Here is a 57135-nt window from a genome sequence, read left to right on the forward strand (position 1 = left end):
GCGATCAATCTAAAATCGATCGACGAGATGATAGCCGTGGATGCGAGGGAAAAATTTGCGGATTCGCAAGGTCGCGCGGCTGATTTTGGCGGCTCCCGTTCGGCGTCAAATTTTGCTGGCGGACGAGGCGAAGCGGCTAAATCTGCGGCTCCTGCGCAGACTGGTCAAATTTCACCATCTATAGACGGATCGAATTTGACGGGCGCAAACGGGGCTAAACCCGTCTCGAAAAACAGCGCGACTGAGGGGCGAAATTTGAGCGCTCAGACTCTAGCCGGCTCGGCAAATTTAAATGCCAAGGCGCCGCAGGAGCCGGGCGGCCAAACCCGCGCCGCAAAAACTCCAAATCCCGCTTACGAAGCGTTTTTGGCCAAAATTTACGACCGTAGCTTTGATCTTGGTGAGTGTTTTAAAAACTGCATAGAGTTTTTGGAGTTTTCAGACGGCTGCATGAGCCTAGCCTCAAGCGCGGCGGGCGACGATCAGAAGCGGCTTCGCGATGGATCGAAAGTGATTTTGCAGATTTTGCGCAGCCTTTTTGGCGAGAGCGCAAAGATAAAGATAACTCCCAGGCAAAGCCCAGAAATAGGGGCGCAAGAGCAAAATGGTGCGGCAAATTTGGATGACGAGCGCGGTGGTGCGGCAAAATCTGAGAGCAATGAGGCGACGCCAAACCAGGCTGGCTCCAAAATTTACTCTGACGACACGCAAGAAAATTTAAATCAAAACGACCAAGTGCAAGAGCTCTCAAATTTGACGGGGAATTTATTTTCGGACGGTAGCGAGGAGAGGACGGCTACGCCCTCGGAGCAAAATTTAGACGCTAAATTTGAAAGCAGCGAGCAGGGTGAGCAAACGCAAAATTTGACGCAGCAAACGCAAACGGATATAAATGACGCGGCTCCGAGCACGCAAGCAAATAGCGACTCACCCAGCGATAAAACCACGCCATTAAATTTAAACGAAAACGAGTCAAATTTGACGCGAAGCTCGCAGACGAATTTAAAACATCCGGCCGAGCCTAAATTTGCGCCCGATTTTGAGAGTATGCGAGATGACACGCACGATTTTAACGAGGCATATTCGCTAAAATTTAAGAGCGATGATGGCACCCTGGCTGGGGCGGATCTAGCGTTTTTAGATGACGAACTAAGACGGCTAGAGAGCCAAAATACTGCAAAAACGGAGCAAAAGCCAATCGGCACAGCTAAATTTAACCAAAACAGCGCGCCGCAAACGGCTGCCTTTGGCGAGCCGCCGTTTGATCCTGATGACGTGAGCGAGATGTTTAGCGAAGCAGCAGAGTATGACGACGGCCTTTTTGAGCGAGATGCTAACGAGCCCGCAAACGCCGACGCAAGGCAAAATTTAGATACGACAAATTTAATCGGTGACGAGTTTCAAAGCGAATCAAATTTTGACGACTCGTCCTCAAGCGAGACAAATTTAAACGCTCAAAATCCTACGTCAAATTTGGCCGCAAAAACTCAAGCCGATCCTAAGGCTGCAAAAAATCAAGCGGTTTTAAAAGAAGCCAAGCGACTATTTGGAGAGCCTGAAATTTTAGAAATTTGAGGCGTTTAATTTAGCTCGTTAAATTTGCATGCCGTTTTGCTATTTTTGGCAGGGCGCGACCGTCAAAGCGTGGAATAACGGCCTAAACGCTGATCAGAAAAAGCGCCTTGAGCGCGAGCTAAAAATAGGCGTGGGCCTAGGTGAAACTACGCCGATGTTAGCTCAAAGAATAGCGCAGGTTTTACAAAAAAACAAACGCGATGCAACGGCGATTGCATTAACCGGAGCGGGCGCGATAGTAAGCGAAATTCGCCAAGCCTTTTTTGAGGCTAACGACGACGTCATAAAATGCTACAAATACCAAGCCACGCTAGATACTCGCACGTCAGAACTATGCAGAGCTTACGATGGCCTAATGTGGGATAAAGACTACAAGCCCATCGGGCATAACTTCCCGTTTCGCAAACCGCGCGTAAATACTCATTTTAATTGCCGCAGCACCATAATACCCGTAACTAAAAGCTGGGACGAGCTAGGCATCGAGGGTATGGATAGCGCAAATGATCGCACGAGGTCGTCTATGAACGGCTACGTGCCGCAGGATATGAGCTTTAACGACTGGCTAAAAACCCAAAGCCCCGAAACGATAGAAAAGACGCTAGGCAAAGGCAGAGCCGAGCTATTTATGCAAGGCAAGATCACTATGCGGGATTTGATAACGCAGCAGGGGCGGAGCGTAAATTTAGAGGATTTAGTAAAGAAAAAGACGCTAAAAACGGTATTTTCAAAAGATAACGTAAGTATAAACGAAATAGAGGCCATCCGTGATTGGACGGGGGCTAGCAGTAGAAAAATCCGCGAGTATATGACCGGTACATTGAAAGAGCAGTTATATCCCGAGGAAAAAGAAAGCTTTGATAACTTTATTAACTTATTCAATAAATACGAAAGCAACATCAAAAAAGGAACGGACATATATAGAGGAATAGGCTTTGATGAGGTTGAAGTTTATGAAAATAGTATATTTGCGAAGTTAAAAGCCGGTGATGAATATTTTGATAAAGCTATTTCTAGTTTTTCGTTAGAGCAAAGCGTAGCAAAACATTTCAGTGGTCGCAACGGAAGTTACAAAGAGATAATACTAAAAACAAAATCGCGAGGCAAAGAGCTTTACGTAAATGATTTCTCAGACTACGAGGAAAAGGAGGTTTTGGTAAAGGGCGGTGAAAAATTTAAAGTAATCGAGATAAAAGACGAAGTAATAGACGGCGATAATGTTATGGTCGTTTATATTGAATAACTTTTGTTAAAGCCAATCGGAAGCATAAGCCTTGTAGGTCTTTTTGCGCCATTCCAAAAGAAAATCTTTATTTATGGATTTTTCTTTAAATTCGTCGTAGGCTTCTTTTATCCTTGCTTCGTTTTTCATTAAATAGTAGTTAAGCGTAATAGTGCCCCCCGAATTCTCGTATGCTTCAAATTCGTCAAAGCTCATTACTCCGCCGTCCGGACTTATTATTGCCACAGAGGGCTTTTTGACCCATTTGTCGTTTTCATCTACGCGCAAGCCGTATGTTGCGTCGTAAGCGACCCGCAACCATTTTAAAAGAAAATCTTTGTCTTTTGATTTCTTATTGAATTCGCGCCATCCTTTGTCCCTTGTCAAGTCGTTTTGTTGAGCGTAATGATAAGAGGCGCGAACTGCATTGGAGCTATTTTGTGCAAACTCGTTAAAACTAATCATAATAAAATCCTTTTCTTTTATTATACCACTTTTTCAAAACCAACCCCATTTAAAATTTAAGTTACTATTCTATCAAAGGCAGTGCCTTAAATTTAACTCTCGTGGAGGACAAAATGACGATCGAGGAGCTAGAAAAGCAAGTCAGTGATTTGCAAGCCGAAAAAGAAGCGATGAACGCTAAAAACAAAGAGCTTTTAGGCGAGGTAAAAAAGCTAAAAGCGAAAAAACGCTGATGATTGCTCATGCTCGCAAAGAGGCGGACAGCAAAAAATAAAAGCAAATTTGAAAAGCCGCGTTAAATTTTGGTGCTCAAATAGCCGTCGTTGGAATAAATTTAAGCGGAGAGGGTTTAGTAAATTTATAAATTTTAGAGAGTTTCAAAACAGGTCGGCGAGCCGAAACGACTCGCGCAAGGGTTAAATTTATCTAAAAACGCAACTTCACTATTCGTTTAGTATCGAAAGAAGCTCTTTGTTGTCTTTGGTTTTTAGCATCTTGGCGTATAAAAATTTGAGTGCTTCTACGTCGTCCATCGTCGCGATCGCCGAGCGGATAGCCCAGATCTTTTGCAGTTCGTCTGGTTTTTGCAGTAGCTCCTCTTTTCTGGTGCCTGATTTTAGTACGTTGATGGCTGGGTAGATTCGGCGGTCGGAGATATTGCGATCTAGTACGATTTCGCTGTTGCCCGTGCCTTTAAACTCCTCAAAAATAACCTCGTCCATACGTGAGCCCGTGTCGATGAGTGCGGTGGCGATGATGGTGAGGCTGCCGCCGTGCTCGATATTTCGCGCCGCGCCGAAAAAGCGTTTCGGCTTGTGCAAGGCGTTTGCGTCCACGCCGCCGGTTAGCACCTTGCCGCTTGGCGGAGTTACGGTGTTATACGCGCGCGCTAGGCGGGTGATGCTATCTAGCAGGATGATGACGTCCTTGCCCATTTCTACGAGGCGTTTGGCCTTTTCGATGACGAGCTCGGCGACGCGCACGTGGTTCATCGCAGGTAGGTCAAACGTCGAGCTAAACACTTCGCCCTTTACGCAGCGCTGCATGTCGGTGACCTCCTCGGGGCGCTCGTCCACGAGTAACACCATGAGATGCGACTCCGGGTGGTTGCGTGCGATACCGTGGGCTAGCTCTTTCATGAGCTCGGTTTTACCGCTTCTTGGAGGGGCGACTATGAGGCCGCGCTGACCCTTGCCAAGAGGGGTAAAGAGATCGAGCACGCGGCCTGTTAGCTTCATCGGATCGTACTCGAGGCGAAGTTTTTCTGTCGGGAAAAGCGGAGTCAGGTTGTCAAATAGCGGTCGCTCCTTAGCCTCGATTAGCGGCATATAGTTTAGCGCTTCGATTTTTAGCAGGGCATAGTATTTTTCCTGATCTTTTGGTTCGCGTACTTGACCCGTCACGATGTCGCCCACGCGCAGGGCAAATTTGCGAATTTGAGAGTTTGAGACGTAGGCGTCGTTTGAGCTGTCGCTGAGGTTTGCGTCTACCGAGCGCAAAAAGCCGTAGCCCTCGCTCGTGATCTCTAAAATGCCCGTGAAAAGTATAAATCCGCCTTGTTTTGTTTGGGTTTTTAGGATCTCAAATATCAAATCTTGTCTGCGAAATTCGCGCGGATTCTCGACGCCTACGCTGTTTGCGATAGCGATGAGTTCCTCTAGGCTAAGAGTTCTTAGCTCTTCGATTTTGTGTCCGTCGACTGGGATGTGAGTGCGTGAGTTTTGGTGTTTTTTTGTGGTTTTTTGACTTTCCTGCGTGGAATTTGCAGGTTGGGTCGCGTTATTTTCCATTGTGTCCTCTTTAAAATTACGGAATAATTTTGTAGATAAATTTAAGTTTCAAAAGAAGTTTTGAAAGTCGCATTTTATAAAATTTTGGCTTTGATGTCAAGAAGTGATATAATCTCGCCAAAAATGAAAAGTAATATCAAAATGATGGATTTTAAAGACGGCAAGCGCGAAAAAACAATCATAAAACCGCGCTTATTGGCATAGTTACAAATTTTTTCTTAGCCGGAGCGAAAATTTTTATCGCTATGGTCTCAAACTCGGTCGCGCTGATATCAGACGCTGTAAATAACCTTAGCGATGCAGGCTCAAGTATCATCACGATATTTGGCTCAAAACTAGCTAGCAAGATGCCCGACGAAGACCACCCCTACGGCTACGGCAGGACCGAGTATATCGGCGGTCTCATTGTTTCGGTTATAGTGCTGATGCTGGGATTTCAGTTTTTAAAAACTTCGGTCGAAAACATCTTCGCGCCCGAGCCCACCAGCTTTACGATACCGTTTTTAGCGTTTTTGTTTTGCGCGATATTCGTCAAATTTGCGCTCGGCTTTTACTATAAAAAGATCGGTAAACAGACCAAATCTATCTCGCTAAAAGCCGTAGGGCAGGAGGCTCTGGGCGATGCGATCATATCGTGCGTGATCCTCGTCTCTGCTGCGCTGTCATACTTCGACGACATCCAGATAGACGGATATGCGGGCGCTTTGGCGTCGCTTTTTATTATCATAAACGGCGTACTTTTGATAAAAGAAACCTTTGATAAAATCATCGGTCAGCGCGTGGAAAAAGAGATCAGCGACGAAATTTACGCCGCCGTAAATCGCTGCGAGATCGTGCGCGGCGCATACGATTTGATCCTTCACAACTACGGCGCACAGCGATACGTAGGCTCGGTAAACGTCGAGATAGACGAGCATTTGCCCTTAGCGAAGTTTCGCAGAGGCTAAACGAGCTTCAGATCGAGATTTATAAAATTTACAGGATTTATCTGGTTTTTGGCGTTTATAGCGTAAATTTGGGGCAGGACGAGAGCCGCGCCTGCGTGGCAAATTTGCTCTCGGAGTTTAGCAGCGTGCGCGGATTTCACGCATTTTTCATTGATAGCAAGAAAAAGAGCGTGAGGTTTGACGTGGTGGTCGATTTTGCCGAGAAAAATCTGGGCGAACTACGCGCCCAAATCGAGCGCAAAGTCGCGCTAGGCTTTCCCGGATATAAAATTTTCATCGTGATAGATAGGGAGTTTGCGTGAGAAGTCGCTAGTTTTTCGCCAAATTTGAGGTTAAAATTTAAGGGCGATTTGCGTAATTTACTAGCATTTTCAAGGTACTGGTCTTGGCCGACTCTACTCAAATTTACGGCTACCTTTTGACGAGAGTAAAATTTGTCAAATTGAACAAAATCTCAGCTACGTCAAAGCTCGTAAAATCAAGCAAGGCTTTAGAAATTTTGCGTATAATCTAAAAATCTTAAAACGAAAGAAAAAAGTAACCGATGGGCAAATTTAAGTGCGCGCATTGCAGGGGCGAATTTGAGCGCGAGGCGCTGATAGAGCGCGGTGGAGAGCTGTTTTGCTGCGAGGGATGCGCGGGAGTTTACGAGATACTTAACGCAAGCGGACTGGGCGAATTTTACGAAAGGCTTGGTAAAACTACGTTAAATCCGGCTCGGGACGCAAAAAATACGGCGCAAAAGTCGCAGGAAGACCTTGCGGCTATTTATCAAAACTACGTCAAAAACGAGAATGGATTTAACAAAATCTCGCTCATCATCGAGGATATACACTGCTCGGCTTGTATCTGGCTAAACGAGAAGGTTTTATTTGCGCAGAAGGGAATTTTGGAGGTAAATATAAACTCGGTTAATAACAAAGCCCTCATCGTCTGGGACGAAAACGAGGTAAATTTGGCTCAAATTTTCGCCCTCGTCCGCTCTATCGGCTTTGAACCCTACCCATACGACGCGCAGACTCAGGAGCATAGACTCGCCCTGCAAAAGCGCGAATTTTACGCGAGGCTGCTGGTGGGCATTTTTTGCACGATGAACATCATGTGGCTGGCCATCGCGCAGTACGGCGGCTACTTCACGGGCATGCGTCAGGACGTGCGCTCTATCATAAATTTCGCCGAATTTATCCTCGCTACGCCGGTGCTTTTTTACACGGGAAGCGGGTTTTTTAGGGGTGCTTGGGGCGCGCTAAAAAACAAAACGCAAAACATGGATAGCCTTATCGTCACGGGCACGTTAGCAGCTTACGTTTTCTCGATTTACTCGATGTTTTCTAGGCAGGGCGAGGTGTATTTTGACTCGGTTGCGATGATAATCACTTTCGTATTTATCGGCAAATATCTGGAAATTTTAAGCAAAAAAAAGGCCGCCGACACGCTAGATAACCTAAACTCGTTAAATTTAAACTCAGTTAGCGTCAAAAACGGCGACGAGATAACGCTAAAAAGCGCGCAGGAGGTGAGGGTGGGCGAGCTCGTGGTCGTGAGAGCTGGCGAACGCGTACTGCTAGACGGCGTCGTCGTTAGCGGCGCGGCGAGCTTTGATCTCTCTAGTCTTAGCGGCGAGAGCGCGCCTGCGTATCTTAGCGCAAAAGATGGCGAAAACGAGATAAAAAGCGGCTCTGTGTGCGTAGACGGCACGCTGGTTTATGAGGTCGGCGCCGTGTTTAGCGAGTCGGTGCTAGCGCGTATCATAAATCTGCTAGAAACCGCCGCAGCCAAAAAGCCGCGTATTCAGGCGCTCGCAGACGCCATCGCGGCGAGATTTTCGGCCGCTATCACGGCGCTGGCGCTAGCGACGTTTGCGTTTTGGTTCTGGCGCACTGGCGAGCTCTCCACCGCGCTCATCGTCGCGATCTCGGTCGTGGTGATCTCGTGTCCCTGCGCGCTTGGGCTTGCTACGCCAGTTAGCACGCTCGTTGCGCTTGGGGCTGGCTTTAGGCGCGGGATAATTTTTAAAGAGGCGCGCATCATCGAAAGCCTAGCGAAGTGCGATACGGCCGTGTTTGACAAGACCGGCACGCTCACGTCGGGGCGGCTTAGCGTGAGTAAATTTACGCACGCGGATAAATTTGACCCGAGCCTACTTTTTTCGCTGGTTAACGGCTCTACGCATCCCGTTAGCCGCGCCGTGGGCGAATATCTGCGCGCAAATTTTAGTGATTTAAAACTTTTAGAGTTAAGCGGCTTTGAAAATATCGCGGCACGCGGCACGCAGGCTAAATTTGGCGGTAAAAAGCTAGCGGGCGGGAGCGAAAAATTTATGCGAGAGCTAGGGCTTTATGACGGCGAAGCGGTGCGTGGGACTAGCTATTTTTTTGCCGCGGAGGGCGAGATTTTGGCGGTGTTTGAGCTAGAGGAGAGCCTAAAAGAGGGCGCCAAAGAGTGCGTAGCCGCGTTAAAAAACGCTGGTATGCGAGTAGCGATGCTAACGGGCGATAACGAATACGCCGCAAAGCGCGTAGCAGAGCAGCTAGGCGTGGGCGAAACGGTCGCGAACGCTCTGCCTACGGATAAGGCCGCATACGTGGAGCGGCTGGCGAATCAGGGGCGAAATGTGCTGATGATAGGTGACGGGATCAACGACGCCGCCGCGCTCGCGCTCTCAAGCGTGGCCGTGTGTATGGGTAGCGGAGCGGCCGTGAGTATCGCAAAAAGTGACGTCGTGCTAATGAGAGACGACCCAGCCTCGCTCGCGGCTGCAGCGAGGCTCGCGCGCAAAACCTACCGAATCGTGCGGCAAAATTTGGCCTTTTCGCTCGTTTATAACGCCGTGACGATACCGCTGGCGATGGCCGGCTACGTCGCGCCCGCCGTGGCTGCGCTATCGATGTCGCTAAGCTCCGTCGCGGTCGTGCTAAACGCGCTGCGGGTTAGGAGCGAGCGATGAGCGGGGCGGTCGTGGCGATGATGATCGGGGTTTCTACGCTACTGGGCGCGTGCGGGCTGGCGGCGCTGCTGTGGGGGCTTAAAACCAGGCAGTTTGATGACGAGCGCAAATTTTTGGACGGGACGAAATTTGACGACGAAGACGCACTAAACGACGCCTACGAGCTGGAGCTTCGCCGTAAAGAAAAGGGCTATAAGCCGCCTGAGTGAGGCAAATTTACGTTTAAATGGGGGCTAAATTTTGGTCGTAAATTTAACGGATAGCGGCTTTAAATTTGAGCGGATAAATTTGCGATAAAATTTAAGCCTGAGCGAATTTTGCGCTAAATTTGCCACCTTAAAATGCACGATGAGGCGGTAAATCTGAGTGAAAATTTTAAAAGCAGCGGACATCACAAGCGGATTTAATGCAGATAAATTTGATCTAGTCGGTGCGACTATGGCAAATTTGACGTTTATGCGGCTAAAATCGGTGAGTGTCGGTTAAATTTGATTCACGGGTTTGGTTGTGTAGCGGCGTCAAATTTGACTCAAATTTTGCAAGCCTTTGCGTCTATTAAAATTATTTCTTCTAAAAGACGCGGCAAAAGCTCAAATTTAAAGCTAAATTTAAGCTCGGCGAGCAAGAGCGGCTTGCCGAAAAAGCAAGCCAAGCGCGGGATTTTTATGATTTGTTCCGTAGAGATCGTTTGAAATCTACTTGCAAAGATTATTTCAAGCTATCGATATACTCACTAACAGTCGCCATATCCTCGTCGCTTAGGTTTTTGGCGTGCAGCTGCATGACCTTGCCCATGCCGAAGTTATTGTTTGAGCCGTCTTTGTAGCCTTGTAGCGCTTTTATGCGGTCTTCTTTGCTGATGCTAGTTAGCGCAGGCACTTTGTTTGCGTATTTTACGTCCGCTTTTTCGCCGTGACAGGCTGCGCATTTTTTGTAAATAGCTGCGCCGTCGGCCGCAAGTAGAGAAAAATTTAGCGCCAAAACGGCGGTTGCAATGTGATAGATTTTCATCTTTCGTCCTTTTTGATAGAAATTTAGACGAGATTATAGCCCTAAAAGCTTAAAAGAAAAGAAATTTTATAAAAAAGTTACTAAAATGAAGCGCGAAATAAAAAGCAGAGAAAAATCGGCGGAAAAACTCCGCCGAAAAGGGTTATTTTAGAGTAGGGATGTACTCTGATAGAGCTGCGATGTCGTCATCGCTAAGAGGTTTTGCGATAGGTTTCATCATTGCAGAAGACTTAAATTTGTCCAAGCTGCCCTCTTTGTAACCTTTTAAAGCCTCGGCGATCTCTTCTTTTGAAAGCGTGTTAAGCGCAGGAACTTTGTTTAGATACACTTTTTCGGCTTTTGGTCCGTGACAGGCCGCGCATTTTTTGTAAAGTGTTGCGCCGTCAGCGGCAAATAGGCTGCCCGCTAGCAATGCGGCTGCACCTGAAACAACGATTAGTTTTTTCATTTTATATCCTTTTGTGGAGTTGTGACGGGCAAATTATAATACAAAAAGCTAAATTTTACATTAGTTTTTCACATTAGTTTCTAGTGCGGCGCGGGCGGCGATTTTCGGTTAAATTTAGCTTTTTTTTGTATAATTTTCGACATGGATAAAAAAGGGTTTAAAACGGCGCCCAAAAAGGCGCTATTTCTTGATCGCGACGGCGTTATAAACGAGGATGCGGGCTATGTTTATAGACGCGAGGATTTCGTTTTTAAAGAGGGCATTTTTGAGGCTTTGAGGGAGTTTGCCAAGGCTGGCTACGCACTAGTCGTGGTGACGAATCAATCAGGCATCGGACGAGGCTACTACACGCTGGAGCAGTTTGATGAGCTTTGCAGGTTTATGCTGGGCGAGTTTGAAAAAGAGGTCGTAAAGATAGAGAAAATTTACTTTTGTCCGCACGCGCCGGAAGCTGATTGCCTTTGCCGTAAACCAAAGCCAGGCATGCTGCTAAATGCCGCAAACGAGCTAAATATCGACCTTGCGCGCTCAATCATGATAGGCGACAAGGATAGCGACGTGCAGGCCGGGCAGAGTGCTGGCGTCGGGATAAATTTAAAGCTGGACGACAGGCTAAAAAGCGTGGCGGACGCGCTGGAGTTTTTAAAAAAAGAAGGAAAAATATGAAAGATATAAAAAGAGTCGCGATAACTGGCGCGGCGGGCTTTATCGGCTCAAATTTGGCGCATTATTTCGATGAAAATTTAAAAGACGTAGAAGTGCTCGCCGTGGATAAATTTAGAAGCGACGAGAAATTTAGCAACGGCAACCTCAAAAGCTTCGGGCATTTTAAAAATTTGCTCGGCTTTTCGGGCGAAATTTACGAGGGCGACATAAACTGCGCTAAAACGCTAGCCATGATCGAGAAATTTGCCCCTGACGCGATATTTCACGAGGCGGCGATCTCGGATACTACGGTAACCGAGCAAGGCGAGCTAATGAGGACAAATCTAAATAGCTTTAAAGACCTGCTAGATATCTGCGAAAAAACGAATGCCAGGATGATATACGCAAGCTCCGGCGCTACGTACGGTAACGCAAAAAGCCCGCAAAGAGTCGGCGAATGCGAAGCGCCGAATAACGTCTACGGCTTTTCAAAGCTAAAAATGGATGATCTAGGACGAAAATACGCTAAAAGAGGCGTAGCGGTCGTGGGGCTGAGATACTTTAACGTTTATGGTGCTAGGGAGTTTTATAAAAACAAAACCGCCTCGATGGTGCTCCAGTTTGGTCTGCAAATTTTGAGCGGTAAAAATCCGCGCCTCTTTGAAGGCAGCGATAAAATCAAGCGCGACTTCGTCTATATAAAAGACATCGTGCAGGCAAATTTGCTCGCTCTAAACGCTGCTAGCGGCGTATATAACGCAGCGACGGGCACGGCAAGAAGCTTCCAGGAGATCGTGGATATCTTACAGCGCAAGCTGGGGTCAAATTTGCCTTGCGAATACATCCCAAACCCGTATGCGCGCTCATATCAGTTTCATACGCAAGCCGACATCGAGCCGACTAAAAAGGCGCTGGGATACGAGCCTAAATTTAGCCTAGAAGAGGGCATAAAAGACTACGCGGCCGAGATAAAAAGGATATACGAGGAAGAGATAAATGCGTGAAGTACGTGCTTTGGTCGCGGGCGATCTGATGCTCGATCACTACATCTGGGGCAGCTGCGAGCGTATCTCGCCCGAAGCTCCCGTGCAAGTAGTAAAGATAAAAAACGAAACCAAACGCCTAGGCGGAGCGGGCAACGTAGTGCTAAATTTGCTCTCATTAGGCGCAAAAGTGGGCGTTATGAGCGTGCTCGGAGACGACGAGACAGGCGATGAGATCGAGCGGATCTTGTGCGAGCAGGGCGCTAGGGCTGAGTTTATAAAAAGAGAAAAAGGGCGCACGAGCTCGATAAAAAGCCGCGTGATGGCGACGCATCAACAAGTCGTGCGCATCGACAAAGAAAGCGTCGAAGCCGTAACGTGCGAGGACGAGCTAGCGGCAAATTTCGCCCGCGCGCTAGAGAGCTACGACGTCGCGCTGCTATCTGACTACGGCAAGGGTGTGCTGACGCCTACGCTGTGCCAAAAGTTTATAAAAGCCTGCGCGGATGCCGGCAAACCCGTGCTAATCGATCCAAAAGGCGCGGACTACTCGAAATATAAGGGCGCTACGCTACTAACGCCCAATAAAAAAGAAGCGGGCGAGGCCGTGGGCTTTAAAATAGAAAACGACGAGCAGCTTTTTGCGGCGCTAAATTTGCTAAAAAATGAGCTAAATTTGACCCATTCGTTGATCACGATCTCAGAGGAGGGCATCGCGCTTTTAGAGGACGCTCAGGCGGTTAAATTTCCGGCTCTGGCAAAAGAGGTCTTTGACGTCACGGGCGCGGGAGATACGGTGCTAGCGACGCTTGGCGTGATGCTGGGTGCGGGCGAAGGTATCAAAAAGGCGATCGAGACGGCAAATTTAGCCGCCGCAGTCGTCGTAGCTAAGGTCGGCTCAGCCACGGCAAGCTTTGAGGAGATAAACGAGCTAGTACGCCGTAAAAACGCGGCTGGCTTTGAGGAGAAAATCAAAAGCGCGGACGAACTGGCCGCGACGCTGGCAAACCGAGGCGAAAAGCGGCTGGTTTTTACAAACGGCTGCTTTGATATCTTGCACGCGGGGCATGTGAGCTATCTGGCTAAAGCGCGGGAATTTGGCGATATACTAGTCGTCGGGCTAAACTCGGACGCATCGGTGCGCGCGCTAAAGGGTGACACTCGCCCCGTAAATTCGCAGGCCGACCGCGCTACCGTGCTGGCGGCGCTTGGGGCAGTTGATTACGTGACGATATTTGACGAGCTAACGCCTCTAAATTTGATCGAAAAGCTGCGTCCCGACGTGCTCGTAAAGGGTGCCGACTACGAAGGCAAAGAGGTCGTCGGCAGTAGCGTCGTAAAAGACGTGCGGCTGGTGGAGTTTGTAGCCGGCAAAAGCACGAGCGCGACGATAAAAAGGATAAAAAGTGAAGACTGAAGATATGATAAAAAGCGAGCTAGAGGGTCATCTAGCTACGATAAAGGCGACCTTTGCGCTGGAAGCGGACATCAAAAAAGCCTGCGAAACGGCGGTAGCGACGCTAAAGGCGGGCGGTAAAATTTTGCTTTGCGGAAACGGCGGAAGCGCTGCAGACGCGCAGCACATAGCAGCCGAACTAACGGGCCGCTATAAAACCGAGCGCGGCGCGCTAGCTGGCATAGCTCTAACGACCGATACCTCCGCGCTCACGGCGATCGGCAACGACTACGGATATGAGTTTGTTTTCTCGCGTCAGCTAGAGGCTCTGGGCCGCGAAGGCGATCTGCTCATAGCGATCTCTACTAGCGGAAACAGCGGCAACGTCGTAAAGGCGCTCGAGCTAGCGCGAAAAATCGGTATCAAAACGATCGGACTAAGTGGCCGTACGGGAGGCGCGATGAACGAGCTTTGCGAGCTAAATTTGGTCGTGCCGTCAAACGATACGCCGCGCATCCAAGAGATGCATATAATGATAGGGCATATCATCTGCCAAGCTATCGACGATGCGTTTTAGGCTAAATTTAAAAGCATTTGCGGCGGCGGAGTCAAATTTGGCCCGCCCAGCCACTCTCTAACTCCGCCTAGCGCGCAAGCAAATTTAATCACCCATGAAAACCCAAACTCCAGCCTACGCCGTCATTGATCTAAAATCATTCTACGCCTCGGTCGAGTGCGTGGAGCGAGGACTTGATCCATTTGAGGCAAATTTAGTCGTCGCCGACGCTGCTAGAGGCGAGGGCAGCGTGTGTCTAGCCGTTAGTCCCGCGCTAAAGGCACTTGGCGTAAAAAACAGATGCAGGCTGTTTGAAATACCTAAAAATATAAAATATATAATCGCGCCGCCCAGGATGCAGTTTTACATCGACTACGCGGCTAAAATTTACGGCATCTACCTAAAATACGTCGCCAAAGAGGACATCTACGTTTACTCCATCGACGAGGCCTTTATCGACCTTACTTCGTATCTAAAATTTTATAAACTAGAAGCTAGAGTCATGGCAAAGATGATAATGGACGACATCCTAAAAACAACGGGCGTAACGCCCACCTGCGGCATGGGGACAAATTTGTATCTAGCCAAAATAGCTCTTGACATCCTAGCCAAACACAGCGAGGATAATATCGCCTTTTTAGACGAAGCGCTCTATAAAGAAAAGCTCTGGACGCATCAGCCGCTAAATGATTTTTGGCGCATAGGCAAGCAAACTAGGGCCAAGCTTGAGCGATACGGGATATTTTGCATGAAGGATATGGCAAACGCTCCTTTTAGCCTGCTAGAAAAGGTGTTTGGTATTGACGCCTATATCGCGCTAGATCACGCAAACGGTATCGAGCCCACCACCATAGCCGATATCAAGGCCTATAGGCCCTCAACCAAATCATACTTTAGCTCGGAAATTTTACCCAGAGACTACGAGAGGCTAGAGGCTCTAATCGTGCTAAAAGAGATGACCGATAGGCTGGCTCTAAGGATGATAAACGAGGAAGTGCGGGCTAGCGGGCTCACGATAAATATCAAATTCGCGGGCAAAAACGAACCCGCGCAAAGGGCAACGGTAAGGTTTAAAACCCCTAGCAATATCGCTAGCGTGCTCATGGACGCAGCGCAGGAGCTATATCTAAAAAAAATAAAAAACGCAGGCCTCATCAGGCAAATCGGCATATCGGCAAACGACGTCGTAAAGGAAAGCAAAACCGAAAGAAGTCTCTTTGAGGAAGAAAACGCAAAAGAAAAAACGGTACTAATAACCCTAAACAAGATAAAAGAAAAATACGGCAAAAACTCCATCCTAAGGGCCATCGACCTATTGCCCGAAGCCACCGGCCCAGATAGAAACAAAAAGATAGGAGGGCACAAAAGCGGTGAATAAAGATAGAGCCAAAATCTTTAGCTCGTTTAATCCCCTCTCGACCCTAGAAAAAGCCCTAAAAGCGCAGGAGCGAGAAAAGAGCGAAAAGCTAGATCTGGACGAGTCCAAGATAGAAGAGAACCTAAACAAAATAAGCAAACTAAAGCCCGCCGACAAGGTAAAAATCACATACTACGACGGGCAGGGCTACGTGAGCATAGAGGGGCTGGTCTCAAACGTAAATTTGATGGATAAAAGCCTAACCGTAGTAAAAACGAGGGTCAAATTTGATGATATTTATGCGGTTGAGGTTGGTTTGTGACGGCGGCGTTTTTGTAATTTTGCGGCGCGCGATATGATAGGTGTGGCACGCAAAACGCTTAAATTTGCTAGCTTTAAAGGCGTTTAAATTTTACTTTGTCCGCACTTTTCTTGATAGTTAAAAATGCGGCGAAATTTTAGTCGCACAAAAAATCAGTATAGTAAAATTTGCCCTGATTAAGCCACCTCGCGCTATCTCAAATGCTAGCTTTGCGTGCGTTAAATTTGGTCGCGTGCCGTTTGTAAAATATTATGCGCGGCGTGGTTTTTGCTGATTTGCGGCCGTTTGAGAAAAAGCCACGCACTAAAATTTCTAGTTTTTTACCGCTTCGGCGAGAAATTCTCGCTCGATCGCCTGGATGACGGCTTGCGGCGAGAGATCCTTCATGCAGGCGTGGGTTTTTAGCGGGCAGACGCGCTTCATGCACGGCATGCACTCTAAATTTAGGTGCAGGATGCGAGCGTTTTCGTTGCGCCACGGACAGGTCTGCGTAAATCTCGTCGGTCCAAAAAGCGCGATTGTGGGCATTTTGTAGGCTGCTGCGATATGCATCGGGCCGCTGTCGTTCGTGACGAATATCCCGCCGCTTTGTCCGATGCCGCCGATCATCTCGCACAGCTCGCGCACATTCGTTTTGCCCGCTAGATTTTCGCACTCCGCGCCGTTTTCGCGTAAAATTTGCTCGATCTGCTCGCACATATCGCGCTCGCCGGCGCCGCCAAAAATCATAATCTTAAATTTATCTTTAAAATGCAGCGCCACCTGTGCGAAGTAGGCCGGATACCAGCGTTTGGCGCTTCCGTAGCTAGCGCCCGGATTTAGCCCGAGCACGGGCGCGTCAAATTTACGCGGCTCAAAGTAAAGCTTTAACTCGTCGTCTGCGCGTTTTAAATTTAACGCCGCTTTGACGAATTTTAGGTATTTTTGCACCTGATGCGCACTATCGTTGCTCTTTTGAAAAATAAATTTTCGCCCCGCCCACGCTCCGAAAAGTAAAATTTTACTCGCAAACGAGCTTCTAAAGCTAAATGCCGCGTCAAATTTGCCAAGCTCTCTAGCCTGCCAAAACAGCCGCCAGAGCCTAAATTTGGCCTTTTTACTGCTGTCAACGATGACGCGCTCGCAGCTTGGATGAGTCTTAAAAAGCTCGCACGCCGCAAACGAGCCGAAAAATACGATTTTGACGGGCCCATCGGCTAAATTTTCTAGATTTTGATTTTCTTGTGCATTTGCCGTCAAATTTACGCCGCCGTCAGCGTCAAATTTATCGTTCAAATTTGGCGTATCGTTTTTAAAAATTTGAATTTCTTGCGTTACGGTGCCAAAATTTTGCGATAAAAAGCTAAAGTCTCGCTCATTTTCAAATTTGCCGGTCAAATTTCCCGCGCCAAACGCCGCCGCGTGCTTTGCGATGGCCTCCACCGCGGCGCTTGCCATTACGGCGTCGCCCAGCCAGGTCGGCAGCTCAATCAAGATTCGCACGCACTATCTCCAGCGTCGCGCTCGCGTTTTTTTCGATGCTAAACTCGCTAGCAAGCGCTAAATTTCGCTCTTGTAGCATTGCCAGTCGCTCGTCGTCGTTTAGGATCTCGTCGATCAGATCGCAGATGTCGTAGTCTTGCGGCGAGCTCATCACAAACTCCTCGGGCAATATCTCCGCCGCGCCGTTTTGAGCGGTCGTAATGGCGACGCAGCCGTAGCTAAGCGCCTCTAAAACGACGTTTGAAAACGGCTCGTACGCCGTCGGGAATAAAAACAGCTCGCTGCCTTCGTAAAATCTCGCCGTGCTTTTTTGCGCGCCCGTAAATACGGCGTTTAGGCCTAGTTCCTTGGCTAGATTTTTGTAGCGGGCGGCGTTTTTGTCGCGGCCGACGATCAGGCAGTTTACGCGCGTTTTTAGATGAGTCGCGATGCGTAAAAACTCCTCCGCGCCCTTGCGTTTAAAGCCGCTTCCGACAAACAGCAGCGTCGGTAGGTGAAAATCAAGCCCGAATTCCTCGCAAAGAGCGAGCTTTGCTGAGCCTTTTTGTACGCGCATAGGCAAATTTACGCCGTTATAGACGACTGCGATCTTTTCCTCGGCGATGTCGTAGGTTTCGCAAATTTGGCGCTTTATAAAATTTGAGTTGGCGATGATTTTTTTGGCGTTTTTAAAAGTGTGCTTTTCAAGGTATGGAATGACGAAATTTAGGGGGTTTACAAACCAAAAAGGCTTGGTTTTCATATAGACTTTATGCACGCCGTCGCCCGCGCGGTAGATGTCGGCGCAGGTGATGCGCTCAAGGCTAAAATAAATCTCGTCTGCGCCCTTTTGCCGCTTGGCTTGCGCGTTAAAACGCAGGGCTTTGATCCATGAGCTTAGCTTTTTGCTACCGTTAAATCCGCGCGTCTCGCACGCAACGCCCGAGTCTTTTAGGGCTTTAACGAGCCTTGAGAGATATCTCTGCGCCCCGCCGATAGCGTCCAGATTGAGCCTTAAAAATACTATTTTTTTCATGTTCGCCTTTTAAAATTTAGCGGTATTTTATAAGTTTTTTGATGAATTTTAGGTTATGCCAGACGTGCGAGGGATGAGGGTGTAAATAAGTATAAGCGTAAAATGGGTATAATCGCGCAAAAAAAGGAAAATCGTGAAAATTTTGCTCGTTAGAAACGATAACATTGGCGATCTCATCTGCACGACGCCAGCGATAGATGCGCTGCGAAAGGCTCATCCGCGTGCGCAAATCGACATCGTGGTAAATAGCCTAAACGTATGCGTCGTTCGCGGCAATCCATTTTTAAACAAAATCTATATCTATACTAAACCAAAGCACGTAAAAGGACTGGCGGCAAAAGTGCGGGCGTTTTGGGGAAAATGTAAAATTTTGCTTCAAATTCGCCGCGAAAGATACGATGCGACCGTGATTTTTAGGAGCGCTTATTCGCCCTCTGCCGCGATATTTGCCAGAGCAGCCGCAGCTAAAACGACGATAGGCGCGGCAAAGCAAAACGAGGGTGGTTTATTAATAACACATAAACTAAACTTTAATCCGCCACCTCACGAGGTGCTGCTTTGCTATGAGCTAGCCGTACCGCTTGGAGCGAAATTCGACGGAGAAAAGACGCTTTACGTACCGAGCTTTAAAAGCGAGAAATTTAAGGATTTCGTTTTTTTTCACGTCTCCTCGAGGGTGGAGCAAAACCGCATGGACGAGGCTAAAATTTTACGGATTTTGGCGTTTTTAAAGCAAAATTTCAGGCACGTTGCCGTTAGCGCGGAGGACGTAAAATTTGGCGAAAAATTAGCACAAGAAGCGGGCGTGGAGTTTGCCTCGACTAAAAATCTGGACGAGTTAGCCGGCTGTATCTGGGCGGCTAAATTTGTTCTCACGCTTGACGGCGGTGTTGCACATTTAGCTCCCGCGCTTGGGGTAAAAACTGTGCTTGTGCTTGGCAAAACAGACGCCGCTCGCTGGGCTCCGATCTACGGCGGCGCGCTGTGTACCGTGCTACAAAGCGCCAGCAAAAGGGCGCAGGACGTGACGGACGAGGAAATCTACGAGGCGGTAAAAATATATGAAAAAAACGGATAAAATCAATATCCTGGAGCTTGAAAGCTCGCTAGGCTTCGGCGGTCAGGAGCACCGCACGCAGCGCGTCATAAACGGGCTAAATAAGGATAAATTTAAGGTATTTTACGCGCTAAATCCAGGCTCAAAAAGCTTTGAAAAGCCGATTGATTGCGAGTTTGTAGAATTTAACCTAAGTAAGGTTTATAATATTTTTGAAATTTTTAAAATTTGCCGTTTCGTGCGCGAAAAAAATATCTCGATCATCGCCACACACTCTGGCAAGGACGGCAATATCGGCGCAATCGTCGCAAAGCTAACGGGCGCTAAAGTAGTGCGCACTAGACACCTACAAACTCCGATCAGATCGGCATTTAGCTATAATGTAAACGACAAAATTGTAGCCGTCTCAAATGCCGTAAAAACTCAGCTCGTCTCGCAGGGCGTGCGGGAAAATTTGATAGACGTTATCTACACCGGCGTGGATACGGCACGGTTTAATCCAAATTTTACCAAAGATATCAAAGCAGAGCTAAATTTGAGCGCAGACTGCGTAGTAGTCGGTATCGTGGCGGTCTTGCGCGCGGCGAAAAATCATCAGCTTTTGTTTGAAGCTTTTAGCGAGCTAAATCTACCAAACACCGCTCTAGTCGTGGTCGGCGACGGTCCGCAGGAGGAAAATCTAAAAAAAATAAAAACGCCAAATATCTACATGCTAGGCTCGCGAACCGACGTGAGCGAGTTTTTGGGCAGTTTTGACGTTTTCGTGTTACCCTCAAAGATGGAGGCGCTGGGTACGGCACTGCTCGAGGCGCAGTCGTGCGGGGTGCCTTGCATCGGTAGCGACGCGGGCGGTATCGGCGAGGCGATAAACAGCGGCGAAACGGGGCTTTTGTTTAAAAACGGCGACAAAGAATCGCTCAAAGCGGCTCTAAAAACGCTGATAGAAGACGCGGCGCTTAGGGCCAAATTTAGCGCGAACGCGAGGGAATTTATCGTGCGAAACTTCTCGATAGAGACGATGGTCGCGCAGACAGAAGCGATGTATGAAGCTCTTTGAGAGCGCGGCGCGGCTCATTTTGCGATTTAAAAGTGTGCGCAAAACGCAGCTGGTTACGCAGCCCATCCAAACGGTCTGTTTTTTTAGCAACACCGCGCTTGGCGATACGATTTTTAACACGCCCGTTTTTCGCGTTTTTCGGCAAAATTTCCCGCACATACGTACTGTCGCGCTGCTAAATCCATCTACCGCGCCGCTTTTTAAAACCGATCCGAATATCGACGAAATTTTACTATACGACGGCAAAAAAGGCGGCTTTTTGCGCGCTTTATCGCAGCTAAAAAAGATAAAGCCGGACATTGTTTTTATCCTGCACTCAAACGAGCCCGAGGCCACGCCGCTAGCCGTTTTAAGCGGCGCAAAATACGTCTTTAAGCTGCCAAATGCGGGCAGTAAATTTAGCCCCTTCCACTCAAACGCGCCAGAGCCATACGGAGATGAGCGATACGTCGTGCTAAACCGCCTCGAGCAGCTTAAATTTGTAGGCATAAAAAGTCGCGACACGAGGCTAAATTTGTATCTGTGCGATGAGGATTTCGCCCGCGTCGATGAGATGCTAAAAGGCTGCGGCTCGCGCAAATTTATCGGCTTTCAGATGGGGGCTAGCACGGTTTCCAGGCAGTGGTTTTGGCAGCGTTGGCGGGAGCTGGCGGGAATTATTTTGGAGCGCACGGACGCCGTCATCGTGCTAACGGGCAGCCCCGCCGAGCGAGCGATGACCGCGCAGTTAGACGAGGAGTTAAGAAGCGCGCACGTGATAGATGCGGCGGGTAAATTTAGTCTGCGAGAGGCTGCCGCGCTGATAGCTAGGCTTGATGTGCTTGTGACGCCAGATACCGGTCCGCTACACGTCGCAGCCGCGCTAAGGACGCCCACGATCGGGCTTTTTGCCGTCGCTTCGCCCGTAAATTCAAACCCTGATTTTGACGAAAATATCCATAAATTTATCAAAAAGCCGCGCACCTGTTCGCCTTGCGTCGGCAAAAATTGCAAATTTCAGGAGTGCATGCTGCAAATCGAGGCACGCGAGGTCTGGGAGATGCTAAAGGAAATGATTTGAAAAAGATTTTGTTCGTCGATACGGGGCGTGAATACGGCGGCGGGACAAAGAGTTTTTTGTATCTTTTGCGGGGGCTTGCCGCGCAGCAAAAATACGAGCTTTGCACGTTTTTTGAGACTGATTACGAGGCGGGCGGACGCAAAATCTCGCAAATCATAGAAGACTCGGGAGCTAAATTTATAAAATTTGAGCCCAAAAAACAGCCCTCAAAGCTAAAAAAAGAGCTTTTGCGCGCGCTTGGTGGGCAAAAGCTGGCAAAATACCTCTACAAAAAAGACTACGACTACGCGCTTTGCTTGCTGCGACAGGCGCGACCCGACGTAGTGCATTTAAACAATCATTTTTCAACCAATCTCGCCTACATCGCCGCCGCAAACGCCCTAAATATCGCGGTAGTGCAACACCTGCGTAAAAACTCGGCCGTCGAGCCTTTTAAGCTTGAGATTTTAAAGCGGCTAAAATTTACGCCCGTTTGTGTTTCAAATGCGACTTACGATTTTTACGCCGCGCAGATAAAAATGCCTAAAAACGTGGTTTATAATCCCGTAGAAGCTCCTGTTTTAAGGCGGGAAAAATCTGAAGCAGGTAAAAATTTGAGCCATTTGCAGACAAATTTAAAAAATAACAGCGACGATAAAAGCGCCGCCCTAAAAGACAAATTTGACGCCGAAAAAATAAATATCGTAATGCCAGCAAATTTCTTAACACTAAAGGGACACGAGCTAGTTTTTAATGCACTTGCAGAGCTAAAAAGAAGCGATGTAAAGGTTTATTTCGCAGGTGGAGGCGAGCTAAAAGCGGGCGCGAAAGCCAAATTTGACGCGCTGATAAGATCAGGTAAGGCCGAGTATCTGGGCTTTGTTTCCAAGATGGACGAGATTTATGCCGCGTGCGACTACGTGCTTGGATTTTCTAGCGACGAGGGGCTGCCTAGGATCGTCATCGAAGCGCTTGGCTGCGGGCTTGGCGTGGTGTACTCTGATATCGCCGTCATAAGGGAGATTTATGAAATCTCCTCAAAAAAGCAAGATTTTTTTGTAGTTCAAAGAAGCTCGGACGCGCTTTTAGCCTGCTTTGAGAGCCTGCGCAAACCCAGCTCAAAAAGCCCCGACGATGCCGTTATAAAGGCATTTAGCATAGAAAATTATCTTCGCGGGATAGATAGGATATATAGCGAACTTTGACGAAGGCCTCGATGTCTGCGAGGTTTTGCTCGCTAAGCTCGAAAAATGCACTCGCGTCGATACCCTGCACGGTTTTAAACACAGAGCTAACGGGTGGTAAATGCGAGCTGATCACGAGCGAGTCGGCGACGCCTCTTTGCTCGCTAGCAAAACAAGGCCCCATCAGGCAGATCGTAGGCGTGCGCACGCTATCTGCGACGTAGTAGTTGCCCGTATCCGAGCTCGCGTAAAGCTGCATCTGCGAGAGATAAAACGGCAACTCCTCAAGTTTGATTTTACCTATCAAAGAGATTATTTTTAGCTCGTTTGCGCTGAATTTTTTCACGTAAGTATCGCAAGTTTGCGAGCTTAAATTTGACCCGCCGCTACTACCATTTTCGCTACAAATTTGAGCTTTTGATTGCTCGCTGTTTGCATTTTCAGGATCGCCGTAAATTTCGCTCGCGCCATTGCCGGCTAAATCCGCGAAAATGTTCCGCCGGCTCAAATTTTCCGCCCGTTTTTTATCCACATTTTCGGCGAGCAAGTTTTGTAATAGCGCCGCCTCCTCACCGACACCGAAAATATAAACCTCGCAGTCAAATTTGGCGAAAATTTCAAAGATTTTCTCCCAAGTTTTCTTTGGCGGCGTTTTCATTTTATTGCCAGCGCTCAGGCTCACGCCGATCTTAAATTTATCGCTTTTTACGATATTTTCGTGTGGGATAAAGAGCGGTTGTTGCAAGCATTTTTCATATTTTAGCTCGCTAATGCCCAGCGTTTTTAAGTAGGTTAGTAACGTTAGATCATTTAGGGTATGTGGCACTTTTTTCATACCAAGCGCCAGCAGGCCAAAGTCGCTAGAGGCTGCGTAGTGATGCACGGCGACGATATTTTTAGCCAGCGTGCAGCGCGCTAAAAAGAGATTTAGACTGTTTGGCATCAGCACATAGACGCTCTCGTAGCCACGCGAAAAAAGCTCGAGTGCGAGTCCTAGTTTGGAGGCTTTTTTGCGTTTTACGTCGTTTATCGTAAATATTTTTTCTATTCGGCTGTCGTGTTTTGCGAAGGCTAGATTTATCTCGTCGATGAGTACATCAAATTTGCCCAGCTTTTCAAAGATCACGGTCGAGTTTGCGTAGTCGCCGATTTTAGCGGTTTGGATGAGTAAAATTTTGCCTTTTTCGCCTTTAAATTTTAGTTTTTTCATAGCAAAAAGATACGGGTAAATCAATAAATAAATGAGAAAATATATCAAAACGTAGGCCTTTATTATTTATAAAATTTAGCCTAAATTTAGCATAAATTTATAAATTTACGGCCGGTTTTTGAGCGATTGCGAGTAAAATTTAGCCAAAAACCGCTTACTGGATTTTAATGATTTTATCGTTATAATGGGCGTTTAAAATTTAAGGAAAAAAATGACGAAACTGCAAAACCGCCTGCAAAACGCCGCTTTATACCTCGTTTGCGTTTTTGTCGCTTGTGAGCATATGCCGCGTATGACGGCGGCGAAAAACGTCTCGCTTTATCTCGCGCTTGTCTGCGCGATCTGGCTTTATTTCACGGATAGGACGCGATTTGCCGCAAGGGTCGGCGTAAATTTTAGCCTTTCGCGCGCGCCTGCGTTTTGCCTTATCACATTTACTTTTTACGCGTTTTTGATCTCGGCCTTTCCCTACGCGCCGCAGTTTGACTCTCTGGGCAATGCGGCAGGGGAGTTTGGGCGCGGATTTGCTTTTTTGCTCATCGTCTATGTCGCGGCAAACGGCGAGGCTGCTCAGTCAAAATCATTTTTTTACGCGCTGATAGCGGCCTTTGCGGTTATTAGCATCTACTACGCTGCACCGCTTTTTAGCGAGTTTGAGAGGCTAGGCAGTGCGGGCGAATTTGACGTGCGGGTTGTGCGCCGAGCGTATGCGGACTATGTGGATAGATTTTTGCCTTTTGCGCTAGCGGGAGTTTTTATTTTTAGGCGGGTATGGGCGCGGATTTTGGTAGCTTTGCTTTGCCTTGCGGCCGTGGGACTTGATGTTTTGAGCGGCGTTAGGGGCAGCTGGGGAGCGATGCTGGTTTGTTTTATTATGTTTGGTTTTTGTTTGTATATCTTAGGCGGCGAGGCGAAGCGTAAATTTAAACTCTTTGCCGTTATTTTTGCCGTTTGCGTAGCGGGTGCATCGGTGGCAGTTTTGAGCTCGCCTACTGCGATGTATAAATTTTTCCAGATCGGGATAGTGAGCGAGGCAAATCTCGAAAACGAGAGCATGAGAGAGCGCCTTGCGGAGCTTAGCTTTAGCTCGGGGCGCGACCTAATCTTAAAGGAGCGCTTGCCGCTACTGTTTGCGAGTCCGCGCGCGATAGCTGGGCTTGGATACGGCAAGGAGCAGTACGACGCCTTTTTGCGTGACGAGGCGGACAAAGGCGCGCATATCTCGATGATGCAGACGAGGCCAAACGGCGAGCGGTATTGGTTTAACGACGAGCCGTTTTTTATCGGACACTACTACTACTACGGCGCGGTCGGTACGGCGCTGATGTTTGGCGGTTTTATCTCGCTTTTGGCGTATTCGTTTAGGCATTTTTTACGCTCGCGCGAGCTGCTTTTTGCGGCGATTTTTATCTCGCTAGCGTGTTATTTTGGCGTGCGCGGGCTGTTTGAAGCGATAAATTTACGCATACTTTATATGTTTTATATGCTTGGATTTTTCGTCTTGCTGGCGGCAAATTCGAAAGCTGGAGCTAAAGGAGGCGGAGTTGAGCGTTAGCGTTTTGATGTATCATCATGTTTTAAAAAAGAGTGGATTTATCGCCTCTAGCGCAGAGGATTTTGCCTCGCAGATGAGATTTCTCGCCGAGGCGGGCTATAAAACGCTTACGATGAGCCAATTTATCGCCTATAAAAAGGGCGAGCTAGCCGTGCCTAAAAAAAGCGTCCTCATCACCTTTGACGACGGCTGGAAGGACAACTACGTCTACGCCTACCAGGTCTTGCGCGAGTTTGGCTTGCGAGCGACGATATTTTTAGTGACGCAGTGGATCGAGCGCGCGAGCGAGCGGCGGGGCGAGTTTATAGAGCTAACTCACTCTGAATACAAAAAAGCAGCCTCCCAGCGCCCGCAGGACGTGTTTTTGAGTCTTGACGAGATAGCAGCGATGCGGGACGTTTTTGACTTTCACTCTCACACGCATACGCATTTTGACGAGTATTTCGGCGCGCTCCCACCTGAGGAAAATTTCACTCGGTGCCGCGAGTTTATGCGCGAAAATTTGGGCATCGAGGATAGGCTTTTATGCTGGCCTCGCGGCAAATACGACGAAAATTTGATCCGTCTAGCTAGGCAGGCGGGTTATGAGGCATTTTTCACGACGCAGCGAGGCATAAATAGGCCTGACGGCGATTTGTCCGCTATCAAGCGCATCGCTGCCAAAAAGGACGCCACATGGCTAAAACGCACGCTTTTTATCTATCAAAACGACATTTTGGGCGGGATATACTCGAAGATAAAGAAGTAAAATTTGCTCTAAATTTAAGGCAAATTCGGGCGTCGTTTTTGCGAGATTCGCATAAAATTTAGCTCAAATTTGGAAGAATTGATGTGGTGAATGCGGAGCGAAGGTAGAATTTAACGGGGCGGGGAGATATGCGTTTGTTTTACTAGCGACATTTAAAAGGTCATTATGAAATTTCGCAAACTTAAATTTAAAATCTTAGCCGCAGCGCTACTTCTGGCGGTAATACTTGGCGCCACATTTATCCGTATAATCCCCGATTATTCCACCTCGCGAGGCTTTGCTGTCGTTTCTCTTTCCAACTATAACAAATACAAGCAAGGATACTGCCTCAAAGAGGATAGAATTTTACCCAAAGAGGAGCTGTATAAAAAAGTGGGAGGAGCATATTTAGATAATAATGTAAAATTATACCAAATGATCGATGCTTATAGGTTGAAAACCTACGGTAGTCTTTGGTCTAGCAAATACGAAATTGCGTACTATGAACTAGAAAATATAAATTTATCGAATTGTTTTGAAGTATTAGAAAAATATTACCAAGAGGGAAAAACGACCGAGCAGATACTGATTAAAGAGTTAAAGGCTAAAAAAACCGATCCAAAGAAATATTTAAAAACAAATTTGAAAGATACGAGTGTTGGATTTGATAGACCGATAGTTATGGTTAACGGCGGCGATAAAGCTGTTACAGGCACTTTGTTTCTTGATAAATTTGCTATATTTAACGGCAATTATATGCAATTTAACCATTCGGAGTATATTTATGACACGAGAGAAAATTTTATTATCGTGAAGAAATACTATAAAGAGAGAAAAAATGCCGTAGTCGGTATTGGAAAAGGGTTTAAATTTGATAACTGCGGCAATATAAATTATCCGCTGGAAGAAAATTATTTGGGCGGTAGAGATATAGAGATGCGCTAAATTCTCTAATATGAATTTTGTTAAAAAATTTAAGGGAATTAAGACCGATGGACGCGAAGCAAAGGTATAAATTTCATAGGGCGGCGAGATATTTGCTGGTGGTGCCGATAGTTTTCTTGCTTGATTGGTGGCGGCGGCCTTGATTTTGGCGGTTCTGCCTTTTGAGGGCGCGCTAAGAATCGCCGTTTTTGCGGCAATATTTGCGATTTTGGCTTGCGCGCTGTTTTGGTATTTGTTCAAAAGGTATAAAAATTTTAAGCCAAGCAAGCTGTTTGTAAAAATCCAAATCTTAGTTTGCTGCTTTTTACGGTAGAAAATTTATCGCTCAGCGCTTTTTACGGCGGGTTTTTGGCGTGCCTTGTGGCGGGGTATTTTTGGGGCGAGCAGGCTGCCGGCTGGAGCGTGGCGTTTGCGTTCGCGCCTATTTGTCTGATCGTTTTCGTGATCTCGTATATGTTTAATGAAAAGAAGGCCTAGGCGCCAAATTTAAGTGCCCAAATTTATAAAATCAAGAAGGTCAAATTTGACAGCCAGCGTTCATATCAAATTTGACTTTATGACAAACCCGGCCGATAAATTTGATCGCCAAATTTAACAAAAGCGGCCAAATTTACCGCTCGCGGCTCAAATTTGCTCGTAAAATTTAGCTAAAACGGCTGCATTTTGCAAAGCGCGCTTAGTTTTGGCTCAAATTTTCCCTGATTTTGCTTTTTATCGCCTCTAGCTCCTCGCCCTCAAATCTCATCAGCGTCCGCTCCACGCCATGCTTTATCATCCCCTCTTTGTCGCACGGCACGAAGTCCCAGTCCTTTTGAAACACCGCGTGCTTGCCCATGGTTTGATTGCCGTTGCGCTGCGTGTAGCCGTTTGCGTCCAGATCGTTATCCCACGGTCCCCACTCAAACGCCCCGCTAGGCCCAAACAGCGCGATCACGGGCACGTCGTTGGCCGCGGCTAGGTGCATGATTGCCGTATCTACGCCGATAAACATCGCGGAGCGCTTTGATAGCGCAGCGGTTTGCTTTAGGGTGAGTTTGCCACCTAGATTTACGGGACTAGAGGAGCACAGCGCCAGCACGTCGGCTAGCTTTTTTAGCTCGGCGTCGTTGTTATCGGCTGTTAGCACTACTCGCGCGCCAAGCCCCTCGCAAAAGTCGATTATCGCGGCCATAGTTTCGTCGTCCGCGCACTTAAACATCCAGCGGCTAGTTAGGTGCACGTGGATAAATTTAGGCGGCAAATTTAGATGATTGATGCAGTCTGGATCAAAATACACGCTCACTCGCTTGCCACTAGGCTCAAATCCGAGCGCGGCTAAGGCGTCTAGATTGCGATCCACGGTGTGGCGCAGACCGCCTATTTTGGGGGCTTTGTGCGTGATTATTTTATTTACGGCTTTGTTTTTGCCCTCAAAGCCCACGATGGTTTTTATCTTGGCGTATTTGGCGACTATGATGCCGCGGTCGCCCGTCGTGGTCTGCACGGCGATGTCGTATTTTTGCTTTTTGATAGCGCGGATAAACTTTAGCTCGCGCCAAAGCCGTTTAAAAAAGCCGACCTCTTTTATATTCGCGCGGTCGTAAACGTGGATGTTTTGGACGTTCGGGTTGCCCTCGATCATCGCTTCGGTGCCCTTGTTTAGCGCGAAATCTATCTGCGCATCAGGGTAGATGCGGCGCAGGTTTTCGACGAGCGGAGTCGTGAGCAGCACGTCGCCGATGTTTCTAAATTTCATAACTAGGATTTTGATTTTTTTATCTTTCATTTTACGTACTTCCAAAATGTGTATTGCGCATAAAGCCTTGCTATCACGTAGCCGCGCCAGCCCTCGCGCCAGCCGCCTTTTAGGAAAAATAGCTTAAAAAACGTCCACGCGGGATTTAAAACTGCCTTAAATTTGCTTGATTTTGCGCCCTTTGCGCCAAGGCTCGAGTAGCGATTTTGCTTAGCGATAAACTGCTCGATGCTATCGTAGGCGTAGTGTTTGAAGTGGTTTTTTAGTCTGCCGATTTCATTTTTTGGGGCGGTTAAATTTGCGCCATTTGCGGTGCCCGTCGAGATTTGTTCGTCCGTTTTTGCCGTGCTTTTTAAAATGACCTTTTCGTGTATCTCGCGCCCGTCAAACTTCGCCAGCGTCTTGTCAAAAAGCCTAACAGTACAGTCTGGGTAAAGCCCCATCGTGCGCACTTCTTTGCCAAAAAATATATTTGCGCGCGCCACCTCGTATGCGCAAAACTCTGGACGCTGTAAAACCTGCAAAATTTCCGCCCGCAAAGGTTCTAAAATCACCTCGTCGCTATCTAGCACAAAAATCCAGCGATTGCGCGCTAGATCCACTCCCAGCTGCTTTTGCGCGCTAAATCCCAGCCATTTTTGCTTGTGAAATTTGACGTTTTTAAACCCAGAGCAAATTTGCTCCGTCGAGTCGGTAGAGCCGCTATCGACCACGACGACTTCGTCTGCGAATTCGCAGCTTTTTAGCACCTCGGCGAGGTATTTATCGCTGTTAAGCGTGAGGATTACGACGCTTAGCATTTATAAATTTCCTCGTTAAAATGCTTAAAGCGTTTATGAAACCAAAAGTACTCGCTAGGCTTCTCGCGTACGGCGGCCTCGGTGGCGTCTGATTGAGCTTGCGTGGCCTTTAGCACGGCTTCATCTTTGTCAAAATCCCTAACGTCAATCGGCGGAAAAAAGCAAATTTCGCTAAGGTTTGTCCCTTTTTCGCGGATAAAAGCGGGCACGATGAGCGCGTCCGTTTTTTGCGCGAAAATGCTAACCGCAGGCGTATGCAGGACTTTTCGTCCGAAAAATTTAACCTCTACGCCCTCGTCTTTGGCGGTGTTTTGATCGACTAGGATGCCGACTAATCGGCGCGCCTTAACCGCTTTTAAAATTTGCTTTGCGCCGCCCATTTTATCGATTAGCTCGATATCAAAGCGGGTGCGGTTGGCTGCTAAAATGCGCTGCATGACCGCGCTATCAAGAGCGCGTCCGACGATGCTAACGCCGCCGAATTTCGCCGCCATCGCCAGCGAAAATAGCTCCCACTGTCCGTAGTGCGCCGTTTGCACGATGATAGGACGACCCGATGCGAGCGCGTTTTTCAGGATTTGCTCGTTTTTAAATTCGACTTTTTCTAGGATTTTTTCCTTACTCGCGTTTTGATTTTTTATAAAATTTACCGCAAATTTGGCGTAGTTGCGGTACGTGTCTTTTGCGATCTGCTCTTTTTGCGCGGCCGTGAGCTCGTCCGCGTAGGCAAAATTTAGATTTGCTCTGATGATTTTGGTGTGCTTGGCGTCAAATTTATAAAACAAAAACGCGATGAAATTTAAAAATGGATCCAGCAAAAACGCAGGTGTAACGGTAAAGATAAATTTAAAAAATCTATAAAGCCAAAGGTAAAATAAATCACGCATCAAGTAGCCTTTTTGCCGCGTTTGCGATAGTCTGCGGCGCAATATCTCGCACGCAAAAGTCGCTTTTATCTATCTTTTTCGCGTCTATTTTTTTGCCTGCGTCTATGGTTAAATTTACGGGCGTTGCGTAGGCATTTCGCTCTGCGGGTCGGTTACCAAAAAGCGTGATAGAGGGGCGATTTTGCGCCCAGGCGATATGCGTCACGCCGCTATCGTTGCCGATAACAAGATCGCAGCTTGAGATGAAGCTTACAAGCTCTTTTAGGCTCAAATTTAGAGTTTTCGCGTTTGAGTTTTTTATCAAATTTAGAGCCTTTTTTTCCTCTTTTTCGCCGTTATAGCAGACGAAAATTTCATTTTGTGGATCGCCAAGCAGCGCGACAACATCGCTAAATTTATCGTAAATTTTACTCGGTTCGCTAGCAAAAGGAGCGATCAAAATTTTCTTTTTCGAGCTTTCAAATTTACTTTGCTGGGCGCTAAAACAAGGCTGTTTGGCTAAAATCTCATCCTCGCTAACGTTAAATCCCAAAGCAAAAGCCGTAAGGCCCAAATTTCGCAAGATGATGTTTTGGGCGTAGTCGCAGCTAAATTTATGCCCGTAAAACAGTGCCGCAAGCGGTTCTTTCACGCTAAATTTATCAAATCCGTAACTGTTTTTGCCAAGAAGCTTCGCAACTGCGGCGGATTTGAGAAGTCCTTGCAGGTCGATGACGTAGTCAAATTTGACCTCTTGCTTAGCAGACGCGATCAGCTCCAAGCTTTTTTTGTATTCGCCGTTTTTTAGCGGTAGCGATACGACGCGCGAAATTTGCGGACAAAGGAACAAAATCTCGCTAAATTTGGCGTCGGCAAACCACGTTATTTTCGCTTTTGGCAGGTGCTTTTTGATAAACTGCAAAATAACTACCGCATGGACGATGTCGCCCAGGGCGGAGAGTTTGATAACGGCGATGTTTGGGGCTGGGTTTTTATTCATTTATCGCTTTTATAAAGATTTTTAGCTATCATTTTAGGCAAAAATAGCTAAAAAAGGTTTGAAATGGCTAAAAATTATATCTGCGTTTTTGACTGCGAGACGGTGCCAGACACCGCGCTTTTACGTAAAATTTACGGCTTTGAGGGAAGCGACGCGGAGGTGGCGAGGCAGGCGTTTGCCACGCAAAAGGCAGCAAGCGGAAGCGAGTTTTTGCCCGTGATGTTTCACCGCGTCGTGGCGATTTCAGCTGTGATGGCGGACGAGTACGGTAAATTTTTGCGTGTAAGCACGATGAAAGGCGCAAACGAGCGCGAAATCTTAAATAAATTTATCGGTTTCGTAAACTCGCATAATCCGCGCCTAGTTAGCTTTAACGGACGGGGCTTTGACTTGCCGATGATTTTAACTCGCGCGATGAGGTACAACGTCTCGTTTCCGAGCTTTTACGAGGTCGAAAACAAGGAGCTTGGCAAGGGTAAATGGGACGGCAACTACCGCGACCGGTACAGCGGCAAATTTCACTTTGATCTGCTTGACCACGTGAGCGAGTTTGGCTCCGTGCGCGGGCTAAAGCTCGATACGCTCTGCGCGAGCTTAAATTTACCCGGCAAATACGACGTGCACGGCGATCAGGTGATGGAGCTGTTTTTTGACGGCAAGATAGATAAGATCAACGAATACTGCGAAAGCGACGTGCTAAACACCTACTGGCTTTTCCTAAAATACGAGCTTTTACGCGGAAATTTGACGCTGGATGACTACGCCGACGACATCTCAGTGATGAGCGAGTGGCTAGCGGCAAACTGCGCCCAGATGGGCTATACGCCGGTTTTTTGCGAGGCAGTCGAGCGCGAACTCGTGCGCCTTGAAACGCAAAACTACGAGGATGAGCCAGAATTTGACGAAGAGGGCGAGCAGATCGGGACAGAGGAGTACTACACCGAAGAAAATATGCCCGAGATAAATTTGGACGAGCAGTGATAACGGGCGCAAAAATACGCTAAAATAACATCAAATCGTAAAGGAAAAAACATGAAAATTTTAGTAACTGGAACAGCTGGATTTATAGGATTTCACCTTGCAAATGCCCTTGTGGCACGTGGAGATGAGGTCGTTGGATATGACGTGATAAATGACTATTACGACGTAAATTTAAAGCTTGCTCGCCTAAAAACGGCTGGTTTTGACGTGAGCGAGATAGACTACGGCAAGCTTATCACCTCAAAAACGCATGCAAATTTAAAATTTATAAAAGCAGACCTTGCCGATGAAAAGACGATGAAAGAGCTTTTTGCTAAAGAGAAATTTGACGTAGTGGTAAATTTAGCCGCACAAGCCGGCGTTCGCTACTCGCTCATAAACCCAAAAGCCTACATCGATAGCAACATTACGGGATTTATGAATATCCTAGAGTGCTGCCGCCACAATGAGATCAAAAACCTAGTCTATGCAAGCTCAAGCTCGGTTTACGGCCTAAATGAAAACATGCCATTTTCTACGCACGAAGCGGTCAATCACCCTATAAGCCTCTACGCAGCGACTAAAAAGAGCAACGAGATGATGGCGCACACGTACTCGCATCTATTTAATGTGCCAACGACTGGACTTCGCTTTTTTACGGTTTATGGACCATGGGGACGCCCTGATATGGCGCTATTTTTGTTTGTTGATGCAGCGCTTAAAGATAAAACCATCGACGTTTTCAACTACGGCAAGATGAAGCGCGACTTTACTTATGTGGACGACATCGTAAAGGGCATAATTAAATGCATAGATAACCCTGCCAAGCCAAACCCAGCTTGGGACGCAAAGCACCCAGACCCTGCCACTTCAAAAGCGCCATTTAAAGTCTATAATATCGGCAACAACAGCCCAGTCGAGCTCATGGACTACATCAAGGCAGTTGAGATAAAGATCGGCCGTGAGATCAAGAAAAATTTCCTCCCACTTCAAGCAGGCGACGTGCCAGCGACATTTGCAGACGTGAGTGATTTGGTGGCTGACTTTGACTACAAGCCAAATACAAAAGTAAACGACGGCGTGGCTAAATTTGTCGAGTGGTATAGCGAGTTTTACGGGGTTAAAATTTGAGATTTTTCGCGCTCTTGATCGCCGCCTTTTTAAATTTTGCTTTGGCCGCTCAGAGCGAAAATCTAAACAATGCAGCAAGCGCAGATACTGCTAAAAAAGATAAATTTGAGCTTTTAAAGCTTAGCGAATACAAAGGTCAAAACGTCAGCGGCTGGCTAGCCAGCGAGAAGCTAGACGGCGTGCGCGCCTACTGGGACGGGCGAAATTTGCTATCTAGAAACGGCAAAATTCTAGCCGTGCCTGAGGGCTGGAGCACGTATTTTCCGCCGTTTGCAATTGACGGCGAGCTCTACACCGCGCGGGGCGAATTTGAAAAAATACAATCGATAGTGATGGATAAAACACCAAATGAGGTAGCGTGGAGCGAGATCAAATTTTATGTTTTTGACGTACCAGAAGCTAGCGGCGGGCTTTTAGAGCGCCTTAGCGAGCTTGAAAAATTTATCTTGCAAAATCCGCAGGCAGGGCAAAATTTAAATATAATCAAACAAGTAAAAGTAAAAGATAACGCCGAATTTGAGGCGTTTGCGGAGGCTGTCATCGCAAAGGGCGGCGAGGGTGCCGTCGTGCGCGAGCCAAACGCGCCATACGAGCGAAAACGAAGCAAAAATGCGCTGAAATATAAAAAATTTAAAGACGCCGAGTGCGAAGTAGCGGCGATAAATGCCGGCACAGGCAAATACACCGGGCTCATGGGCTCAGTGACTTGCAAATCGCTCGGCGCGGCCGGCTCAAACCCAGGCGAGCAAATCCCGTACGGAGTCAAATTTAAGGTAGGCTCCGGTTTTAGCGACGAAGAGCGCGCAAACCCGCCTAAAATCGGCTCCGTAATAACATACAAATATCAAAATTTAACCGCAAAAGGATTGCCTAGGTTTCCGATATTTTTGCGAGTTAGAGAGGATTAAATTTGGCTGTTTCGGTCAAATTTGCCCGCTTGTTTGCTTTGAGAAGGGTGCTGTAAATTTACGCTAAGCGCGTGATAGGACGGCTAAATTTGGCATGCGAGCTTGGCGACGCCTCATTTTTTTATTTTACCTTTTTATCTTTTATGATAAAATCGGAAAATCTAAATTTCAAAAGGTAAATTTATGAAAATTTTAATAACAGGCGGAGCGGGCTACATCGGCTCTCACGTAGTAAAAGCACTTTTAAAGCAAGGTAAAGATGAGATAACCATCATCGACAATCTCTGCAAGGGCTCACAAAAAGCACTTGAGGCACTTCAAAAGATAGGAAATTTTAAATTTATAAACGCAAATTTAGAGGATGATTTGAGCCAAATTTTTGCAAATGGCAAATTTGATGCGATCATTCATTTTGCAGCGTTTATCGAGGTCTTTGAGAGTATGAGCGAGCCGCTAAAATACTATCTAAACAACACTGCAAACGTCGCAAGAGTGCTAAAATACGCAAAAACTTACAATGTAAATAAATTTATATTTAGCTCAACTGCCGCAGTTTATGGCGAGCCAGACGTGGCGGAGGTTAGCGAAACAACGCCTACAAACCCGATAAATCCATACGGCAGAAGCAAGCTAATGAGCGAGCAGATCATCAAAGACTACGCTGCGTCAAATGAAAATTTCAAATTTGCGATACTTCGCTACTTCAACGTCGCAGGCGCAGACGAAGAGGGGCTTATCGGTCAAAACTATCCAAACGCCACGCACCTTATCAAAGTAGCCGTGCAAACAGCACTTGGCAAGCGCGAGAGTATGGGTATCTTTGGCGATGACTACGCAACGAAAGATGGCACTTGTGTTAGAGACTACATCCACGTTAGCGACCTAGCAGACGCTCATATAAGCGCGCTAGAGTACATCAGCCAAAACGGCAGCGAAACCTTTAACGTGGGATACGGCAGAGGATTTAGCGTAAAAGAGGTGATAGAAACCGCAAAAGAGGTAAGTGGAGTAAATTTCAAGGTGCTAAATGCGCCAAGAAGGGACGGCGACCCAGCTATCCTTATCTCAAACGCAAACAAACTGCGCTCGCTAACAAGCTGGAAGCCAAAAAGAGACGATCTAGCGCTCATCATAAAAACCGCCCTTGAGTGGGAAAAGAGAATTTAAGGGGAAACATGAAAATAGCAGTAATTGGAACTGGATATGTTGGGCTAGTAGGTGGTGTGTGTTTTGCTAAGATGGGCAATAGCGTCATCTGCGTCGATGTCGATAGCAAAAAGATCGAGGCGCTAAAAAACGGCGTCTTGCCTATATATGAGCCAGGACTTGCTGATATCGTGAGTGAGTGCTACAAAAATGGCTCGCTTAAATTTAGCACGCAGATAACTGAGGCGCTAGAGCACGCAGATGTGCTATTTATCGCAGTTGGCACGCCTATGGGCGCTGATGGACAGGCGGACTTAAAATATGTCCTATCAGTTGCAAAATCTATCGGAGAAAATTTAAGTAAACCACTAATAGTTGTCGATAAATCAACCGTTCCAGTTGGCACTGGAGCTAAGGTGCATGAGGTGATCGAGGCTGAGCTTAAAAAGAGAAATGTAGAGGTTAAATTTGAAGTAGTCTCAAACCCAGAATTTTTAAAAGAGGGTGCGGCGGTTGAGGACTTTTTAAAGCCAGACCGCGTAGTTATCGGAGCTAGTAGCGAATGGGGCTTTAGCGTGATGAGAGAGCTTTATGAGCCATTTATGAAAAATCACGACAGGCTTATCTGCATGGACGTAAAGTCAGCCGAGATGACAAAATACGCTGCAAATTCGATGCTAGCAACCAAAATAAGCTTTATAAACGAGATAGCAAATATCTGCGAGCGTGTGGGAGCTGATGTAAATTTAGTAAGAAAAGGTATCGGTAGTGACTCAAGGATCGGATATAGCTTTATCTATCCAGGCTGCGGATATGGCGGCAGCTGCTTTCCAAAGGATGTCGAGGCGCTCATCTATACAGCTAGACAAAATGGCTTTGAGCCAGAGCTTTTAAATGCGGTCGAGTCAAGAAATAAGGCTCAAAAAAGAGTGCTATTTGAGAAAATTTATAACTTCTTTGGTGGCGATTTGAAGGGCAAGACGATCGCACTTTGGGGTCTTGCGTTTAAGCCAAATACCGATGATATGAGAGAGGCTAGCTCGCTAACTTTGATAAAGCTTTTAGACGAGGCTGGCGCAAAAGTGGTGGCTTATGATCCAAAAGCAAGCGAAGAAGCTAAAAAATATATGCCAAATTTAGATGTGAAATATGCTAAAAATAAATATGACGCTCTTGATAACGCCGATGCTTTGGTGCTTGTGACAGAGTGGAGTGAGTTTAGATCGCCTGATTTTATGGAGATCAAAGAGAGGCTAAAAAATGCCGTCATTTTTGATGGACGCAACCAGTATAATGCTAAGTCTTTAGCCGAGCATGGCTTTAAATACTTCCAAATAGGCGTCAAAGCGTGAAGCAAATTTTATCTCTCATAGTTTTTTTGCTACCTGTTATGCTTTTAGCTAGTGAAGCTTCAGACAAAAGCGAAGCAAAGACGCAAGAGCAGGTTTTTGAGCTGCCTATCTCAAAGATGCCACATGATTATTTTAAATATGAAGTTGCATTTTTTAAAGAGGTGCAAACGGATTGCGAATTTGCTATGCTAGAGGGCGGACGTTTAGATAAAAAAGAGGATAAAAGCGGGATTTATTATGAATTTAGCGCAGATGATGAGCCACTTAAGCCTTGCAACGGCAAAAAGAAAAAGAGGCAGGTTTATTATGAGTTTAAGCAAATTTTACCCGGCATTAGCCCCATAAGGATCGTAACTCCACAGGGCGTGCAGGCTGAGATAAGAGTTTTTGAGCTCTCAAAGACATTAGAATCAAAAAAAGAAAGGAAAAATAGATGAAAATAGCAGTAGTAGGACTAGGATATGTGGGACTTCCATTAGCAGCAGCTTTTAGCGAGAAGTACGAAGTAGTCGGCTTTGACGTAAATGCAAAACGTATAGAAGAGCTTAAAAGTGGCTATGATAGAACGCTTGAGCTTAGCAACGAGCAGATGAAAAAAGCTATCGATAATGGCATGAAATTTAGCCTAAATTTAGATGAGATCAGAAGTTGCAACTTCTTCATCGTAACCGTTCCAACTCCGATAGATAAGAACAAACGCCCTGATCTAACCCCAGTGGTAAAAGCGACTCAGAGCGTGGCAAAAGTGCTTAAAAAAGGTGACATCGTTGTCTATGAGAGCACTGTTTATCCAGGCGTTACAGAAGAAATTTGTGTGCCACTTCTTGAAGAGAGCGGGCTTAAATTTAATAAAGACTTCTTCTGTGGCTACTCTCCAGAGCGCATAAATCCAGGGGATAAAGAGCACACTGTTACAAAGATCAAAAAGATCACCAGCGGCTCGACGCCCGAGGTAGCCGAAAAGGTCGATGAGGTCTACCGCTCGATCATCACAGCCGGCACGCACAAAGCGCCTACTATCAAGGTCGCCGAGGCTGCCAAAGTCATCGAAAACACGCAGCGCGATATAAATATCGCTTTTATGAACGAGCTTGCGATGATATTTAACAAGATGAACATCGACACAAACGCCGTTTTGCAGGCGGCGGGTACGAAGTGGAATTTCTTAAATTTCCGTCCTGGACTAGTAGGCGGCCACTGCATCGGCGTAGATCCGTACTATCTCACGCATAAGGCGCAGGAGCTTGGCTTTCATCCCGAGATGATCCTAGCAGGTCGCCGCATCAATGATAATATGGGCAAATACGCCGCCGATCAAGTCGTAAAACTGATGATAAAAAGGGGCGTTTTGATAAATTCGGCTCGCGTTTTGGTGCTTGGCCTTACGTTTAAGGAAAACTGCCCGGATATCCGCAACTCGCGCGTGATAGACGTGATCGAGGAGCTTAGGGATTTTGGTTGTAGCGTGGACGTATACGATCCGTGGGCGGACGAAGCCGAGGTGAAGCGCGAATACGGTATCACGCCTCTAAAAAGCTTTGACGAGGCGGACTACGACTGCGTCGTGATCGCCGTCGCACACGATAAATTTAAAGGGTTAAAATTTAGCAAAGCGCTCGTTTACGATATCAAAAACGTTTACGAAAACGCCGACGCAAGGCTGTAATGCTCGTAAATTTGATCAGCTCCATCGTCGTTTTTATCGTCTCGATGGGGATAAATTTTTTCCTCACGCCCTACATCCTAAAAAGCCTGGGCAACGAAGCCTACGGCTTTGTCGGGCTGTCTAACGCTATCGTGGCCTATGCTTTAGTCGTAACCGCGGCGATAAACTCGGTTAGCGGCCGCTTCGTCGCATACGAGTGGCATAGAGACGATACCCGCGCGGCAAACGCCTACTACTCGTCGGTTCTGGTCGTAAATATCTTTTTTTGCGTTCTTATTTTGCTGGGCGCGGGCGTTTTTATCTTAAATTTACAAAGCGTGCTAAACGTGAGCGGCGCGCTGCTGGGCGACGTGCGGCTTACTTTTGCGTTTTATTTTATAAATTTTTGCGTCGGGCTTTTTAACGGCGTCATCAGCGTCTCGATGTTTATCAAAAACAAGCTCTACATCATCTCCGTTCGCAACGCCGCGTCTAGCGCTATTTTGGCCGCTCTCATCGTCGCGCTTTTTTATTTTTTCAGACCGATGATCGCCTATATCGCGATCTCCGCTCTAGTCGCGTCGCTCTTTGTGTTTTTTACGAGCGTTTGGGTTTCGCGCCGTATCACGCCCGAGCTTAAATTTAACCCGCGCGAATTTGACTTTGCGCGGATAAAAGAGCTACTAAAATCAGGCGTCTATAATAGCTTTAACGCCCTAAACCGCGTGCTTATGAGCGGTATGGATCTGTTTATCTGCAACATATTTTTAAGCGCTAACGCGACGGGAATTTTAGCCGTTTCAAAGGCGGCTCCGATCATTTTGGAGAGCTTTGTGGCACAACTTAGTGCGATATTTGCGCCAAAATTCGTCGAGCACTACTCTAAATCAAATTTGATCGCGCTTGTTGCGGAAGCTAAATTTTCGATGCGAGTTACGGCGTTTGTTGTGAGCGTGCCGGCGGCTATTTTCGTGGCTTTTGGGTGCGAATTTTACATGCTTTGGCTGCCGTTTAAAAGCGCGGACGAGATAAATCTAATCTATAATCTATCGATGATAACTCTAGTGCCGATTATATTTATCAGCTACGTTTTTTCGCTTTTTAATCTCGACAGCGCGACCAATAAACTAAAACGCCCTGCGATAGCAAACACCATTTTGGGTGCTGGCACGATTTTGGCGCAGATTGCCGTGCTTAAATTTACGGACTACGGCATTTACGGTATGGCGATTGTCGGCGCCGCACTTTATTCGGTGCGTATTTTGGGGTTTGACCTTATAAACGCTGCGTTAAATTTGAGCTTGCCGCTTACGACTTTTTACGGCGTTTATTTTAAAAATTTAGCCGTTTTCGCAGCAGTTTGCGGGCTGTTTTTTTGGCTGCGAAATTTCGTGCAGATTTCAAGCTGGAGCGAATTTGCCGCGTATTCGGCGGTTTTGCTTGTGCTCGGATACGCCGCGAGCTTGTTTTTGATATTTGACAAAATAGAGCAGCTAATCGTGACAAATAAAATCAAATCGAAGTTTAAAAGATGAAAAATTTAGTATTCGTTATTTCGTTAAAAGGCGACGAGGCGCGCCGTGAAAAGTTAAAAGAGCGGTTTAAAAACTACGGCGAATTTAAGCTCGTCGAGGCGACCGACGGCAGGGCTATGAGCGCAAAGGAGTACTACGGATATGCGCTAGCTAGCCTCGAGGCTTACGGCAGGCTGTTAAGCCCGTCCGAGGTCGGCTGCTCGCTATCTCACGTGCGCGCTTACGAGGAGTTTTTAAAAAGCGACGCCAAATTTGCGCTCATTTTAGAAGACGACGTTATCGGAGACGAGGACGGCGTGAAAAAGGCGTTTGAAACGGCTACCAAGATGGACGAGGGTTCGGCTCTCATCTGCGGCGCGCAGGACGGGTTAGATGGGCGATTTAGCGCATTTGGTAAAAAACTAGAGGAGGATTTTTGGCTAGTCTCAAAGCGCTCTTACGGCACGATTTACCGAGCGGCCGCTTACGTGCTTGATAGGCGCGCGGCGGAAACGGTTTTGCAAACGCACAAAAAGGCGCTTTGCGTGGCTGATTTTTGGCGGATTTTGCTTTTGCAAAATGGCTTAAAGATGTATTTTAGCGATATTTTTGCGCATCCAACCGATCTAACAGACTCAAATATCCAAGCCGAGCGAGTGCAAAGAGCGCAGGTAAAAGTCTCCCCGCTAGCTCGCCTAAACAGCTTAAAATATGTCGCCGCAACGCGCTTTGAAGCGGCAATTTTAGGCTATGAGCGGATATTTAAAAGATAGGAAACTAAGCGATTATAAAGCTCAAAATTTATAAAATCAATAATTTTGAAGATTTATTAAATTTTCACGCACCGATTAAAATTTGGAGAGAGAATGAAGGTTTTATTTATAATTTCGACACTGCAAGCAGGTGGCGCTGAGCGCGTGATGAGCTTGCTAGCGAGCTATTTTGCGAAATTTCACGACGTAACGCTTTTAAAATTTGACACCAAACCGCCGTTTTACGAGCTAGACGAGAGGATAAAGCTGATCGATCTGCCTTTTCCGATGGTAAAAAAAGGGTTTTTTGCAAATTTAATCAGGCGCGTGAAAAAGTTTTTTTATCAGCGAAATTTGATCAAAAACGGCGGTTTTGACGTCGTTATCTCCTCTATGGACAGCACGAATATCAACGTGATTTTGTCGAATTTGTTTATAAACAAGCCGCTTTTTATCAGCGAGCATTCAAGCGCCGATTTTTTCAAAGGGCGCGGCTGGCTGTTTTTGCGCCGTTTGCTCTATCCGCTAGCTAGCGGCCTAACGGTGCTTACAAAAGAGGACTACGAATACTATAGCTTCGTAAAAAATAAAACCGTGATGTATAATCCTATGTTTGAAGCCAAAAAGCAGGGCTTGCCGAAGGAAAATATCATCCTTTTCGTCGGCCGTCTCATCTCGATTAAAGGTTGCGACGTATTTTTAAAGGCTATGAGCTTAGTCGATAAAGAGCTTTTAAAAGAGTGGAAAATCGTGATAGCGGGCGCTGGCGAGGAAAGGCAAAGGCTAGAGCTCATCGCGCATGAGCAGCTTCATCTGGATGCCGAGTTTATCGGGCAAATAAGCGACGTAGCTTCGCTTTATGAAAGGGCTAAAATTCTAGTTTCAAGTTCCAAAACCGAGGGCTTGCCAAACGTTCTAATCGAGAGCGTTTTTTTTAACTGCGCTAGGGTGGCGACTGCTACAAGCGGCGCAAAGGAGCTCATTGAAGATGGAAAGGATGGATTTTTAGTGCCGATAGACGATGCAAAAGCGCTCGGAAGCAAAATCGAACTTTTGATGCGCGACGAGGAACTGAGACAAGGGCTAGTTAGAAACGCTAAAGAGCGTGAAAATAGCTTTAAAACCGATCAAATTTATCAAAAGTGGATGGATTTTATCACTCAAAATATAAAGGGCTAAAATGCTAAAAGTAAGCATAATAATCCCAACTTACAACCGCAAAGAGCTTTTTGAAGCCGCCCTAAAAAGCGCGCTGGCTCAGGACTACGAAAACAAAGAAATCATAATCAGCGATGACAACTCAAACGACGGCACGCGCGAGCTTGCGCAAAGTTACGTCGCTAAATTTGACAACGTAAAATACGTCTTAAATCAAACTTACGACCGCGGCCCAAACGGCAATAAAAACAACGGCTTTGACCACGCTAGCGGCGATGCTTTCGTGATTTTAGACGACGATGACCTTCTGATAGAAGGCGCTATAAGCAAGATGGCGGCCGTATTAGAGCAGGGGTATGCTAGCGTCTGGGCGAACTGTTATTTTGAGCTTGACGGCGAGCCGACGACGAAATTTTCGGGATTTGGACTAAATAAAAGCGGGGAAATTTCGCCGCAGGACTACTACGACGGCAAGATAACGGGCGAGTTTTTGATAATGTTTCGCCGAGATGCGATCGGGCAGAGGCGTTTTGAAAAGGGGCTTTACGGTAGCGAAAATACGCTTTGGATCTACCTTTTCGACCTTCCTGCTTATTACCTGCACGACGCCGTGCGTATTTACCGCTTTCACCGTAGCGACAGCGTCACGATAAACTCGTTTAAACGCCCGCTTTGCATAATGAAAGGCTACGCGATGACTGCGGAGCTTATTTTGCAAAAGATCGCCGAAAAAAACGAGCAAGCAAGCAACGCAAATTCGGCCGAGCCGAAATTTCGCGTAAACGATGCTCATATCGCGATCCTATATAAAATGGCGGCGTATTATGCGAAATTTGGCGGCGAATACAAAAAAATGTACGAATATCTTTTTAAGAGCCTCAAATTTAAATTTACCAAAGAAGCGCTGGCGATGCTGATTTTAAGCCCGTTTCCAAAGTCTATGATTTTGTTTTTAACTAAAATTCGCGTTTGGATATACAAAAAAACGCACGGCGAATGAAAAAATTAGCCGTTTTTCTCTACTCGATGGGGCCGGGCGGCGCGGAGCGCGTGGTTTCAAATTTGCTCCCCGCTCTGTGCGAAAAATACGAAGTTCATCTCGTTTTGATGAGCGAGGTCGTGGCCTACGAGATACCGCGTGCGGTAAAAATTCACTTTCTCGAGCGCTCAGACCCCTATGAGAGCGGCGTAAAAAAGCTTTTTCGACTAGCTTTTGCGCTACCCTCCTTGGCTCTAAAATATAAAAAACTTTGCGAAAATTTAGGTATCGACGCGCATTTTGTCTTGATGAATCGTCCTTGCTACGTGGCTCTTGCGGCTAAAATTTTAGGCCTAAAAGGACGGATGGTGATAAGCGAGCGTAGCTGTCCATCGGTCATCTATAAAAGCGGCCTTAGCGGGTTTGCCAATAGAATTTTCGTTAAGGCGCTCTATCCTAGAGCCGATCTGATTTTGGCCAACGCGCAGGGAAATGCCGATGATCTCGTGCGAAATTTCGGCTGCGACAGGGAAAAGACGAAAGTGCTATATAATGCGGTCGATTTAGCGGCGATAAAAACTCTCGCAAACGAGCCGCTAGAGGGAAAATTTAAGCCGTTTTTTCTAAATATCGGACGGCTTGATAGCGGTAAAAATCAAGCGATGCTAATAAAAATAATCGCAAATTTAAACAACGAGCGCGCGACGCTTGGGATACTTGGCAAGGGGCCTTTACACGGCGAGCTTCAAAATTTGATCGACGAGCTTGGAGTTGGCGAGCGAGTAAAGCTACTAGGCACGGACAAAAATCCGTTTAAATTTATTAAAAACGCCGAGTGTTTCCTCTGCGCTTCGAGGTTTGAGGGCTTTTCAAACGTGCTTTTAGAGGCGCTTGCTTGCGAGAGATTTATCATCTCCACCGATCATAAAAGCGGCGCTAGGGAGCTTCTTGGCGACGATGAGTACGGCATTTTAACGCCCGTGGATGACGAAAAAGCTATGGAGGCGGCGATGAGGCGAGCTCTTGAGGATGAAAATTTAAGGCAAGATTATGAAAAAAGAGCTTATGGCCGCGTAGTAAAATTTGATAAAAACGCCGTTGCGGCGCAGCTCATAGGATATTTAGAGGGTGAAAATGGCGAGTAAAATTTCGGGACTCTTGGATAAATTTAAATTTTCAAAACAGACTTTCTTGTTGATACTTGCGGCGTTTGTTTTTAGTGTGGTTTGCAGGCTGTACTGGGTGTATTGGGCGGGCGAGTATCAGCACTTTTTCTGGAACGATCAGCTCATGATCAGCACAAACGACGGCTACGCCTTCGCCGAGGGCGCGCGCGACATGATAGCGGGCTTTCATCAGCCAAACGACCTTAGCTACTACGGGCGCTCGATGCCGACGCTTACGTACTTTTTGTATCAAATTTTACCTTTTAGCTTCGAGAGTATCTTGCTTTATATGAGCGTATTTTTTAGCTCGCTTATCGTTATTCCCGTGATTTTGATAGCTAAAGAGTACGAGATGCCGGGCATGGGCTTTGCGGCGGCGCTGCTAGCTAGTATCGCAAACAGCTACTATAACCGCACGATGGCTGGCTACTACGACACCGATATGCTCACTATCGTGCTGCCCGTGTTTAGCGTCTGGGCGATGATACGCCTCGCGCAGAAAAAAAACGTAAACGATCTCATTTTTATCCCGATTTTTATCCTGATAAACGACTGGTGGTATCCGAGCTCTTACTCGCTAAATTTTGCGATGTTGGGCGCATTTTTGCTCTATACTTTGGTTTTTGATAGGAAAAACGCGCTAAATTACGAGGCTGTCATTTTGATGATAGTCGCGCTTACGTATATCGATTTTTACGCTAAAAGCGCGCTTGCCGTCGCGCTTTATCTAGCGATGAGATTTCGTCCGCAGATCTGGGATAAGCGCGTAGTAGCCGCGTGCCTAGCTCTTGCCGTAGGTTTACTTGGCTTTAGCGGCGGGCTAAATCAAATTTTATTCCAGCTTAAATTTTACATATTTCGCGGGGTTTCGGAGAGTAGCGAGCCGGTTTTTCATTTTTACAACGTAAATAAAACGATAATGGAAATGAGCGATTATTCGTTTGAGTTTGAGTCGATAAACGCCTTTGCTAAGCGTATCAGCGGGCATGTTGTTACTTTTGCCTTATCGCTCGTAGGAGTCGCGGCGCTTTGTCTTAAATTTCGCTCCTTTTTACTTGCGCTTCCGATGCTATTGCTTGGATTTTTGGCACTAAAAGGCGGGCTTAGATTTACGATCTACTCCGTGCCCGTGATGGCGATAGGATTTGGGTATTTTGCGGCGCTTTGCGTGAATTTTTTCAAAAAAGATAAAATTTTAGACAAATTTTGTACCGTTTGTTTAGCGGTGTTTTTTGCGTTTTTCTTTTTATATTTTGATAAATATTACAGCCTCTTGCATGGCAAATCTCCAGTTTTTGCGCCAAATTTTGACGGCGAGGCGAGCTTTGGCGTATATCTAGCCACGTTTGCGGCGGCGGCGCTTATTTGTGGGGCGGCTTATTTTATGGTCTCAGGCCTAAGCTCGCTCAAAAAGCACGCGCTTTTAGAAAAAATTTGCGTCTTTTGTATCGCTTCGATATCCTTGATGCCGTGTCTTGAGCACATTTACGGCTACAAAGTCGGCACGGTCTTTGCCAAAAGCGAGGTAGAGAGCCTGGATAAGCTACACAAGATCGCGGGGCGCGAGGACTACGTGCTGGCGTGGTGGGACTACGGCTATCCGATCCGCTACTACGCAGATGTCAAGACCCTCATAGACGGCGGCAAGCACCTAGGCAGGGATAACTTCGCCGTGAGCTTTGCGCTAGCTAGCAATCAGCGCATGTCGGCAAATATGGCACGCCTAGAAGTCGAGTACACCGAGCGAAATTTTAGCGAGAGATTTGGGCTAAATTTGAATCAAATGATGAAAGACTACAACGCAACGAGCGTAAATTCGTTTTTGTATTCGCTAAATAGCAAGGATTTCCGCCCGCCGCAAAAAACGCGCGAGATTTATTATTATCTGCCTGACTCAATGATCGATATCTTTAGCGCCGTTTTGCGCTTTTCAAACCTCGATCTAAACAGCGGCGAGGAGTATGGAGCGATATTTTATCCGGGCAAACCTTACTCGGTGGACGGCGATACGATAAATATCGGCGGAGGGTTTAGCGTATCTGGCGACGCGTCAAAAGTCTATATCGGCGAGCGCGAAATATCCGTAAATACGTACTTTGAAACAAGCTACGACGAAAAGGATAAGCTGGTTGTCAAAAAGCATGAGATGGACGCGGACGGTAAAATTTATCTCATTTTTATGAAGGATTACAGGCGGTTTTTGGTGCTTGACGAAGCGGTGCTAAACTCGGCCTACATACAGCTTTTCGTGCTCGAAAACTACGATAAAGAGCTCTTTGAGCCGGTCATTTTAAACGGCGCGGTTAAAATTTATAGGTTGCTAAGATGAGGGTGCAAAATTTAAAGGATATTTTTAAAAATGGCTAAATTTGGATTTTTATCTCACGCCGATATGAGCATTTACTTTTTCCGCGCGCCGATCATGCGCGAGCTAAAGCGGCTAGGTCACGAGGTGTTCGCTATCGCGCCAAAGGGCGACTACACGGATAGGCTAAAAAGCGAGTTTAACTGCGTGACGTACGAGCTTGACCGCGCGAGCCTAAATCCTCTAACCGTGCTTGAAAACTCAAGAAAGCTCGCCGATATCTTGCGCGGGTTAAATTTAGACCTGCTGCAAACCTCGGCGCATAAATCAAACGTGTTTGGCACCTTTGCGGCTAAAAAGGCAGGCATAAAGCGCGTAATAAATTTGGTCGAGGGGCTTGGTAGCTTTTATATCGATAACGACTTAAAAACCCGTCTAGTTCGCGCCGCGATCGAAACACTTTATAAAAAAGCGCTAAATATGAGCGACGGCTGCGTGTTCGTAAATGAGGCTGATCCGGCGTATTTTTTGAGCCGCGATTTGATAGCCGAGGAGAAAATTTTTAAGATAAAAAGCGTGGGCGTGGATACGCTCAAATTTGACGAAAACAGCGTGCCGGCCGCAAATTTGGGTGAGGATCTGCGCGCTAAAAAGATAGTGCTGATGATAGCGCGTGCGATGTGGCACAAGGGTGTGCGCGAGTTTTACGAAGCGGCCGAGCTTTTACGCGGGCGCGAGGATTGTGCGTTCGTATTTGCGGGCGAAGGGTTTGAGGGTAACAAAAGTACGGCGGATGCTAAGTTTTTAAAAGGCGGCGCCGTGCGGTATCTGGGTGCTAGAGACGACGTGCCGGAGCTTTTAAAGGCTAGCTATCTGCTTGCACTTCCAAGCTACAAAGAGGGCTTTCCGCGCACGGTTTTAGAGGCGATGAGTATGGGTAGGCCGGTCGTTGCTAGTGACGTGGCGGGATGTAACGAGGCCGTGACGAACGGCTTTAACGGCCTGCTTTGCGAAGTAAAAAGCTCAGCCGATCTAGCCGCAAAGATAGAAATTTTACTAAACGACGAAAATTTGGCCGCGCAAATGGGCCGAAACGGGCGAGAGCTCGCCCTGCGCGAGTTTGACGAGCGAGCGGTCGCTAGGAAATATATAGAAATTTATAGGAAATTTATCGATGTATAGGGCGTTTTTTAAGAGATTACTGGATATTTGCGGTGCGATTTTTTTGATCGTGCTTACGCTGCCGATTATGGCGGTCGTCGCGGTTTTGATATATTTTAAGGTTAGCCGTGACGTCATTTTTACGCAGGCGCGCCCAGGCTTGCACGCTAAAATTTTTAAAATTTACAAATTTAAAACGATGAGCGACGAGCGCGGCGCGGACGGAGAGCTACTGCCTGACGAGATGCGTCTAAGCGGCATCGGCAAGACCATCAGAAGCCTTAGCCTAGATGAGTTGCCGCAGCTTTTTAACGTGCTAAAGGGCGATATGAGCTTCATCGGGCCACGTCCGCTTTTGGTTGAGTATCTGCCTCTTTACGACGCAGAGCAGGCTACCCGCCACGACGTGAGACCCGGTATCACGGGTCTAGCGCAGGTAAACGGTCGCAATGCGATCAGCTGGGCGGAAAAGTTTAAATTTGACGCGAGATACGTTCGCGAGCTTAGCTTTGCGTTGGACGTGAAAATCGCGATTTTAACCGTGCAAAAGGTCTTAAAACGAAGCGGCGTGAGTAAAGAAGGCATGGCTACGACGGAGAAATTTAATGGCCGCAACTAAAATTTACGTTTACGGCTTTAGCGGACACGGAGCAGTCGTAGCAGATGTAGCTAGGGCGTGCGGATATGGCGAGGTCGTGTTTTTGGACGATGCTAAATTTGACGGCAAAAACGTGCTTAAATTTGACCCGAGTCTCGAAAAAGCGGACGTGATCGTGGCTATCGGAGATAATAAAATCAGACGCATCCTGCAAGAAAGAGTAAAAAATGCGGGCTTTGTCTTAGTAAAATTGATCCATCCAAGCGCGGTGGTAAGCGCTAGCGCGCAAATAGGCGAGGGTGCGGTCGTGATGCCAAATGCCGTCATAAACGCACGCGCGCAAATAGGCGAGGGCGCAATAATAAACACGGGCGCGATCATAGAACACGACTGCGAGATCGGCGATTTTGCGCATATTAGTCCAAACGCGGCGCTAGCAGGCGGCGTGATAGTGGGGCAAAATACCCACGTAGGCATAGGTTCATGCGTCATCCAGTGCGTAAAAATCGGCGCAAACTGCATAATCGGAGCGGGCAGCGTCGTCGTGAGAGATATCGCGGACGGTAGCGTCGCCTACGGCAATCCGGCTAAAGCTAGGCGAAATTTAAGCTAAATTTGAGCGCTAAATGCCGCTCGTCAAATTTGCGTCCGTAGCCACAAAAGACGGTGCAGGCAAAATAGATAAAGTATCACGCTAGGCGTCAAATTTGCAGTTTCAAAATGCGTTTTGACGCAAAATTTAATAAAATCCCCATTTTCTACGGCCTAAAAGCAAATTTAAACGAGTTTTTATAAAAATATTTAGATTTTAAGTGCTACAATGCGTAAATTTCTTTAAGGAATAATAATGCAAAGAATTTTCTTAAGTCCGCCACACATGAGCGGCAAAGAGCAAGAGTACATAAACGAGGTTTTTAAGAGTAACTATATCGCGCCGCTTGGCGAATACGTGAATAAATTTGAAGCAAGCGTGGCAAACTATGCGGGCGCGCCCGATGCGCTGGCGCTAAATTCCGGCACGTCGGCGATCCACTTGGCGCTAAGAGTGCTAGGCATCGGCGCGGGAGATGTGGTGCTAGCATCTACGTTTACCTTTATGGCGTCCGTTAGCCCGATACTTTATCAAGGCGCTACGCCTGTTTTCGTCGATAGCGACGAAAGCTGGAATCTAAGCCCCGAGCTCCTAAAAAAAGCGATCGCAAACTCGCCTAAAAAGCCAAAGGCGCTCGTCGTCACGCACCTTTACGGACAGGCTGCAAAGATGAAAGAGATCTGCGAGATATGCGAGCAGGAAAATATCGCCGTGGTCGAAGACGCGGCCGAGGCGCTGGGCGGCTTTTATAACGGCAAGGCGCTAGGTACTTTAGGGCGACTTGGCGCGTATAGTTTTAACGGTAATAAAATCATAACTACAAGCGGCGGCGGCATGCTCGTGGGCGAAAGAGATCTCGTGGAAAAGGCGAGATTTTACAGCACGCAAGCTAGGGAGCCGTTTTTGCACTACGAGCACAAAGATTACGGCTACAACTACCGCCTGAGCAACGTCCTGGGCGCGATCGGAACGGCACAGATGGAGGTGCTCGAGCAGCGCGTGATAAAAAAACGAGAAATTTTTGAAAAATATCAAAAAGAGCTTCCTGAGCTTGAGTTTATGCCAGAGGTCGCAAATTCTCGCGGCAACCGCTGGCTAACGACCGCGCTGTTTAAAGAAAAAGGCGCACATCTACGCGTGATAGAGGCGCTTGCTAAAGAAAACATAGAAAGCCGTCCGCTTTGGAAGCCGATGCATATGCAGCCGGTGTTTGAAGGGGCGCTAGCGTTTACGGACGGGACTAGCGAGGAGATGTTTGAGCGCGGTATCTGCCTGCCTAGCGGTACTGCGACGGGGGACGAGGAGTTTGCGCGAGTGGTAAAAATCGTAAAGGAAAATTTATAAATGTTTAAAGCGACGAAGCTAAAGCGGCTTGCGTTTTTTCTAACCTTTGACATCGCGATATTTGCAGCGTCGTTTTATCTGGCGTATCTGCTTAGATTTAGCGGCGTGCTGCCTGATTATTTTAGAGGCGGACTGGTCGCAGGCTGCGCTACGATGGTGGTTTTAAAGCTATTTTTTATGTGGCTTTTTAAAATTTACAAGGTGCCGTGGAGATTTTTCGGACTAAACGAAGCGAGGAAAATTTTCCTCGTTCATCTTTGCGCGATAGTTTGCTTTTGGATCGTTTATTTTGCGATGCCCGCGGTTTTCAACCCGTTTCCGCGAAGCGTAGTTTTTATAGACTTTATCATCTCGTGTCTGCTAATAGGAAATTTAAGGATCGCCAAGCGTATGTTTTTGGACTTTTCTAAAAAGCCGCATACGGGCGAGCCATGCGTCGTTATCGGCGCTACCTCAAAGGCGCTTCACGTTTTAAAGGGACTTAGGCAGGGCTACATCGACCTTTATGCGGTTGGCGTGGTAGACGGCAGGAGCGATCTAGTCGGCACTTATTGCGATGGATTTTTGGTGCAACCAAAGAGTGAAATCGCAAATTTGATCAAAGAATATAATGCAAAAACCGCCATCATCGCGCTTGCACTCGGACAAGACGAGCTAGCCGAGCTTTTTGACGAGCTTACGGCTTACGGTATCCGCGATATCAAGATTTTTTCTATGTTTGGCACCGGCAAGGATGCGATCAAGGATATCTCGATCGAAGATCTGCTAGCTAGAAAGCCAAAAGACCTAGATAGTAGCGCTGTGGAGAAGTTTTTAGGCGGCAAGGTCGTTTTGGTTACGGGAGCCGGCGGTAGTATAGGTAGCGAAATTTGCAAGCAATGCCTCAAATTTGGCGTCAGCAAGCTAATCATGATTGATCACAGCGAGTTTAATCTCTACAAGATCGGCGAGATAACTCACAGCGACAAAACCGTAAGCAAGATGATAAATATCGTAAACGAGGATGATCTACGCGCAGTATTTGAGGAGTTTAGGCCGCAGATCACGATCCATGCCGCAGCTTATAAGCACGTGCCGCTTTGCGAAGCAAACCCTAAAGCCGCAGTCGTAAATAACATAATCGGCACTAAAATTTTGATCGATTTATCTATCGAATACGGCGTTAGCAAGGTCGTGATGATATCCTCCGATAAGGCTGTGCGCCCGACAAACATCATGGGCGCGACTAAGCGCGTGTGCGAGCTTTACGCGCTAAACTCAAATTTACCTGCTAAAACCGAGATCGTCGCAGTGCGATTTGGTAACGTGCTAGGCTCAAGCGGTAGCGTAATACCGAAATTTAAAGAGCAAATCGAAAATAATAAACCGCTAACCGTCACGCACCCTGATATCACGAGGTACTTTATGCTAGTTTCCGAGGCCTGTCAGCTCGTGCTTCAGGCGGCCTCGATAGCAAAGGGCGGAGAGCTTTTCGTGCTTGATATGGGCGAGCCGATAAAGATCGCCGATCTAGCTAAAAAGATGCTGATTTTATCAAACAAAGAGCACCTGGGCGTCGAATTTGTCGGCCTTCGTCCGGGCGAGAAGCTTTACGAGGAGCTTTTAATTAATAAAGACGACGTAAAAACCGAGTTTCAGTCTATTTTCGTGACGCACTCTAGCAAATACGACGTAGCTAAACTAAATGAACAAATCAAAAATTTAACGCACGCGGACGATGTTGCGGCGGGGCTAAAAGAGATCGTGCCTGAGTTTAATCACGCTCTAAATAAGGAATAAATTTGACGTTACAAGATATACAGAGGTTTTCAGAGTTAAGATACAAGGCTAGAGCCTATATATGCTATCTTTTTAGTAAAAATTTGCCAAACAGGCTGCCGGGGGTAAACGCCGAGTCGATAAAAAGCGGCTTTGATAAAATGGCGCACGAGATAGAGGGCTTTGACGCGTTTTACGTGCTTGACGCAAGCGGCGTGCAAATAGGCGACGCCGTGAGCTTAAACGAAAAATATAAAGCCGGCGGCGGCGAAAACTGCAGCAATAAGTCTTATTATTACACCGCGGTGCGCGAGAAGCGCTGCGTGCTAAGCGACCCGTATCCGTCCTCGCTAACGGGCGAGCTGTGCGTGACAGCGTCCACTCCGATATATGACGACAAAGGGGAGTTAAAATTCGTCGCTTGTATCGACGTTTCGCTAGAAAACATCCTAGCCATCGTCTCTCACGGCAAGTTAGAGAGCTACTTCGGCAAATTTTTAAAAACTGTTTATGCCGCGTTTGCGGTCGCGCTTTTTATCATAGCCTTGTTTTTGTTTGCCGACGCGCTCAAAGGGCTTTTGGCTAAAGATTTTTTAAATATCGAAGTCGAAAAGATGTTTGAGCACACGATCGTGCTTACGCTAGCGCTTGCGATCTTTGACTTGGTTAAAGCGATATTTGAGGAAGAGGTGCTAGGCAAAAGCAAGCGCGGCGAGGACATGGAAAACAAGACGATGATTAGATTTATCGGCTCGATCATCATCGCGCTTGCGATCGAGGCGCTGATGCTCGTGTTTAAATTTGCCATCACGGCGCCAGATCACATCATAAATGCGATCTATCTCATCGGCGGCGTTGCGATGCTGATGGTCGCGCTTAGCATTTATTTTTTTGCTACAAAGCAAAGGAGCTCGCATTGATCGGCATCATCGACTACGGAGCTGGAAATTTAAGGAGCGTTTTAAACGCGTTTGAGAGTTTAAATTTAAAGGCGAAACTCGTCGGTCGCGGCGAGGAATTAGGTAAATTTGACAAGATTATTTTGCCTGGAGTCGGAGCTTTTGGCGAAGCGATGCAAAAGCTAAAAGATAGAGATTTTATCCCTGTGATAAAAGAGGCTGTAGCCGGCGGAAAGCCGTTTTTGGGCATTTGTCTGGGTATGCAGCTACTTTTTGAGCAAAGCGAGGAGTTTGGTGTAAACGAGGGACTTGGGCTCGTAAAAGGGCGAGTTGTTAAATTTGACCCGTCTAAATTTGACGCGCCGTTAAAGGTGCCGCACACGGGGTGGAATACCATAAATTTTACCAAGCAAACACCGATAAATAAAGATTTAGCGGCTAGCGAGTATTTGTATTTCGTACACTCTTATCACGTAGTTTGCGAGGATGATGCGGCGCTTGGCTTTACCGAGTACGGCTATAAATTCGTGAGCGCGGTGCATAAAGATAACATTTTCGGTTTTCAGCCGCACCCCGAAAAGAGTCACGAAACGGGGCTAAAAATTTTACGAAATTTCGGAGAGATGTGATGGAAATTTTCCCTGCGATAGATTTAAAAGAGGGTAAGGCGGTTCGGCTTTTTAAAGGCGAAATGAGTAGCGCGAAAATCTACTCGGACGCGCCGTGGGAGCTAGCCAAAAGGTTTGAAGATATGGGCGCAAAGTGGCTTCACGTCGTCGATCTTGACGGAGCGTTTGCGGGTGAAGCGGTAAATCTAAAAACCGTAGAAAAGATCGCAAAAGCCGCAAATTTGCAAATCCAAATCGGCGGCGGGATACGCGATGAAGCGCGAATAAAAAGCTACCTTGATAGCGGTATAACGCGCGTTATCTTGGGCTCAGTAGCGCTAAAAGATCCAAATTTTACTAAAGAAATGGCGCAAAAATACCGCGTCGCCGTCGGCATAGACGCCAAAGAGGGCTTCGTCGCCGTGCAGGGCTGGGCGGAGGTATCGCAGATGAGGGCAACTGAGCTAGCGACTAAATTTGCCGGGGCCGGAGTCGAAGCGATAATCTGTACCGACATCTCAAAAGATGGCACCCTTAGCGGCGTGAACGTTGAGTTTACTTCGCAAATCGCAAAAGCTAGCGGCATAAATACGATCGCAAGCGGCGGCGTAAAAGATATCTCGGATATCGAGGCGCTAAAACGCGCGGGAGACGTTTACGGCGCGATCGTGGGCAAGGCGTACTACGAAGGGACGCTCGATCTAAAAGAGGCCTTTAAGCTGGGCCGCTAAAATTTTAAAGTAAATTTAAATATAAAATTTGCTAGAATTGGACATTTTTTAAAAAAGGATACGATTGTGAAAATACTAGTAGTCGACGACAGCTCTACTATGAGAAGAATCATAAAAAACACCCTGCAAAGGCTCGGGCATCAAGAAATTTTAGAGGCTGAGCACGGAGTAGAAGCGTGGCAAATTTTGGGTCAGCACAGCGATATAAACGTGCTTATCACCGACTGGAATATGCCTGAGATGAACGGCCTTGAGCTCGTAAAAAAGGTACGCGCCGAGGCAAAATACGTCGATATGCCTATCATCATGGTAACGACTGAGGGCGGTAAAGCTGAGGTCATCACCGCGCTAAAAGCAGGCGTCAATAACTACATCGTAAAGCCGTTTACGCCGCAAGTTTTAAAAGAAAAACTTGAAGACGTCTTGGGCTAAAAGAGTGCAAATTTGAAAGATAAATTTTACGAGCTTGAAGTTCTTTGTTCGCAGGAGCTTCGCGAGCTTTTCGAAGATCTCGTTTTTTCTTTGGGCGTTACTTGTACGCAAGAGACTGCCGGCGGGTTTATCATCCGAGATGAAGACGAGCTAGACGAAGTGGAATTTGGCCTGCAAGAGTACGCAAAATCTCTACAAGATGCGCTTGGCCGCGAGATCGAATTTAAGACAACAAAAAGCCAAAAAGAAAATAAAGACTGGCTAAACGAATACAAAAAAAACGTAAGACCGATAGAGATCGGTAAATTTTACATCCACCCAAGCTGGGAAGAGTCTAAAGACGGGTTTGAAAACATCATCATCGATCCCGCTCTCGCCTTTGGCTCTGGTCATCACGAGAGTACGAGCGCTTGTATAGAGTATCTGCAAAAATATGCTACAATCGGCAAGAGTGCGCTTGACGTTGGCTGCGGAAGCGGGATACTAAGCATCGCTCTAGCAAAGCTAGGCTGCGTCGTTGATGCCTGCGATACGGATGAGCAAGCAGTGCAAAGCTCGCAGAAAAATGCCGAGCTAAACGGGGTTAAATTTAATCAAATTTGGACCGGTTCGGTGGCGAATTTGGATAAAAAATACGATATCGTCGTCGCAAACATAATCGCCGATGTGATACTAATGCTAAAAAATGATTTGATAAATTTGCTAAAAGAGAGCTCATGTCTCGTTTTAGCAGGCGTTTTGGATAAATACGAAACGCGAATTTTAGAAGCTTTTTCGTCGCTAAAACTAGTGGAAAGTCAAACCAAAAACGAGTGGAAAAGCTTCGTATTTCAAAAAGCTTAAAATAATTTAAGGAAGATAATGGACAACAGAAAAAACGATGATAAAAATTTAAATAATGGCGGAAATAATTTTTTTAATAAAAATCCGATTTTGATTTTCGCCATTTTTGCTATCGTGATAGTGATAGCATTTCGCGGGCTTGGAGGCGGCGAGATGGACGGCACGCTACTAGGGCAAAGTTCGGCCGGCTCGAAAAGCACATCGTATTCCGAGATAAAAGAGATGATAAAAAACAAGCAAGTAGCGCAAGTGGGCATCTCGGAAACCTCGATAAAAGCCGTAGATAACGGCGGTAGAACATACTTTGCCAAAAGGGTAAACGATCCGACGCTAGTGCCGATCTTGGAGGAGCAAAAGATCCCTTATGGAGCGTATAGCGAGACGAACTGGTTTACCGAAATGCTCTTTTCGTGGGTGCTCCCTATTTTTATTTTCTTTGGTATTTGGATGTTTTTGGCCAGCCGCATGCAACGAAATATGGGCGGCGGTATCCTTGGAATGGGAAGCTCTAAAAAGCTTGTAAACTCGGAAAAACCGAAGGTTAAATTTGCCGACGTAGCGGGGGTGCAAGAGGCAAAAGAAGAAGTTAAAGAGATCGTGGATTTCTTAAAGCATCCGGATAGATATATAAATTTAGGAGCCAAAATCCCAAAAGGCGTACTTTTGGTAGGACCTCCAGGCACGGGTAAAACCCTGCTCGCAAAGGCCGTCGCTGGCGAAGCGGACGTACCGTTTTTCTCGGTTTCGGGATCAAGCTTTATCGAGATGTTTGTCGGCGTGGGTGCTAGCCGCGTGAGAGATCTTTTTGAAAATGCGAAAAAAGAAGCTCCGGCGATCGTTTTTATAGATGAGATCGACGCCATCGGCAAAAGCCGTGCGGCTAGCGGAATGATCGGCGGAAATGACGAACGCGAACAAACACTAAATCAGCTTTTGGCTGAGATGGACGGCTTTAGTTCGGATGCATCGCCGGTTATCGTGCTTGCTGCGACGAACCGTCCTGAGGTGCTTGACGCAGCGCTTTTAAGGCCGGGCAGATTTGACAGACAGGTGCTTGTCGATAAGCCTGATTTTAAAGGCAGGATCGAAATTTTACGTGTTCATATAAAAGATATTAAGCTCGATCATAGTGTCAGCATCGAAGATATCGCACGTATGACAGCCGGTCTTGCGGGAGCTGATCTAGCCAACATCATAAACGAAGCCGCCTTGCTAGCAGGCAGAAAAGAAAAAGGCAAAGTCGAGCAGGTTGATTTGCTAGAGGCCGTTGAGCGAGCGATCGCGGGTCTTGAGAAAAAATCTCGCCGCATAAATCCGAAAGAAAAACGCATCGTTGCCTATCATGAGAGCGGACACGCGCTTATCGCCGAGACGACGAAGGGCGCAAACAGAGTCACCAAGGTGTCGATCATACCGCGCGGACTTGCGGCGCTTGGCTACACGCTTCATACTCCTGAAGAGAATAAATTTATGATGCAGCGCCACGAGCTGATGGCTGAAGTGGACGTGCTTTTAGCGGGGCGTGCAGCAGAAGAGGTCTTTATAAAAGAGATTTCGACCGGTGCTGGCAACGACCTAGAGCGTGCGACCGATATACTTCGCTCGATTATCTCGATATACGGCATGAGCGATATCGCGGGACTTATGGTGCTTGAAAAACGCCGTAGTACTTTCCTTGCCGGCGGTCAAGCCGATAGGGATTACAGCGACAAAACGGCGGAAAAAGTGGATGAATTTATCAAAAACACGCTTGATGAGCGCTATAAACACGTGCTTGAGACGCTGAGAACTTACGGCGACGCGATAGAAAAGATGGTAGA

The 57135-nt window shown here is 46.9% G+C and carries 55 protein-coding genes (2 of these 55 only partly in view); 44 read left to right on the forward strand and 11 right to left on the reverse strand.

The window, feature by feature from the left end:
• A protein-coding gene (locus CSUNSWCD_RS10850) for a DNA polymerase III subunit gamma/tau (protein WP_244263904.1) crosses the window boundary here: on the forward strand, positions 1-1575 show its 3' portion. Its footprint begins 1002 nt before the window's first position; the window shows 1575 of its 2577 coding nt (coding positions 1003-2577); the start codon falls outside the window, past its left edge; the stop codon is at positions 1573-1575.
• Between the two features lie 28 nt (positions 1576-1603).
• Positions 1604-2815, forward strand: coding sequence for a minor capsid protein (locus CSUNSWCD_RS01160; protein WP_009492793.1), 1212 nt, complete (start codon positions 1604-1606; stop codon positions 2813-2815).
• Positions 2816-2821: 6 nt separating this feature from the next.
• Here CSUNSWCD_RS01160 and CSUNSWCD_RS01165 read toward each other — a convergent pair whose 3' ends face one another.
• Positions 2822-3259, reverse strand: coding sequence for a hypothetical protein (locus CSUNSWCD_RS01165; protein ID WP_034964048.1), 438 nt, complete (start codon positions 3257-3259; stop codon positions 2822-2824).
• 443 nt (positions 3260-3702) lie between these two features.
• Positions 3703-5049 carry a transcription termination factor Rho gene (gene rho / locus CSUNSWCD_RS01170; protein ID WP_002949963.1) on the reverse strand — a complete coding sequence of 449 codons (1347 nt, stop codon included), beginning with the start codon at positions 5047-5049 and terminating at the stop codon, positions 3703-3705.
• A gap of 239 nt (positions 5050-5288) precedes the next feature.
• Between rho and CSUNSWCD_RS11630 the strand changes: the two genes are divergently transcribed.
• The 4 genes from CSUNSWCD_RS11630 to ccoS all read left to right on the forward strand — a co-directional run bounded on the left by CSUNSWCD_RS11630 (position 5289) and on the right by ccoS (position 9152).
• Positions 5289-5996 carry a cation diffusion facilitator family transporter gene (locus CSUNSWCD_RS11630; protein ID WP_244263905.1) on the forward strand — a complete coding sequence of 236 codons (708 nt, stop codon included), beginning with the start codon at positions 5289-5291 and terminating at the stop codon, positions 5994-5996.
• Between the two features lie 68 nt (positions 5997-6064).
• Complete coding sequence (locus CSUNSWCD_RS11635) at positions 6065-6298, forward strand: hypothetical protein (protein WP_009492799.1); 234 nt, start codon at positions 6065-6067, stop codon at positions 6296-6298.
• A gap of 242 nt (positions 6299-6540) precedes the next feature.
• Positions 6541-8943 carry a heavy metal translocating P-type ATPase gene (locus CSUNSWCD_RS01180; protein WP_009492801.1) on the forward strand — a complete coding sequence of 801 codons (2403 nt, stop codon included), beginning with the start codon at positions 6541-6543 and terminating at the stop codon, positions 8941-8943.
• Positions 8940-9152: a cbb3-type cytochrome oxidase assembly protein CcoS gene (ccoS, locus tag CSUNSWCD_RS01185; RefSeq protein ID WP_002949952.1), complete on the forward strand. Its 213-nt coding sequence runs from the start codon at positions 8940-8942 to the stop codon at positions 9150-9152. The genes CSUNSWCD_RS01180 and ccoS overlap by 4 nt, the downstream gene beginning before the upstream one ends.
• 499 nt (positions 9153-9651) lie before the next feature.
• Here the strand turns inward: ccoS and CSUNSWCD_RS01190 are convergent, their stop codons facing one another.
• On the reverse strand, positions 9652-9954 hold the full coding sequence (locus tag CSUNSWCD_RS01190; RefSeq protein ID WP_009492805.1) for a c-type cytochrome: 303 nt from the start codon (positions 9952-9954) through the stop codon (positions 9652-9654).
• A 142-nt stretch (positions 9955-10096) separates the two neighbouring features.
• Complete coding sequence (locus CSUNSWCD_RS01195) at positions 10097-10402, reverse strand: c-type cytochrome (protein ID WP_009492806.1); 306 nt, start codon at positions 10400-10402, stop codon at positions 10097-10099.
• Positions 10403-10543: 141 nt separating this feature from the next.
• Between CSUNSWCD_RS01195 and gmhB the strand changes: the two genes are divergently transcribed.
• The 6 genes from gmhB to CSUNSWCD_RS01225 all read left to right on the forward strand — a co-directional run bounded on the left by gmhB (position 10544) and on the right by CSUNSWCD_RS01225 (position 15661).
• Positions 10544-11068, forward strand: coding sequence for a D-glycero-beta-D-manno-heptose 1,7-bisphosphate 7-phosphatase (gmhB, locus tag CSUNSWCD_RS01200; protein ID WP_009492807.1), 525 nt, complete (start codon positions 10544-10546; stop codon positions 11066-11068).
• The gene (rfaD, locus tag CSUNSWCD_RS01205; RefSeq protein ID WP_009492808.1) at positions 11065-12051 is read left to right on the forward strand and encodes an ADP-glyceromanno-heptose 6-epimerase; all 987 of its coding nucleotides are present in this window, start codon (positions 11065-11067) and stop codon (positions 12049-12051) included. The genes gmhB and rfaD overlap by 4 nt, the downstream gene beginning before the upstream one ends.
• Complete coding sequence (gene rfaE1, locus CSUNSWCD_RS01210; protein WP_009492809.1) at positions 12044-13447, forward strand: D-glycero-beta-D-manno-heptose-7-phosphate kinase; 1404 nt, start codon at positions 12044-12046, stop codon at positions 13445-13447. The genes rfaD and rfaE1 overlap by 8 nt, the downstream gene beginning before the upstream one ends.
• On the forward strand, positions 13437-14003 hold the full coding sequence (gmhA, locus tag CSUNSWCD_RS01215) for a D-sedoheptulose 7-phosphate isomerase (RefSeq protein WP_009492810.1): 567 nt from the start codon (positions 13437-13439) through the stop codon (positions 14001-14003). The genes rfaE1 and gmhA overlap by 11 nt, the downstream gene beginning before the upstream one ends.
• 94 nt (positions 14004-14097) lie before the next feature.
• On the forward strand, positions 14098-15360 hold the full coding sequence (locus tag CSUNSWCD_RS01220) for a Y-family DNA polymerase (protein ID WP_009492811.1): 1263 nt from the start codon (positions 14098-14100) through the stop codon (positions 15358-15360).
• The gene (locus tag CSUNSWCD_RS01225; RefSeq protein ID WP_009492812.1) at positions 15353-15661 is read left to right on the forward strand and encodes a YolD-like family protein; all 309 of its coding nucleotides are present in this window, start codon (positions 15353-15355) and stop codon (positions 15659-15661) included. Before CSUNSWCD_RS01220 ends, CSUNSWCD_RS01225 begins: the two co-directional genes overlap by 8 nt.
• Before the next feature lie 312 nt (positions 15662-15973).
• Here the strand turns inward: CSUNSWCD_RS01225 and waaF are convergent, their stop codons facing one another.
• Positions 15974-17143, reverse strand: a complete 1170-nt coding sequence (gene waaF, locus CSUNSWCD_RS01230) for a lipopolysaccharide heptosyltransferase II (protein WP_244263900.1) — start codon at positions 17141-17143, stop codon at positions 15974-15976.
• The gene (locus CSUNSWCD_RS01235) at positions 17127-18158 is read right to left on the reverse strand and encodes a glycosyltransferase family 4 protein (protein WP_009492814.1); all 1032 of its coding nucleotides are present in this window, start codon (positions 18156-18158) and stop codon (positions 17127-17129) included. The genes waaF and CSUNSWCD_RS01235 overlap by 17 nt, the downstream gene beginning before the upstream one ends.
• A gap of 133 nt (positions 18159-18291) precedes the next feature.
• On the opposite strand from CSUNSWCD_RS01235, the gene CSUNSWCD_RS01240 reads away from it, so the two are divergent.
• From CSUNSWCD_RS01240 to CSUNSWCD_RS01255, 4 genes are read left to right on the forward strand one after another with little or no spacing between them, the layout of a single operon-like run.
• Complete coding sequence (locus tag CSUNSWCD_RS01240) at positions 18292-19236, forward strand: glycosyltransferase family 9 protein (protein ID WP_009492815.1); 945 nt, start codon at positions 18292-18294, stop codon at positions 19234-19236.
• Positions 19220-20272, forward strand: coding sequence for a glycosyltransferase family 4 protein (locus CSUNSWCD_RS01245; RefSeq protein ID WP_009492816.1), 1053 nt, complete (start codon positions 19220-19222; stop codon positions 20270-20272). The genes CSUNSWCD_RS01240 and CSUNSWCD_RS01245 overlap by 17 nt, the downstream gene beginning before the upstream one ends.
• Positions 20259-21332, forward strand: a complete 1074-nt coding sequence (locus CSUNSWCD_RS01250; protein WP_009492817.1) for a glycosyltransferase family 9 protein — start codon at positions 20259-20261, stop codon at positions 21330-21332. Before CSUNSWCD_RS01245 ends, CSUNSWCD_RS01250 begins: the two co-directional genes overlap by 14 nt.
• Positions 21329-22516 (forward strand): glycosyltransferase family 4 protein, encoded by a 1188-nt coding sequence (locus tag CSUNSWCD_RS01255; protein WP_009492818.1) that lies wholly within the window; start codon positions 21329-21331, stop codon positions 22514-22516. The genes CSUNSWCD_RS01250 and CSUNSWCD_RS01255 overlap by 4 nt, the downstream gene beginning before the upstream one ends.
• Here CSUNSWCD_RS01255 and CSUNSWCD_RS01260 read toward each other — a convergent pair.
• A complete protein-coding gene (locus tag CSUNSWCD_RS01260) occupies positions 22464-23753 on the reverse strand; it encodes a glycosyltransferase family 9 protein (protein WP_034964051.1) in 1290 nt (429 codons plus the stop codon). The genes CSUNSWCD_RS01255 and CSUNSWCD_RS01260 overlap by 53 nt on opposite strands.
• A 163-nt stretch (positions 23754-23916) precedes the next feature.
• Between CSUNSWCD_RS01260 and CSUNSWCD_RS01265 the strand changes: the two genes are divergently transcribed.
• The 4 genes from CSUNSWCD_RS01265 to CSUNSWCD_RS11375 all read left to right on the forward strand — a co-directional run bounded on the left by CSUNSWCD_RS01265 (position 23917) and on the right by CSUNSWCD_RS11375 (position 27409).
• Entirely contained in the window at positions 23917-25260 is a 1344-nt protein-coding gene (locus tag CSUNSWCD_RS01265; RefSeq protein ID WP_009492819.1) for a hypothetical protein, read from the forward strand.
• A complete protein-coding gene (locus CSUNSWCD_RS01270) occupies positions 25250-26008 on the forward strand; it encodes a polysaccharide deacetylase family protein (RefSeq protein ID WP_009492820.1) in 759 nt (252 codons plus the stop codon). The genes CSUNSWCD_RS01265 and CSUNSWCD_RS01270 overlap by 11 nt, the downstream gene beginning before the upstream one ends.
• A gap of 165 nt (positions 26009-26173) precedes the next feature.
• Entirely contained in the window at positions 26174-26932 is a 759-nt protein-coding gene (locus tag CSUNSWCD_RS01275) for a hypothetical protein (protein ID WP_009492821.1), read from the forward strand.
• A 294-nt stretch (positions 26933-27226) separates the two neighbouring features.
• The gene (locus CSUNSWCD_RS11375; protein ID WP_009492822.1) at positions 27227-27409 is read left to right on the forward strand and encodes a hypothetical protein; all 183 of its coding nucleotides are present in this window, start codon (positions 27227-27229) and stop codon (positions 27407-27409) included.
• Between the two features lie 199 nt (positions 27410-27608).
• Here the strand turns inward: CSUNSWCD_RS11375 and rfaQ are convergent, their stop codons facing one another.
• Genes rfaQ through waaC form a run of 4 tightly spaced genes read right to left on the reverse strand, consistent with a single transcriptional unit; the run spans position 27609 to position 31333 of the window.
• Positions 27609-28697: a putative lipopolysaccharide heptosyltransferase III gene (gene rfaQ, locus CSUNSWCD_RS01285; protein WP_009492823.1), complete on the reverse strand. Its 1089-nt coding sequence runs from the start codon at positions 28695-28697 to the stop codon at positions 27609-27611.
• A complete protein-coding gene (locus tag CSUNSWCD_RS01290) occupies positions 28694-29467 on the reverse strand; it encodes a glycosyltransferase family 2 protein (RefSeq protein WP_009492824.1) in 774 nt (257 codons plus the stop codon). The genes rfaQ and CSUNSWCD_RS01290 overlap by 4 nt, the downstream gene beginning before the upstream one ends.
• The gene (locus CSUNSWCD_RS01295) at positions 29461-30354 is read right to left on the reverse strand and encodes a lipid A biosynthesis lauroyl acyltransferase (RefSeq protein ID WP_009492825.1); all 894 of its coding nucleotides are present in this window, start codon (positions 30352-30354) and stop codon (positions 29461-29463) included. Before CSUNSWCD_RS01295 ends, CSUNSWCD_RS01290 begins: the two co-directional genes overlap by 7 nt.
• Positions 30347-31333: a lipopolysaccharide heptosyltransferase I gene (waaC, locus tag CSUNSWCD_RS01300; protein WP_009492826.1), complete on the reverse strand. Its 987-nt coding sequence runs from the start codon at positions 31331-31333 to the stop codon at positions 30347-30349. Before waaC ends, CSUNSWCD_RS01295 begins: the two co-directional genes overlap by 8 nt.
• Before the next feature lie 63 nt (positions 31334-31396).
• On the opposite strand from waaC, the gene CSUNSWCD_RS01305 reads away from it, so the two are divergent.
• The 24 genes from CSUNSWCD_RS01305 to ftsH all read left to right on the forward strand — a co-directional run.
• Complete coding sequence (locus CSUNSWCD_RS01305) at positions 31397-32314, forward strand: 3'-5' exonuclease (protein ID WP_009492827.1); 918 nt, start codon at positions 31397-31399, stop codon at positions 32312-32314.
• A 51-nt stretch (positions 32315-32365) separates the two neighbouring features.
• The gene (locus CSUNSWCD_RS01310; protein ID WP_009492828.1) at positions 32366-33424 is read left to right on the forward strand and encodes an NAD-dependent epimerase; all 1059 of its coding nucleotides are present in this window, start codon (positions 32366-32368) and stop codon (positions 33422-33424) included.
• Positions 33421-34332 (forward strand): DNA ligase, encoded by a 912-nt coding sequence (locus CSUNSWCD_RS01315; RefSeq protein WP_009492829.1) that lies wholly within the window; start codon positions 33421-33423, stop codon positions 34330-34332. The genes CSUNSWCD_RS01310 and CSUNSWCD_RS01315 overlap by 4 nt, the downstream gene beginning before the upstream one ends.
• Positions 34333-34515: 183 nt before the next feature.
• Complete coding sequence (galE, locus tag CSUNSWCD_RS01320) at positions 34516-35499, forward strand: UDP-glucose 4-epimerase GalE (RefSeq protein WP_009492830.1); 984 nt, start codon at positions 34516-34518, stop codon at positions 35497-35499.
• A gap of 8 nt (positions 35500-35507) precedes the next feature.
• The gene (locus CSUNSWCD_RS01325; protein WP_034964053.1) at positions 35508-36830 is read left to right on the forward strand and encodes a UDP-glucose dehydrogenase family protein; all 1323 of its coding nucleotides are present in this window, start codon (positions 35508-35510) and stop codon (positions 36828-36830) included.
• Positions 36827-37267 (forward strand): ecotin precursor, encoded by a 441-nt coding sequence (locus CSUNSWCD_RS01330; protein WP_009492832.1) that lies wholly within the window; start codon positions 36827-36829, stop codon positions 37265-37267. Before CSUNSWCD_RS01325 ends, CSUNSWCD_RS01330 begins: the two co-directional genes overlap by 4 nt.
• Positions 37264-38496, forward strand: coding sequence for a Vi polysaccharide biosynthesis UDP-N-acetylglucosamine C-6 dehydrogenase TviB (tviB, locus tag CSUNSWCD_RS01335; protein WP_009492833.1), 1233 nt, complete (start codon positions 37264-37266; stop codon positions 38494-38496). Before CSUNSWCD_RS01330 ends, tviB begins: the two co-directional genes overlap by 4 nt.
• The gene (locus tag CSUNSWCD_RS01340; protein ID WP_009492834.1) at positions 38496-40010 is read left to right on the forward strand and encodes an MATE family efflux transporter; all 1515 of its coding nucleotides are present in this window, start codon (positions 38496-38498) and stop codon (positions 40008-40010) included. The genes tviB and CSUNSWCD_RS01340 overlap by 1 nt, the downstream gene beginning before the upstream one ends.
• A complete protein-coding gene (locus tag CSUNSWCD_RS01345; RefSeq protein ID WP_009492835.1) occupies positions 40007-40762 on the forward strand; it encodes a glycosyltransferase family 25 protein in 756 nt (251 codons plus the stop codon). Before CSUNSWCD_RS01340 ends, CSUNSWCD_RS01345 begins: the two co-directional genes overlap by 4 nt.
• Before the next feature lie 93 nt (positions 40763-40855).
• Positions 40856-41920 (forward strand): glycosyltransferase, encoded by a 1065-nt coding sequence (locus tag CSUNSWCD_RS01350; RefSeq protein ID WP_009492836.1) that lies wholly within the window; start codon positions 40856-40858, stop codon positions 41918-41920.
• A 1-nt stretch (position 41921) separates the two neighbouring features.
• Positions 41922-42899, forward strand: coding sequence for a glycosyltransferase family 2 protein (locus tag CSUNSWCD_RS01355; protein WP_009492837.1), 978 nt, complete (start codon positions 41922-41924; stop codon positions 42897-42899).
• Complete coding sequence (gene pglJ / locus CSUNSWCD_RS01360; RefSeq protein ID WP_009492838.1) at positions 42896-44023, forward strand: N-acetylgalactosamine-N,N'-diacetylbacillosaminyl-diphospho-undecaprenol 4-alpha-N-acetylgalactosaminyltransferase; 1128 nt, start codon at positions 42896-42898, stop codon at positions 44021-44023. Before CSUNSWCD_RS01355 ends, pglJ begins: the two co-directional genes overlap by 4 nt.
• On the forward strand, positions 44013-46373 hold the full coding sequence (locus CSUNSWCD_RS01365) for an STT3 domain-containing protein (protein WP_034964056.1): 2361 nt from the start codon (positions 44013-44015) through the stop codon (positions 46371-46373). The genes pglJ and CSUNSWCD_RS01365 overlap by 11 nt, the downstream gene beginning before the upstream one ends.
• A gap of 30 nt (positions 46374-46403) precedes the next feature.
• A complete protein-coding gene (pglA, locus tag CSUNSWCD_RS01370) occupies positions 46404-47531 on the forward strand; it encodes a N,N'-diacetylbacillosaminyl-diphospho-undecaprenol alpha-1,3-N-acetylgalactosaminyltransferase (protein ID WP_009492840.1) in 1128 nt (375 codons plus the stop codon).
• Positions 47524-48129 carry an undecaprenyl phosphate N,N'-diacetylbacillosamine 1-phosphate transferase gene (pglC, locus tag CSUNSWCD_RS01375; RefSeq protein WP_009492841.1) on the forward strand — a complete coding sequence of 202 codons (606 nt, stop codon included), beginning with the start codon at positions 47524-47526 and terminating at the stop codon, positions 48127-48129. The genes pglA and pglC overlap by 8 nt, the downstream gene beginning before the upstream one ends.
• Positions 48116-48721: a UDP-N-acetylbacillosamine N-acetyltransferase gene (gene pglD, locus CSUNSWCD_RS01380; protein WP_009492842.1), complete on the forward strand. Its 606-nt coding sequence runs from the start codon at positions 48116-48118 to the stop codon at positions 48719-48721. The genes pglC and pglD overlap by 14 nt, the downstream gene beginning before the upstream one ends.
• 234 nt (positions 48722-48955) lie before the next feature.
• Positions 48956-50044 (forward strand): UDP-N-acetylbacillosamine transaminase, encoded by a 1089-nt coding sequence (gene pglE / locus CSUNSWCD_RS01385; RefSeq protein WP_009492843.1) that lies wholly within the window; start codon positions 48956-48958, stop codon positions 50042-50044.
• Positions 50045-51823: a UDP-N-acetylglucosamine 4,6-dehydratase (configuration-retaining) gene (pglF, locus tag CSUNSWCD_RS01390; RefSeq protein ID WP_009492844.1), complete on the forward strand. Its 1779-nt coding sequence runs from the start codon at positions 50045-50047 to the stop codon at positions 51821-51823.
• A 2-nt stretch (positions 51824-51825) separates the two neighbouring features.
• Entirely contained in the window at positions 51826-52722 is an 897-nt protein-coding gene (locus CSUNSWCD_RS01395; protein ID WP_009492845.1) for a PDC sensor domain-containing protein, read from the forward strand.
• A complete protein-coding gene (hisH, locus tag CSUNSWCD_RS01400; RefSeq protein WP_009492846.1) occupies positions 52719-53330 on the forward strand; it encodes an imidazole glycerol phosphate synthase subunit HisH in 612 nt (203 codons plus the stop codon). The genes CSUNSWCD_RS01395 and hisH overlap by 4 nt, the downstream gene beginning before the upstream one ends.
• The gene (gene hisA, locus CSUNSWCD_RS01405) at positions 53330-54040 is read left to right on the forward strand and encodes a 1-(5-phosphoribosyl)-5-[(5-phosphoribosylamino)methylideneamino]imidazole-4-carboxamide isomerase (protein WP_009492847.1); all 711 of its coding nucleotides are present in this window, start codon (positions 53330-53332) and stop codon (positions 54038-54040) included. The genes hisH and hisA overlap by 1 nt, the downstream gene beginning before the upstream one ends.
• 66 nt (positions 54041-54106) lie before the next feature.
• A complete protein-coding gene (locus tag CSUNSWCD_RS01410; protein ID WP_002952918.1) occupies positions 54107-54472 on the forward strand; it encodes a chemotaxis response regulator CheY in 366 nt (121 codons plus the stop codon).
• 12 nt (positions 54473-54484) lie between these two features.
• Positions 54485-55315: a 50S ribosomal protein L11 methyltransferase gene (locus CSUNSWCD_RS01415; RefSeq protein WP_009492848.1), complete on the forward strand. Its 831-nt coding sequence runs from the start codon at positions 54485-54487 to the stop codon at positions 55313-55315.
• Positions 55316-55333: 18 nt separating this feature from the next.
• Positions 55334-57135, forward strand: the 5' portion of a protein-coding gene (gene ftsH / locus CSUNSWCD_RS01420; RefSeq protein ID WP_009492849.1) for an ATP-dependent zinc metalloprotease FtsH. It continues 127 nt past the right edge of the window; 1802 of the gene's 1929 nt are visible here — the first part of the coding sequence; the start codon lies at positions 55334-55336; its stop codon lies off the right edge, out of view.

The organism is Campylobacter showae CSUNSWCD, assembly GCF_000313615.1.
GTDB lineage: Bacteria > Campylobacterota > Campylobacteria > Campylobacterales > Campylobacteraceae > Campylobacter_A > Campylobacter_A showae_A.

Coding starts and splice junctions, on each gene's coding strand:
- pglF (WP_009492844.1), top strand. CDS start 50,045: ATGTTTAAAGCGACGAAGCTAAAGCGGCTTGCGTTTTTTCTAACCTTT.
- pglC (WP_009492841.1), top strand. CDS start 47,524: ATGTATAGGGCGTTTTTTAAGAGATTACTGGATATTTGCGGTGCGATT.
- hisA (WP_009492847.1), top strand. CDS start 53,330: ATGGAAATTTTCCCTGCGATAGATTTAAAAGAGGGTAAGGCGGTTCGG.
- pglA (WP_009492840.1), top strand. CDS start 46,404: ATGGCTAAATTTGGATTTTTATCTCACGCCGATATGAGCATTTACTTT.
- CSUNSWCD_RS01340 (WP_009492834.1), top strand. CDS start 38,496: ATGCTCGTAAATTTGATCAGCTCCATCGTCGTTTTTATCGTCTCGATG.
- CSUNSWCD_RS01365 (WP_034964056.1), top strand. CDS start 44,013: ATGGCGAGTAAAATTTCGGGACTCTTGGATAAATTTAAATTTTCAAAA.
- CSUNSWCD_RS01180 (WP_009492801.1), top strand. CDS start 6,541: ATGGGCAAATTTAAGTGCGCGCATTGCAGGGGCGAATTTGAGCGCGAG.
- CSUNSWCD_RS01305 (WP_009492827.1), top strand. CDS start 31,397: ATGGCTAAAAATTATATCTGCGTTTTTGACTGCGAGACGGTGCCAGAC.
- rfaQ (WP_009492823.1), bottom strand. CDS start 28,697: ATGAAAGATAAAAAAATCAAAATCCTAGTTATGAAATTTAGAAACATC.
- rho (WP_002949963.1), bottom strand. CDS start 5,049: ATGGAAAATAACGCGACCCAACCTGCAAATTCCACGCAGGAAAGTCAA.
- CSUNSWCD_RS01245 (WP_009492816.1), top strand. CDS start 19,220: ATGAAAAAAACGGATAAAATCAATATCCTGGAGCTTGAAAGCTCGCTA.
- CSUNSWCD_RS01160 (WP_009492793.1), top strand. CDS start 1,604: ATGCCGTTTTGCTATTTTTGGCAGGGCGCGACCGTCAAAGCGTGGAAT.
- CSUNSWCD_RS01295 (WP_009492825.1), bottom strand. CDS start 30,354: ATGCGTGATTTATTTTACCTTTGGCTTTATAGATTTTTTAAATTTATC.
- galE (WP_009492830.1), top strand. CDS start 34,516: ATGAAAATTTTAATAACAGGCGGAGCGGGCTACATCGGCTCTCACGTA.
- pglE (WP_009492843.1), top strand. CDS start 48,956: ATGCAAAGAATTTTCTTAAGTCCGCCACACATGAGCGGCAAAGAGCAA.
- CSUNSWCD_RS01310 (WP_009492828.1), top strand. CDS start 32,366: ATGAAAATTTTAGTAACTGGAACAGCTGGATTTATAGGATTTCACCTT.
- CSUNSWCD_RS01290 (WP_009492824.1), bottom strand. CDS start 29,467: ATGCTAAGCGTCGTAATCCTCACGCTTAACAGCGATAAATACCTCGCC.
- CSUNSWCD_RS01165 (WP_034964048.1), bottom strand. CDS start 3,259: ATGATTAGTTTTAACGAGTTTGCACAAAATAGCTCCAATGCAGTTCGC.
- CSUNSWCD_RS01275 (WP_009492821.1), top strand. CDS start 26,174: ATGAAATTTCGCAAACTTAAATTTAAAATCTTAGCCGCAGCGCTACTT.
- waaC (WP_009492826.1), bottom strand. CDS start 31,333: ATGAATAAAAACCCAGCCCCAAACATCGCCGTTATCAAACTCTCCGCC.
- CSUNSWCD_RS01220 (WP_009492811.1), top strand. CDS start 14,098: ATGAAAACCCAAACTCCAGCCTACGCCGTCATTGATCTAAAATCATTC.
- CSUNSWCD_RS01190 (WP_009492805.1), bottom strand. CDS start 9,954: ATGAAAATCTATCACATTGCAACCGCCGTTTTGGCGCTAAATTTTTCT.
- pglD (WP_009492842.1), top strand. CDS start 48,116: ATGGCCGCAACTAAAATTTACGTTTACGGCTTTAGCGGACACGGAGCA.
- ccoS (WP_002949952.1), top strand. CDS start 8,940: ATGAGCGGGGCGGTCGTGGCGATGATGATCGGGGTTTCTACGCTACTG.
- CSUNSWCD_RS01325 (WP_034964053.1), top strand. CDS start 35,508: ATGAAAATAGCAGTAATTGGAACTGGATATGTTGGGCTAGTAGGTGGT.
- CSUNSWCD_RS01355 (WP_009492837.1), top strand. CDS start 41,922: ATGCTAAAAGTAAGCATAATAATCCCAACTTACAACCGCAAAGAGCTT.
- CSUNSWCD_RS01195 (WP_009492806.1), bottom strand. CDS start 10,402: ATGAAAAAACTAATCGTTGTTTCAGGTGCAGCCGCATTGCTAGCGGGC.
- rfaE1 (WP_009492809.1), top strand. CDS start 12,044: ATGCGTGAAGTACGTGCTTTGGTCGCGGGCGATCTGATGCTCGATCAC.
- CSUNSWCD_RS01235 (WP_009492814.1), bottom strand. CDS start 18,158: ATGAAAAAAATAGTATTTTTAAGGCTCAATCTGGACGCTATCGGCGGG.
- rfaD (WP_009492808.1), top strand. CDS start 11,065: ATGAAAGATATAAAAAGAGTCGCGATAACTGGCGCGGCGGGCTTTATC.
- pglJ (WP_009492838.1), top strand. CDS start 42,896: ATGAAAAAATTAGCCGTTTTTCTCTACTCGATGGGGCCGGGCGGCGCG.
- gmhB (WP_009492807.1), top strand. CDS start 10,544: ATGGATAAAAAAGGGTTTAAAACGGCGCCCAAAAAGGCGCTATTTCTT.
- CSUNSWCD_RS01265 (WP_009492819.1), top strand. CDS start 23,917: ATGACGAAACTGCAAAACCGCCTGCAAAACGCCGCTTTATACCTCGTT.
- CSUNSWCD_RS01350 (WP_009492836.1), top strand. CDS start 40,856: ATGAAGGTTTTATTTATAATTTCGACACTGCAAGCAGGTGGCGCTGAG.
- tviB (WP_009492833.1), top strand. CDS start 37,264: ATGAAAATAGCAGTAGTAGGACTAGGATATGTGGGACTTCCATTAGCA.
- CSUNSWCD_RS01345 (WP_009492835.1), top strand. CDS start 40,007: ATGAAAAATTTAGTATTCGTTATTTCGTTAAAAGGCGACGAGGCGCGC.
- CSUNSWCD_RS01250 (WP_009492817.1), top strand. CDS start 20,259: ATGAAGCTCTTTGAGAGCGCGGCGCGGCTCATTTTGCGATTTAAAAGT.